The sequence below is a fragment of the Xanthomonas sp. NCPPB 4467 genome (assembly GCF_041475665.2).
GTDB classification, from domain to species: Bacteria; Pseudomonadota; Gammaproteobacteria; order Xanthomonadales; family Xanthomonadaceae; genus Xanthomonas; species Xanthomonas dyei.
Genome location: NZ_CM191260.1, coordinates 862,552 through 920,222, shown reverse-complemented (window position 1 = coordinate 920,222; position 57,671 = coordinate 862,552). Strand labels below are relative to the sequence as shown.

Annotated in this window: 50 protein-coding genes, 1 other RNA gene and 1 pseudogene (1 of these 52 running past the window's edge); 22 read left to right on the top strand and 30 right to left on the bottom strand. The window is 64.1% G+C overall.

Annotated features, from left to right (window positions below):
• Window positions 1–108: 108 nt before the first annotated feature.
• From ACCQ06_RS03945 to ACCQ06_RS03905, 9 genes are all read left to right on the top strand, one after another.
• On the top strand, window positions 109–1,041 hold the full coding sequence (locus tag ACCQ06_RS03945; RefSeq protein ID WP_316690242.1) for a carbohydrate kinase family protein: 933 nt from the start codon (window positions 109–111) through the stop codon (window positions 1,039–1,041).
• 472 nt (window positions 1,042–1,513) lie between these two features.
• Window positions 1,514–3,487 (top strand): sigma-54-dependent Fis family transcriptional regulator, encoded by a 1,974-nt coding sequence (locus ACCQ06_RS03940; RefSeq protein WP_228324060.1) that lies wholly within the window; start codon window positions 1,514–1,516, stop codon window positions 3,485–3,487.
• 1,216 nt (window positions 3,488–4,703) lie between these two features.
• Window positions 4,704–5,669, top strand: coding sequence for a phosphoenolpyruvate mutase (gene aepX / locus ACCQ06_RS03935; protein ID WP_316690241.1), 966 nt, complete (start codon window positions 4,704–4,706; stop codon window positions 5,667–5,669).
• Window positions 5,666–6,883 carry a phosphonopyruvate decarboxylase gene (gene aepY, locus ACCQ06_RS03930; protein ID WP_316690240.1) on the top strand — a complete coding sequence of 406 codons (1,218 nt, stop codon included), beginning with the start codon at window positions 5,666–5,668 and terminating at the stop codon, window positions 6,881–6,883. Before aepX ends, aepY begins: the two co-directional genes overlap by 4 nt.
• Window positions 6,880–7,833, top strand: a complete 954-nt coding sequence (locus ACCQ06_RS03925; RefSeq protein ID WP_323706914.1) for a diiron oxygenase — start codon at window positions 6,880–6,882, stop codon at window positions 7,831–7,833. Before aepY ends, ACCQ06_RS03925 begins: the two co-directional genes overlap by 4 nt.
• Complete coding sequence (locus tag ACCQ06_RS03920) at window positions 7,830–8,555, top strand: phosphocholine cytidylyltransferase family protein (RefSeq protein WP_316690238.1); 726 nt, start codon at window positions 7,830–7,832, stop codon at window positions 8,553–8,555. Before ACCQ06_RS03925 ends, ACCQ06_RS03920 begins: the two co-directional genes overlap by 4 nt.
• Window positions 8,556–8,565: 10 nt before the next feature.
• Window positions 8,566–10,584: an asparagine synthase (glutamine-hydrolyzing) gene (asnB, locus tag ACCQ06_RS03915; RefSeq protein ID WP_316690237.1), complete on the top strand. Its 2,019-nt coding sequence runs from the start codon at window positions 8,566–8,568 to the stop codon at window positions 10,582–10,584.
• Complete coding sequence (gene phnY / locus ACCQ06_RS03910; protein WP_316690236.1) at window positions 10,547–12,058, top strand: phosphonoacetaldehyde dehydrogenase; 1,512 nt, start codon at window positions 10,547–10,549, stop codon at window positions 12,056–12,058. The genes asnB and phnY overlap by 38 nt, the downstream gene beginning before the upstream one ends.
• Complete coding sequence (locus ACCQ06_RS03905; RefSeq protein ID WP_228325248.1) at window positions 12,034–12,897, top strand: sulfite exporter TauE/SafE family protein; 864 nt, start codon at window positions 12,034–12,036, stop codon at window positions 12,895–12,897. Before phnY ends, ACCQ06_RS03905 begins: the two co-directional genes overlap by 25 nt.
• Before the next feature lie 233 nt (window positions 12,898–13,130).
• Here ACCQ06_RS03905 and ACCQ06_RS03900 read toward each other — a convergent pair whose 3' ends face one another.
• Complete coding sequence (locus ACCQ06_RS03900) at window positions 13,131–13,277, bottom strand: hypothetical protein (protein WP_349810200.1); 147 nt, start codon at window positions 13,275–13,277, stop codon at window positions 13,131–13,133.
• A gap of 6 nt (window positions 13,278–13,283) precedes the next feature.
• On the opposite strand from ACCQ06_RS03900, the gene ACCQ06_RS03895 reads away from it, so the two are divergent.
• Together ACCQ06_RS03895 and ACCQ06_RS03890 are read left to right on the top strand one after the other, a co-directional pair.
• Window positions 13,284–14,318 carry a hypothetical protein gene (locus ACCQ06_RS03895; RefSeq protein ID WP_349810199.1) on the top strand — a complete coding sequence of 345 codons (1,035 nt, stop codon included), beginning with the start codon at window positions 13,284–13,286 and terminating at the stop codon, window positions 14,316–14,318.
• A gap of 55 nt (window positions 14,319–14,373) precedes the next feature.
• Entirely contained in the window at window positions 14,374–15,060 is a 687-nt protein-coding gene (locus ACCQ06_RS03890) for a class I SAM-dependent methyltransferase (RefSeq protein ID WP_228325250.1), read from the top strand.
• 82 nt (window positions 15,061–15,142) lie between these two features.
• Here the strand turns inward: ACCQ06_RS03890 and ACCQ06_RS03885 are convergent, their stop codons facing one another.
• From ACCQ06_RS03885 to ubiE, 11 genes are all read right to left on the bottom strand, one after another.
• The gene (locus tag ACCQ06_RS03885; RefSeq protein WP_316692494.1) at window positions 15,143–17,434 is read right to left on the bottom strand and encodes a TonB-dependent receptor; all 2,292 of its coding nucleotides are present in this window, start codon (window positions 17,432–17,434) and stop codon (window positions 15,143–15,145) included.
• Window positions 17,435–17,585: 151 nt separating this feature from the next.
• The gene (locus ACCQ06_RS03880) at window positions 17,586–18,692 is read right to left on the bottom strand and encodes an S-(hydroxymethyl)glutathione dehydrogenase/class III alcohol dehydrogenase (RefSeq protein ID WP_104617392.1); all 1,107 of its coding nucleotides are present in this window, start codon (window positions 18,690–18,692) and stop codon (window positions 17,586–17,588) included.
• A 35-nt stretch (window positions 18,693–18,727) separates the two neighbouring features.
• Window positions 18,728–19,804 (bottom strand): beta-propeller fold lactonase family protein, encoded by a 1,077-nt coding sequence (locus ACCQ06_RS03875; RefSeq protein WP_228325251.1) that lies wholly within the window; start codon window positions 19,802–19,804, stop codon window positions 18,728–18,730.
• Complete coding sequence (locus tag ACCQ06_RS03870; protein WP_170068740.1) at window positions 19,801–20,448, bottom strand: c-type cytochrome; 648 nt, start codon at window positions 20,446–20,448, stop codon at window positions 19,801–19,803. The genes ACCQ06_RS03875 and ACCQ06_RS03870 overlap by 4 nt, the downstream gene beginning before the upstream one ends.
• Before the next feature lie 25 nt (window positions 20,449–20,473).
• On the bottom strand, window positions 20,474–22,249 hold the full coding sequence (locus tag ACCQ06_RS03865; RefSeq protein WP_228325253.1) for a quinoprotein dehydrogenase-associated putative ABC transporter substrate-binding protein: 1,776 nt from the start codon (window positions 22,247–22,249) through the stop codon (window positions 20,474–20,476).
• Complete coding sequence (locus ACCQ06_RS03860) at window positions 22,246–24,264, bottom strand: methanol/ethanol family PQQ-dependent dehydrogenase (protein WP_323706903.1); 2,019 nt, start codon at window positions 24,262–24,264, stop codon at window positions 22,246–22,248. The genes ACCQ06_RS03865 and ACCQ06_RS03860 overlap by 4 nt, the downstream gene beginning before the upstream one ends.
• Before the next feature lie 805 nt (window positions 24,265–25,069).
• A complete protein-coding gene (locus tag ACCQ06_RS03855; RefSeq protein WP_228325254.1) occupies window positions 25,070–25,699 on the bottom strand; it encodes an HAD family hydrolase in 630 nt (209 codons plus the stop codon).
• 3 nt (window positions 25,700–25,702) lie between these two features.
• Window positions 25,703–26,422 carry a hypothetical protein gene (locus ACCQ06_RS03850; RefSeq protein ID WP_228325255.1) on the bottom strand — a complete coding sequence of 240 codons (720 nt, stop codon included), beginning with the start codon at window positions 26,420–26,422 and terminating at the stop codon, window positions 25,703–25,705.
• A gap of 220 nt (window positions 26,423–26,642) precedes the next feature.
• The gene (locus ACCQ06_RS03845) at window positions 26,643–28,592 is read right to left on the bottom strand and encodes a M1 family metallopeptidase (protein ID WP_228325283.1); all 1,950 of its coding nucleotides are present in this window, start codon (window positions 28,590–28,592) and stop codon (window positions 26,643–26,645) included.
• A 121-nt stretch (window positions 28,593–28,713) separates the two neighbouring features.
• Window positions 28,714–29,604, bottom strand: coding sequence for a diguanylate cyclase domain-containing protein (locus ACCQ06_RS03840; protein WP_316690234.1), 891 nt, complete (start codon window positions 29,602–29,604; stop codon window positions 28,714–28,716).
• A 190-nt stretch (window positions 29,605–29,794) separates the two neighbouring features.
• Complete coding sequence (ubiE, locus tag ACCQ06_RS03835) at window positions 29,795–30,556, bottom strand: bifunctional demethylmenaquinone methyltransferase/2-methoxy-6-polyprenyl-1,4-benzoquinol methylase UbiE (RefSeq protein WP_046965330.1); 762 nt, start codon at window positions 30,554–30,556, stop codon at window positions 29,795–29,797.
• An 87-nt stretch (window positions 30,557–30,643) separates the two neighbouring features.
• On the opposite strand from ubiE, the gene ACCQ06_RS03830 reads away from it, so the two are divergent.
• From ACCQ06_RS03830 to ACCQ06_RS03810, 5 genes are all read left to right on the top strand, one after another.
• A complete protein-coding gene (locus tag ACCQ06_RS03830; protein ID WP_228325258.1) occupies window positions 30,644–32,293 on the top strand; it encodes an MFS transporter in 1,650 nt (549 codons plus the stop codon).
• Window positions 32,290–33,375: an HlyD family secretion protein gene (locus ACCQ06_RS03825; RefSeq protein WP_316690233.1), complete on the top strand. Its 1,086-nt coding sequence runs from the start codon at window positions 32,290–32,292 to the stop codon at window positions 33,373–33,375. The genes ACCQ06_RS03830 and ACCQ06_RS03825 overlap by 4 nt, the downstream gene beginning before the upstream one ends.
• Before the next feature lie 83 nt (window positions 33,376–33,458).
• Window positions 33,459–33,533, top strand: a non-coding RNA gene (locus ACCQ06_RS03820) — sX9 sRNA.
• Between the two features lie 149 nt (window positions 33,534–33,682).
• The gene (locus tag ACCQ06_RS03815; protein ID WP_316690232.1) at window positions 33,683–34,183 is read left to right on the top strand and encodes a GNAT family N-acetyltransferase; all 501 of its coding nucleotides are present in this window, start codon (window positions 33,683–33,685) and stop codon (window positions 34,181–34,183) included.
• Entirely contained in the window at window positions 34,180–34,635 is a 456-nt protein-coding gene (locus ACCQ06_RS03810; RefSeq protein WP_316690231.1) for a nucleoside deaminase, read from the top strand. The genes ACCQ06_RS03815 and ACCQ06_RS03810 overlap by 4 nt, the downstream gene beginning before the upstream one ends.
• 216 nt (window positions 34,636–34,851) lie before the next feature.
• Here the strand turns inward: ACCQ06_RS03810 and hslU are convergent, their stop codons facing one another.
• The 8 genes from hslU to ACCQ06_RS03770 all read right to left on the bottom strand — a co-directional run bounded on the left by hslU (window position 34,852) and on the right by ACCQ06_RS03770 (window position 43,344).
• A complete protein-coding gene (gene hslU / locus ACCQ06_RS03805; protein ID WP_104617403.1) occupies window positions 34,852–36,219 on the bottom strand; it encodes an ATP-dependent protease ATPase subunit HslU in 1,368 nt (455 codons plus the stop codon).
• Window positions 36,220–36,330: 111 nt separating this feature from the next.
• On the bottom strand, window positions 36,331–36,882 hold the full coding sequence (gene hslV, locus ACCQ06_RS03800) for an ATP-dependent protease subunit HslV (protein WP_005997221.1): 552 nt from the start codon (window positions 36,880–36,882) through the stop codon (window positions 36,331–36,333).
• A 766-nt stretch (window positions 36,883–37,648) separates the two neighbouring features.
• Window positions 37,649–38,557: a tyrosine recombinase XerC gene (gene xerC / locus ACCQ06_RS03795; protein ID WP_104617574.1), complete on the bottom strand. Its 909-nt coding sequence runs from the start codon at window positions 38,555–38,557 to the stop codon at window positions 37,649–37,651.
• Between the two features lie 75 nt (window positions 38,558–38,632).
• Window positions 38,633–39,304 (bottom strand): DUF484 family protein, encoded by a 672-nt coding sequence (locus ACCQ06_RS03790; protein WP_170068756.1) that lies wholly within the window; start codon window positions 39,302–39,304, stop codon window positions 38,633–38,635.
• Window positions 39,304–40,155 carry a diaminopimelate epimerase gene (gene dapF / locus ACCQ06_RS03785; RefSeq protein ID WP_228325263.1) on the bottom strand — a complete coding sequence of 284 codons (852 nt, stop codon included), beginning with the start codon at window positions 40,153–40,155 and terminating at the stop codon, window positions 39,304–39,306. Before dapF ends, ACCQ06_RS03790 begins: the two co-directional genes overlap by 1 nt.
• Entirely contained in the window at window positions 40,145–40,381 is a 237-nt protein-coding gene (gene lptM / locus ACCQ06_RS03780) for an LPS translocon maturation chaperone LptM (protein WP_228325264.1), read from the bottom strand. The genes dapF and lptM overlap by 11 nt, the downstream gene beginning before the upstream one ends.
• Window positions 40,382–40,420: 39 nt before the next feature.
• On the bottom strand, window positions 40,421–40,819 hold the full coding sequence (locus ACCQ06_RS03775) for a YbaN family protein (RefSeq protein WP_039421007.1): 399 nt from the start codon (window positions 40,817–40,819) through the stop codon (window positions 40,421–40,423).
• 413 nt (window positions 40,820–41,232) lie between these two features.
• The gene (locus ACCQ06_RS03770) at window positions 41,233–43,344 is read right to left on the bottom strand and encodes a S9 family peptidase (protein ID WP_228325265.1); all 2,112 of its coding nucleotides are present in this window, start codon (window positions 43,342–43,344) and stop codon (window positions 41,233–41,235) included.
• 109 nt (window positions 43,345–43,453) lie between these two features.
• Between ACCQ06_RS03770 and ACCQ06_RS03765 the strand changes: the two genes are divergently transcribed.
• Entirely contained in the window at window positions 43,454–44,638 is a 1,185-nt protein-coding gene (locus tag ACCQ06_RS03765) for a pyridoxal phosphate-dependent aminotransferase (protein ID WP_316690228.1), read from the top strand.
• Between the two features lie 304 nt (window positions 44,639–44,942).
• Here ACCQ06_RS03765 and ACCQ06_RS03760 read toward each other — a convergent pair.
• From ACCQ06_RS03760 to ACCQ06_RS03745, 4 genes and pseudogenes are all read right to left on the bottom strand, one after another.
• Window positions 44,943–45,217 (bottom strand): annotated as a pseudogene (locus ACCQ06_RS03760) (P-loop NTPase family protein); the annotation flags it as partial.
• 137 nt (window positions 45,218–45,354) lie between these two features.
• A complete protein-coding gene (locus tag ACCQ06_RS03755; RefSeq protein WP_244907895.1) occupies window positions 45,355–45,834 on the bottom strand; it encodes a hypothetical protein in 480 nt (159 codons plus the stop codon).
• A gap of 117 nt (window positions 45,835–45,951) precedes the next feature.
• A complete protein-coding gene (locus ACCQ06_RS03750; protein ID WP_316690227.1) occupies window positions 45,952–48,045 on the bottom strand; it encodes a prolyl oligopeptidase family serine peptidase in 2,094 nt (697 codons plus the stop codon).
• A 69-nt stretch (window positions 48,046–48,114) separates the two neighbouring features.
• Entirely contained in the window at window positions 48,115–48,426 is a 312-nt protein-coding gene (locus tag ACCQ06_RS03745) for a hypothetical protein (RefSeq protein ID WP_228325270.1), read from the bottom strand.
• Window positions 48,427–48,787: 361 nt separating this feature from the next.
• On the opposite strand from ACCQ06_RS03745, the gene ACCQ06_RS03740 reads away from it, so the two are divergent.
• From ACCQ06_RS03740 to ACCQ06_RS03725, 4 genes are all read left to right on the top strand, one after another.
• Window positions 48,788–49,357, top strand: a complete 570-nt coding sequence (locus tag ACCQ06_RS03740) for a lipocalin family protein (protein ID WP_316690226.1) — start codon at window positions 48,788–48,790, stop codon at window positions 49,355–49,357.
• Window positions 49,358–49,506: 149 nt separating this feature from the next.
• Window positions 49,507–50,148 (top strand): hypothetical protein, encoded by a 642-nt coding sequence (locus tag ACCQ06_RS03735; RefSeq protein WP_316690225.1) that lies wholly within the window; start codon window positions 49,507–49,509, stop codon window positions 50,146–50,148.
• 481 nt (window positions 50,149–50,629) lie between these two features.
• Window positions 50,630–50,884 carry a hypothetical protein gene (locus tag ACCQ06_RS03730; protein ID WP_316690224.1) on the top strand — a complete coding sequence of 85 codons (255 nt, stop codon included), beginning with the start codon at window positions 50,630–50,632 and terminating at the stop codon, window positions 50,882–50,884.
• A gap of 111 nt (window positions 50,885–50,995) precedes the next feature.
• Window positions 50,996–51,409 (top strand): SMI1/KNR4 family protein, encoded by a 414-nt coding sequence (locus ACCQ06_RS03725; protein WP_161963810.1) that lies wholly within the window; start codon window positions 50,996–50,998, stop codon window positions 51,407–51,409.
• A gap of 101 nt (window positions 51,410–51,510) precedes the next feature.
• Here ACCQ06_RS03725 and ACCQ06_RS03720 read toward each other — a convergent pair whose 3' ends face one another.
• Window positions 51,511–52,476 (bottom strand): helix-turn-helix transcriptional regulator, encoded by a 966-nt coding sequence (locus ACCQ06_RS03720; protein ID WP_104617524.1) that lies wholly within the window; start codon window positions 52,474–52,476, stop codon window positions 51,511–51,513.
• A gap of 276 nt (window positions 52,477–52,752) precedes the next feature.
• On the opposite strand from ACCQ06_RS03720, the gene ACCQ06_RS03715 reads away from it, so the two are divergent.
• On the top strand, window positions 52,753–53,553 hold the full coding sequence (locus tag ACCQ06_RS03715; protein WP_228325273.1) for a DUF481 domain-containing protein: 801 nt from the start codon (window positions 52,753–52,755) through the stop codon (window positions 53,551–53,553).
• A gap of 108 nt (window positions 53,554–53,661) precedes the next feature.
• Here the strand turns inward: ACCQ06_RS03715 and hemC are convergent, their stop codons facing one another.
• From hemC to mdoH, 5 genes are all read right to left on the bottom strand, one after another.
• Window positions 53,662–54,576, bottom strand: coding sequence for a hydroxymethylbilane synthase (gene hemC / locus ACCQ06_RS03710; protein ID WP_316690223.1), 915 nt, complete (start codon window positions 54,574–54,576; stop codon window positions 53,662–53,664).
• Between the two features lie 30 nt (window positions 54,577–54,606).
• Window positions 54,607–55,344, bottom strand: coding sequence for a LytR/AlgR family response regulator transcription factor (locus ACCQ06_RS03705; protein WP_228325274.1), 738 nt, complete (start codon window positions 55,342–55,344; stop codon window positions 54,607–54,609).
• 30 nt (window positions 55,345–55,374) lie between these two features.
• Window positions 55,375–56,427: a sensor histidine kinase gene (locus ACCQ06_RS03700; protein ID WP_228325275.1), complete on the bottom strand. Its 1,053-nt coding sequence runs from the start codon at window positions 56,425–56,427 to the stop codon at window positions 55,375–55,377.
• 4 nt (window positions 56,428–56,431) lie between these two features.
• Window positions 56,432–57,100 carry an alpha/beta hydrolase gene (locus ACCQ06_RS03695; protein WP_104617520.1) on the bottom strand — a complete coding sequence of 223 codons (669 nt, stop codon included), beginning with the start codon at window positions 57,098–57,100 and terminating at the stop codon, window positions 56,432–56,434.
• 238 nt (window positions 57,101–57,338) lie between these two features.
• On the bottom strand, window positions 57,339–57,671 hold the end of the coding sequence (gene mdoH / locus ACCQ06_RS03690) for a glucans biosynthesis glucosyltransferase MdoH (RefSeq protein ID WP_316690222.1). The gene runs 1,605 nt beyond the window's last position; only the last 333 of its 1,938 coding nucleotides appear in the window; its start codon lies beyond the right edge, outside the window; its stop codon occupies window positions 57,339–57,341.

Here is a 57,671-nt window from a genome sequence, read left to right as displayed (position 1 = left end):
TGTGGCCCTGATCGATCACAGCCGTTACCCTTTGCGCCGCGGCGTTGGCGCCGTCCCGCCGCCATGCCGGCAACTGGCGGGTATTTCCTTACGCAAAGGCCTGACTCGATGTCCGCACTGATCTGTGGTTCCCTCGCCTACGACACCATCATGGTGTTCCCGGACCAGTTCAAGAATCACATCCTGCCGGACAAGGTGCACATCCTGAATGTGTCGTTCCTGGTGCCGCGCATGCGCCGCGAGTTCGGCGGCTGCGCCGGCAACATCGCCTACAACCTGCATCTGCTCGGCGGTGCGCCGATTCCGATGGGCACGGTGGGCCAGGATTTCGGCCCGTACCGCGAACATTTCGAAACGCTGGGCATCGACCTGTCGCGCGTGAAGATCATCGACGACCTGTTTACCCCGCAGGCGTTCATCACCACCGACCACGACAACAACCAGATCACCGCCTTCCATCCGGGGGCGATGATGCGCAGCTACGAGAATCACGTGCGCGACGTGCCGGGCGTGACGCTGGGCCTGGTCGGCCCGGACGGCCGCGAAGGCATGATCCAGAACGCGGAAGAGTTCGCTGCCGGCGGCATTCCTTTCATCTTCGATGCTGGCCAGGCGATGCCGTTGTTCAACGGCCCCGAGCTGCGTGAATTCATCGAGCAGGCCGATTACGTGGTGGTCAACGACTACGAGTCCAACCTGTTGCAGGAACGCACCGGCTGGAACGAGAAGGACATCGTCTCGCGCGTGCAGGCCTACATCACCACGCAGGGCCCGAAGGGCGCGCTGGTACACACGCCCGAAAAGACCTACGACATCCCGCCGGCGCACGAACGCCGCGTGGTCGACCCCACCGGCTGCGGCGATGCGTTCCGCGCCGGCCTGATCTACGGCATCCAGCACAACTACGACTGGCTGACGATCGGGCGCATGGGCAATCTGATGGGCGCGCTGAAGGTGGAACACCCCGGCACCCAGAATCAGCGCTTCGATTTCGCCGAATTCAACGATCAGTTCAAGCAACAGTTCGGCTACGCGCTCTGAGGCTGTGCTGAGCGGCAGCGCAGCTGCGCACCGTACGCGCAACGCCACCCGTGCGCCTTGCCTGGCCCGCGCTGGTGACGCGGGCTCTCGCGAGCGATGCACCCTGTTCCTTCTCCCGTCGGCAGAAGGTGCCCCGCATTGACGGATGAGGGGACGCGCGTAGCGGCACCGCACAAGCGCGTCGAAATGCCCCTCCGCATCAGCCCACGCGCCGCCCGCGCCTGCTTTTTGCTCCACCGGCGCTCACGCCAACCGCCGAGCTCGCCTTCTCACACAGCCAAGAGAAGGGCATGTCAGCCGCGCTGGAAACTGCGCGCGCAGCAACCGCTACCGTCCCGGACACGCTCTGGCCGCCGGCCATTAAAGACCCCGCATGACGCGACGCGCGACGCAGTTTGCTGCAATGCAGTTTGAGCATACGGCCGGTTTGTGCCTCTACTGACGTCTCGCGCCCACTGAGGAACGCTGGCCCATGTCCGAGCCAAGCGTTGTCGCCGCTCCCTCCATCGCCTTGCCGGAGATCGAACCGGATGTACTCCGGCAGATCAGACGGCTGCGCGACATTGCGCCATTGGCGGCGCCGCTGGCGCGGTCGTGGCGGCGTTGTCTTGAGGACTACGCGCTGCTGCCCGAGGCGACGCCCGAACCGCTAGTGCACGACGCCCTGCACGTGCGTGAGCGCCAGCAGCGCCTTGGCGAGGTGCTGCGCATCGCCAAGGTGGAAATGGAAAACCTGTACGAGCAGATCGCCGGCAGCGGCTACGCGGTGATCTTTGGCGACGCCGATGCCACCGTGCTGCACAGCGTGCACGACTCCACCCTGCTGCGCGAGTTCCGCCAGGCGGGGCTGTTCTGTGGCGCCAGCTGGGCCGAATGCCATCAGGGCACCAACGGCCTGGGCACCTGCGCGGCCGAGCGCACGGCGGTCAGCGTGCATCGCGGCGAACACTATCTGACCCGACACCTGCCGCTGTCGTGCAGCGGTGCGCCGATCCTGGACCCGCACGGCGGGCTACTGGCGGTGCTGGATGCGTCCACACCCAACGCACAGGACAGCAAACAGATCCAGCGCCATACCGTGGCCCTGGTGAGCATGTCGGCCGCACAGATTTCGCGCTCGCATTTCCTCAATCAGTTCGGTCATGCCTTCATCCTGCGCTTTCACAGCCGACCGGAATTTGCCGGGTTGTTGCACGAGGCATTGATCGCCATCGGTGCCGATGGCCGCGTGCTGGCGGTCAACGAAGCGGTGCTGGAGCAGTTGGGCAAGATCGATCGCAGCCAGCTCGTAGGCCGCGACATCTCGCAGGTGATGCAGCTGGACTTCGACACCATCGAACACCGTGCAGGCAGCGACGCCGGCACCCTGTGGTCGATCCGCTGCGCCTGCCACGGGCGGCGCTTCTATGCGCTGGTGCGCCCGCCACGCGCCCGCCCGGCGCTACCGGCGGTGGGCGGGCCGGCGCAGGCCGCACCGGATTCGGACCTGCAGCCAGGCGAGCACGTCGGCTCGGACCCGCGCATGCGCCACAACCTGGCCAATGCGCTGAAACTGGCCGCGCACCGCGTCTCGATCCTGCTGCGTGGCGACACCGGCACCGGCAAGGAGGAATTCGCCAAGGCGGTGCACCGTGGCTCGCCCTGGGCCAGCGGTGCGTTTGTCGCGATCAATTGCGCCGCCATTCCCGAGGCGCTGATCGAAAGCGAGTTGTTCGGTTATGCGCGCGGTGCCTTCACCGATGCCGCACGCGAAGGGCGGCATGGCAAATTGCTGCAAGCCAGCGGCGGTACGCTGTTTCTGGATGAAATCGGCGACATGCCGTTGCCACTGCAAAGCCGCCTGCTGCGCGTGCTGGAAGAACAATGCGTCACCCCGCTGGGGAGCGAACGTGCGGTGCCGCTGGAGCTGCACGTCATCAGCGCAAGCCATCGCGACCTGGCGCAACGCGTAGCCGCAGGCGAGTTTCGCGAGGACTTGTATTACCGGCTAAACGGTGTGGTGTTGCATCTGCCCCCACTGCGCGAGCGCAGCGACAAAGCCGAGTTGATCCGCACCCTGATGCGCGAAGAAAACGCAGAGCACAGCGTACGCATCAGCGAAGAGGCAATGCACAAACTGCTCAGCTACGCCTGGCCAGGCAACCTGCGCCAACTGCGCAATGTGCTGCGTACCGCGGCAGTGCTGTGCAGCGACGGCGTGATCCGCCTGCCCAACCTGCCGCAGGAAATCGTCGATGCCGGCAGCGCGCCGTGCCTGGTCGATGGCCGTGCCGTGGCCGCCGACGACATGCCTGGCCGGGTGGCGCTGGATCAGGCCGAACGCCTGGTATTGCAACAACAACTCGAACGCCATCGCTGGAATGTCAGCCGTACCGCCGACGCACTGGGCATCAGCCGCAATACGCTGTATCGCAAGCTGCGCAAGCATGGCTTGGATACGGGCTGAGCGCTGCACTGCCTGTGGCTAATCGCTGCATCCTGCAGGCAAATGCAGGTGTTGGCCCGAGTGATCACTCGCTGCGATCGGACGTATCGCTCGACATCTGCGTCCTGCGCACTGATTGCGCCATTTCGATACGCATGCTTGGGTTAGCGCCGCGTTGCTGCGCTCTTGAAGACATCCTGGGGCTGGCTTGGATCGACATGATCCCGATCCGCTCGGGTCGCTTATGCGAAACCTCACCAGCGCGCCCGGAATGATGTCATCGACTGGCAAATAACAATGACCACCAATTTCAATTGGGTTGTCAATCCAAAAAAAATCTAGACCCTAGTCGCAATAGAGAGATTCTCGCGCGATTTGACTATTTTTCTGTTGACAGTTAGGTGACAGAAGAATTATCAATAACTCATCGAGCACATCCATACGGCACCAACAGAATCTGAACAGATCAGGACGATGGACAAGAGCAAAGACCGCCTTTTGAATAAAAGCACTTGCAAGAGTGCCATCGGTTTCTGCTGATATCGGCACCCGTATACACAGGATATTTCCGTGCAACTCCTGATTCCACTGTGGTCGAGTCGAAACGCCATGAAAATATTCACAATGGCCTTCAGCGATGCGCGTACAGCAATGCACGCTCGACATCGACATCGACATCGACATCGACACAATTATTAGGATGTGTGTGCAACTTTGCGCATGCGATGTCTGAGAGTGGACAGAGACTGCAAGGCACGTGGCGTTTTGACCAGCCGTTCCACATACAGGCGCTCGGCCTCCATACCCTAAAAGTCGCCTTCATTTTCTCCTGAACTACAAAAACGCTCCATTGAGCGTGAATGATTCGGTCCAGGCAACCTCCTGACCGAGCCGGGCGAATGCGTTTGCACCACGCATAGCGGCAGATCCGTATCACTACGCCATTCAAACGGCAATCGTGACAACTCGCACTGATTTTAATTCGCCATTGATACGTTTTTATTTATTCAATTATTCAAATTTTTAGGCAAAAAAAGATGCAACATAAATCACGAAATTTTTAGTTGCGCAGCCGATGGCGCTCACCGCCATTATTTCAGCGACCCGTAAAATCCTGAAAGAACCTGATTGACCTCCCCTTTGATGCCCTTCGCCAATGCGACAAGTGGCGTGGGAGGTTTTCCCCACGGCCTGCATATATAACAAACATAACCAATAAACATATGGAGTTCACTCCTTGAACACCTCAACTCAAAAAATCGATGGACGTCATCGCGACGCATACCTGGCTTCGAAGCTGCGCAGTCTGCTCACCGGACAGAGCACTTCGTTCCTGATGGAAGCGCATAACGGCTTATCTGCGCGCATCGTTGCCGAAGCCGGCTTCGAGGGGATATGGGCATCGGGCCTGTCCATCTCAGCCTCGTTGGGCGTGCGCGACGCCAACGAAGCCTCCTGGACGCAGACATTGGAAGTGGTCGAGTTCATGACCGACAGCACCGATCTGCCGATCCTGCTGGATGGAGATACCGGCTATGGCAACTTCAACAGCGTGCGCAGGCTTGTCCAAAAACTCTGCCAACGCAACGTCGCCGGAGTCTGCCTCGAAGACAAGCTGTTCCCCAAGACCAACTCTTTCATCGGCGACGATCAGGAACTGGCGGACCCTTCCGAGTTCGCGGGCAAGATCAAGGCAGCCAAGGATAGCCAGAGCAACGACGCATTCTGCGTCGTTGCGCGGGTCGAGGCACTGATCGCCGGCCGTGGGCTCACCGAAGCGTTGAGCAGGGCCGAGCAATGCCACGCCGCTGGAGCCGATGCGATCCTGATCCACTCCAAGAAAAGCGACGGGGCGGAGATCCTGAAATTTGCCGAACACTGGCAGGACCGCTGTCCCCTGGTGATCGTGCCGACCACGTATTACGCGGTGCCGACTCAAGCATTCATCGACGCAAAGATCTCCAGCATCATCTGGGCCAACCACAACCTGCGCGCATCCGTGGCCAGCATGCGCAAGATCTGCGCGACCATTCACCGGGAGCGTTCGTTAAGCGGCATCGAGAAGGAACTACCACGAGTGAAGGAGATATTCGACCTGGTCGATCAGGATGAACTGACACAGGCCGAAAGCATCTATCTCCCCAAGAAGGAGAAAGTCGCCGTCCTGGCGGACAACAGCTATGACGCAGGAGCTGCACGATGATCAACGGCAAGGAATTTGTCGCGACGGCGTCGCGGCTGGGGTTCGATTTCTACACAAGCGTGCCTTGCTCCTATCTGACACCCCTGCTCAATGGAGTCCTCAGCGACCCGCATATACATCATGTCACCGCAGCCAGCGAAGGCGAGGCCATTGGCATCGCGGCCGGCGCCTATCTTGCGGGGCGACTGCCAGTAGTGATGTTGCAGAACTCGGGCTTGGGTAACGCTGTCAATCCATTGACCTCGCTCAACCACGTGTTTCAGATTCCCTGTCTGTTGATCTGCAGCTGGCGTGGCTCCCCCGGTGTCGCAGACGAGCCTCAGCACGCTGTCATGGGCGAGATCACCCAGAGTCTGCTCGATGTGTTGCGCATTCCGCACGCACGCTTCCCGTCCGAACCGGATCAGATCGCATCCACGCTACGGGCGGCCCATGCCTGCATCCAGCAGACACGTTTGCCGTACGCCCTGATCGTGGAACCCAACGTCCTCGAAGACGAGCATCTGCTGGCGCAGGCGGTGATCCGAGCCCCGGCAGCGACGCGGTCGCAGTTCGGGCGATCCGAATTGCCGCTGCCCAGCAGGGAGGACGCGCTGCGCACCGTGGTCTCCATGACACCGAATAACACTGCCCTCATCGCAACCACGGGCAAGACCGGGCGGGAACTCTTCTGCGTCAGCGACGATGCGCGCAATCTCTACCTGGTGGGATCGATGGGATGCGCCAGTGCGCTAGGTCTGGGGGCTGCGCTCAACACCGATTATCCCGTGATAGTGCTCGATGGCGATGGCGCTGCGCTGATGAAGCTCGGCAACCTCTCCACCATCGGCCGCTATCAACCGGCCAGGTTCATTCATGTGCTGCTGGACAATGGCGTGCATGACAGTACGGGAGGTCAGCCGACCAATTCGGGAAACATCGATTTCCCCAGCATCGCTGCAGCCTGCGGCTATCGGGCCACCTACGCCTGCCACGGAGATGCAGCGCTGAAACAAGCACTGGGTATCGCTTTACACAGTGCCGGGCCGCACTTCATCCATTTGCGCATACGACCCGGCTCCATGCATCCGTTACCGCGCCCCACCGTTTCGCCAAGCGAAGTCGGCAGACGATTTGCAGCGCACCTACAGCAGCGCAAGGTGTCCACATCCGACGCGACCGCCCACCCTGCCGTTGCACGCGCCAACACAACCGAGCGGTCGGCGGCGTTATGAACTACCCAATGCCGTTCAAAGAATGGGCACGCTACGCGAAGGTGCGCGGCCCGCTACCGATGTACGCACCCGCCGCCAATGACTGGCAAAACGGATTGCTTTTCACACCCGAGCTGGTGTCGTGTCATCGCCATCCTCTTGTGCAGGCGCAGGGTCCGGATGCCTTGCGCTGGCTGTTGGCGCAGGCGCTGTACAACAACCTTGAGTTCACGCAGGTGTTGGAGCATCAGGTGATCAACACAGCGGTATATCGGATCGCGCGCGGCGACAGCGGATTCGAACTTCCGCAGGACATGGTCATCGACGCCTGGAACATTCTGGTGGACGAGTCCTACCACGGCAAACTCACCGCCGATCTGGCACGCCTGGTGCGGGCCCACACCGCAATCCCCGCCACATCGGCCAAGATTCCTGCGTTCTATCAACGCCTGCAACGCGAGTTCGCGCGCGCCGATCCCTCCACCGCCGAGCTGCTGCCACTGTTCTTCTGCTCGATTTCCGAAACACTGATCACCAGGAATCTGGTCGAAATCCCTCGCGATCCGCGGGTGATCGACGCAGTACGTCAAGTCATGAAAGACCATGCGGAAGACGAGAGTAGACACCACCGTTTCTTTGCGAGCTTCATCGCCCAGGTCTGGCCGCAGTTGAGCGAGCGACTCAAGCGTCGCATCGGCCCGCTGTTACCCTCGTTCATTGCAATCTTCACCGATCCCGACCTGGTCGCCGTGCGAGGTCAGTTGCACGATATCGGCTTGAGCGAAGCGCAAACCGATGAGGTGATCAACGACTGCTACTCGCCGCAGCAGTTGGCGCAGGTCCGGCGCGAGGCGGCAAGGGCCTGCATCGGCACGCTACGCAAGGTCGGCATCCTGGAAAATGCGCAGGTCCAGGACGAATGTGCGCGCCTGGGCTTGCTGGACCTTCTTCCTGAGGAGACGTTGCCATGAGGGCGATCATCCTGGCCGCTGGGACAGGCAGCCGGCTCAGAGCGCATACCGAGCTGCCCAAGTGCCTGCTGACACTGGGAGACAAGCACCTGATCCAGCATCAGATCGATGCGCTCGTAACGCTTGGCGTCGATGACATCCACGTGATCCTCGGCTACCGCAGCGACGACGTGGCCCGGGTACTGCCATCGCATGTTCACCGTCACGTGTATCCCGACTTTGCGGACACCAACAACCTGTGGACCCTGGCCGCCTTCGCATCATTGCTTTCCGGCACATGCGTGATTCTGTTCGCCGATGTCTGGGTCGACAGCGATGCGCTGCGCGATCTGGTCAACACCGAGGCGGAGATCGCTGTGCTGGCCGATGGGCGCGCCTGCCTTGAAGGCACGATGCGGGTGCTGGCACAGGGCGAGCGACTCGTCGACCTGGGTAGCCATATCGCAGTGGAGCAGGGCGATGGCAATTTCATCGGCATCGCCCGCTTCAGTGCGCGCGCCGCGTCCGCGCTGAGCGAACGCATCGTCGACCGCGTCCGTCGGGGTGAGTTACAGCAGTCGTATTACACCAGCGTCATCCCCCAACTGCCGATGGCATCTCCTGCGCTAATCGTGTGGATGGGCGGTCGTCGCTGGGTCGAAATCGACTGTGAGGACGACCTGCGCAAGGCCAATCGGCTTCCCATCGCATCCTCCACGCCTGCGCCTGCAGTGCCTGCTTAAAGGAAACACCATGTGCGGATTCGTAGGCATCTTCCATCGTGACGGTGCACGTTTCGAGCAACACGACATGCTGCATGCGATGAACCAGACCATCGTGCACCGTGGTCCGGACGACGCAGGCATCCATCTCTCCGGCCCGGTCGGTCTGGGCTTCCGGCGGCTCAGCGTGATCGACGTACCGGGCGGCCATCAGCCCATGATCGACGAGCACACCGGCGTGGCGCTGGTGTTCAACGGCGAGATCTACAACTACAAGCAATTGCGCCAACAACTCGAAGCGCTGGGCGCGCAGTTCCGGACGCATTCGGATACCGAGGTGTTACTGCGCAGCTTCATTCAGTGGGGTGCACAGTGCGTGGAGCGGTTGTCGGGCATGTTCGCATTCGCCGCCTGGGATCCGCGCACCTGCACACTGACACTCGCGCGCGACCGGCTGGGCGTCAAGCCGCTGTACTGGACACAGATCGGCTCGGATTTCGTGTTCGCCTCGGAGGTCAAGGCATTCTTCCAGCATCACGGATTCGAACGGCGTGCCGATCTGGACGGCATTTCGAGTTACCTGAGCTTCCGTCAGCCGGTGTGGGACAACACCTATTTCGAAGGCGTCCACAAGCTGCTGCCGGGCGAGATGCTGGTAGTGACGCTGGCACAGCTGCACCGGCACCGGTATTGGGCGCTGCCAACGCCCATGCCGGAGCAACGCAGGAGTGAAGCCGATTGGCTGGAGACGCTCTCCGAGAAGCTCGACGCGGCAGTGCGGCGATGCCTGGTATCGGATGTTCCACTCGGCGCCTACCTGAGCGGCGGGTTGGATTCCAACATCATGGTGGCGCTCATGGCCCGCCATATGACATCGCCGCCACAGACCTTCTCGGTCGGCTATGGCACGCATGGCTACGACGAAGGCGCTTATGCGGCCGAGGCCGCCGCCGCGGTCGGCGCCGAACACACGCATCTGGTGATCGACCGGAAGGAATACATCGACGGCATGGCGCCACTGATCGTGCAATGCGATGCACCACTGATGATTCCGCAGATGGTGGCCGGACTGAAGCTGTCGAAGGAGATTCGTCGCCACGTCAAAGTCGCCCTTAGTGGCGATGGCGCGGACGAACTTTTCGGTGGCTATGGGCGAGTCATGCGCTCGCCATTCGACTGGAAGAAGATTGAAGCGGCGCAGCGCGTACTGGGCCCGGCTGCGCAATGGTTGAGCAAGCTGGGCCGCGACCCGTACGGCCCCGTCAGCAACCTCGGTTGCGCACGGCAGATAGAGCACTTTTTCAACGTTTACCACTGGATGCCGTTGGACGAGAAGATGGCACTGTTCTCGCCTGACGTACGCAGCCGTCTGAACGGCGACCGCAAGACGCTGGCCCCGTTCGAAGAAGCCTTCGAGCAGACTCGCGATTGCGATCCGCACGACAGGGTGCTGCACGTGTTCCAGAAAATCCATCTGGGATGCGTGCTGGACAAGGTGGACACCATCGGCATGCTCGCGTCGTTGGAAGGACGCGTACCTTTTGTCGATCATGAGCTAGTGGAGACGTTCGTCCATATGCCGCATCGTCTGAAGATGAAATGGCGCTCCCCGCTCGCGCTGATCCGCGCCCTGGGCACTTCGGCCTTCAACGCCTCCGAGGTGCTGGACCAGAACAAGTATCTGCTGCGCACATCCGCCCAACGCCTGTTGCCGCCGCATCTTGCGCAGCGCAAGAAGATGGGATTCCCAACTCCGCTGGACGACTGGCTGAAGGCCGGCATGCTCGACGACGCGAAGGCGATCCTGCTCGATCGGCGCTCTCGCGAGCGCGGCCTATTCGATGCCAGGCGGCTGGAGCATTTCCTGTCGCATCCGCAATCGTTGGACTACGACTTCTACGGCAAGAAGGTGTGGATGCTGATGAACGTGGAGCTGTGGTTCCGGGGCGTGGTCGAAGCCGTGCCGGCTGCAAGCGCCGCGTCGCCGCTGCACACAGCGCCGATCACTGCTGATGCAGATGCCCACAGCGCCCATATGCAGATGCATTGACCGAGACGAAGGAGCCGACGTGGGCAAGATGCAATTGCGACATGAGCAATGGCGCATCGCCGGTGCACGGGTGGATGGCGCTACCGATCGGCTGGAGGTGCGCTTCCCGTACGACCGGACGCTGGTCGGAACGGTACCGCTGGCGCAGGCCGAAGACGTGCGCTATGCGCTCGCGCAGGCATACGCTTACCGTCCGACGCTCACCCGCCATCAGCGGCATACGATCCTGTTGACCGCGCGCGATCTGTTGATCGCACGCACCGCTGCGTTCGTGCAGTCGATCGTGGCCGAGAGCGGGTTATGCGTGCGCGATGCCAGCTACGAAGTCGGCCGTGCCGCAGAGGTGCTGCGCACGGCCGCGCATCAGGTGCTGATCGACGATAGCGACATCTACGCGTGCGACATCACCCAGAGTGGACAGCAACGACGCGTCTATACACAGCGCGATCCGTTGCTCGGTGTGATCGTGGCGATCACCCCGTTCAACCACCCGCTCAACCAAGTGGCACACAAGATCGCGCCGTCCATCGCGACCAACAACAGGATGATCCTCAAGCCAAGTGAGAAGACTCCGCTGACCGCCTTGCTGTTTGCCGATCTGCTGACAGATGCGGGACTTCCCGGACCGATGCTGACGGTCATCACCGGCAAACCGGCGGTCATCGGGGACACGCTGCTGACCAGCGAACAGGTGGATCTGGTGACCTTCACCGGCAGCGTCGCCGCAGGCAAGCAGATCGCTGCCCGCTGCGTCTACAAACGACAGATACTGGAGCTCGGGGGCAACGACCCGATGATCGTGATGGAAGATGCCGATCTCGACGAAGCTGTCTCGCTGGCAGTGGCCGGCGCCTATCGCAACAGCGGGCAACGCTGCACCGCGATCAAGCGATTACTGGTTCATCGGCAGGTCGCAGACGCGTTCGTAGAGCGCCTGGTGGAGGCCACGCGGCGACTGAAGGTGGGTAATCCGTTCGATCCACAGATGGATATGGGTACCGTGATCGACGATGCGGCAGCCGCGCAGATCGAACGCCGTGTCGATGCAGCGGCAGCTGCTGGCGCCCAGGTCCTGTGCGGACATCGGCGCAACGGCGCGCAGTACCTGCCCACGGTCGTCGACCACGTCACGCCGAGCATGGAGCTGGTGCAGCAGGAGACGTTCGGACCGGTGGCACCGATCATTCGCATCGATTCGATCAACGATGCAATCCGGATCGCCAATGCCAGCGACTTTGGACTGTCGTCGGCACTGTGCAGCAACCGCTGGGACTACATACAGCGCTGCGTGGCCGAGTTGCAGACCGGATCGGTGAATATCCGCGAGGTGCCAGGCTTTCGACTCGAGTCCACGCCGTTTGGCGGCATCAAGAACTCCGGGCTGGGCTATAAGGAAGGGGTTCTGGAAGCCATGTCCGCCTACACCAACGTCAAGACCTATTCGCTTCCATGGGGCGAAAGGACGGTGGCGTGATGGACGGCATGGACTGGATCTACCCGCTATTGATTATGACCGGCATGCTGTCTGGATTCCTCTCCGGCCTGCTGGGCGTGGGAGGCGGTTTTCTGATGGTGCCGGTCTTCATTGTGCTGTTACCGCTGCGGTTCCGGATAGACATCGCCGTACTGCCACAGGTGGCAGTGGCCACTGCATTGGCAGCCACCATTCCAGCCACAGCCAGTGCCGTGATCGCACAATATCGACGCGGCGCGCTTCCCATCGGCTGGGCGGTACGCCTGGCACCGGCTGCCGGCGCCGGTGCCGCCATCGGCGCGATCATCGCAGGCCGCATCCACGGCGTCTGGGTAGCGGCGATCTTCAGTGCGTATGCCGCCTATTTCGGCCTACGCATGATCCGTGGCGCGGGAATACAAGCACCGTCGCCTGCCAACCCGCCGATACACACGCTCGCCACGCGCGTGCCGGTGCGCCTGATCGGTGGTTTGATCGGGTTGTTCAGCGCGACAGCCGGTGTCGGCGGCGCCAGCCTCACCGTACCGTATGTGCTCGCCCAGCACGACCGCCTGGAGATGCGTAACGCGGTCGCGGTGGGAAGTGCGGTCGGGCTGGCCATCTCCCTGATCGGCGCTCTCACCTTCGTCCTTGGTCCGTTGCCTGCCATGGGGGACAGCCGGGGGTTGGTCGGGCTTGTGTGTTGGACGGCCGCCATTGCGGTGGCGTTGCCTGCCACCCTGCTGGCGCCCACAGGCGTCTCCGCCGCCCACCGCTGGCCCACACGCAAGCTCAAACGGGCCTTCGGCCTAGTCATGTTGTCCGCCTCACTGGTGACGCTATGGAAGGTGTTCTGCTGATGCCTGTCGTCCGCCCCCGGTGCCTGCAACTATCGCGAATCGACTCCCCTGGCCTCACCATCGAGCGACAGCAGACAGTGCTCACCAGCTCAGCGGTGGTGCATATCGCCAGTACGCCTGCGGGGCAGCATTGGACCGCATGGGTGAGCGGAATAGTGGGCCGCGACGCTCCGCCTGCAGCGCAGATGCAGGCGTTGTCGCACTTGCTTGGCGGCGAGCTGTGCTACGACGCGTTATCCGATGGCATCGTCTATCGTCGCCAGTTCAGCGCAGAACAGCTTCAGCAGCGCGGCGACGCGGCGATGCCGCAGTTCCTGCAGGCGCATGCGCAGGCCCGCGCCGCGCTGATGGCCGATGATCCACAAACTGGCGACGCCCAAGCGCGCTTGACCGCGCTGGCACACGCGTTGAGCCACGTTGCGCCCGCCGCGCTCAGCGTGCGCAACGGCGATGCCGATGCACTGGCCGCAGGGCTGTTAAACACTGTCAATGCAGCAATATTCGATTTCCGCCTGGCACGCCCGCTGCACACCACCGAAGCCGACGCGCTCGCCACCCTGCTCGCCTGGGTGGAGGGTACGCTTGGCGCTGCGCCTTGCGTTTTGAGCATCCGCAATGCCGTCCGTATGCAGGCCGAAATCGTGGCATCACGGGACAAGCTTCCGGACACCTGGCGACTGGCGCATCACGATGCTGCCATCCCCTATCTGTTCATGGATGGCGAATGCCATGAATCGTCATGGGGGAAATACCATTTCGAAAACGAGTTGGGCTACATGGTCGGCTGCCTGCGCGCCTTCGGTGCTCTGATGCAAGCGCATGATCGGATCCTGGATGCGCACCTGCTCTGCCAGCTGCACGACCTTGCGGTGGGCGATGTCTTCAAACGCAGCTCGGCTCCGCTGCGTGAGCGGTTCCAGTCAGGCTACCGCGCGCAGTCGGTGGAATTTGCGCTGAGCTTGGGGCGCAACTGCACGGCGCAGGGACTGGCCGAGTTTCACCGCTCCGCGGCCGCTAACAACGGCTGGATCGAGGTCGAACCGCCAACGCACGGGCAATCCGGACGACTGCTCGCACCAACGCGTAGTCCCGCCCGGTGCTTCGACAAGGCGCAGGAAATCCTATCGCACTATGTCGCTCAGGTGCCCCCGCCCTCGAACTGCCGCATGCGTGCCGAGCTGGACGATGCAACGGTGCACGCCATCGCGCAGTGCTGTCAGCAACTTAACCAGCACCACCTATTCGCCGAAGCCAACATTCGCACGATTGGCTTTCTGTGCTTGAACAAGCTCCTGCTCGATCAGGGCGCAGCACCAACGATCCTGGAGTACCCCAAGGTACTGGATATGTGCTCGACCACCGATGTCATCGCAGCTATCCGCCAGGGCCAGCATCGTTTCCAGGCATTGCAGGTGGCCTGACGGTATCAGGCTACCCGCTGCTGCCATCGCCACATCCCACAACCAGGAACACATCATGACGCAATGGCAATCGGTACTAATCGAACAACAACGTTACTATGACGACCGAGCAGCCGAATACGACGACTGGTGGTTCCGTCGCGGGCCCTTCGATGAGGGTGACGCATCCAATGTCCTGTGGCGCGAGGAGGCCGCACGCGTGCAGGACGCACTGGATGCCGCTGCGCTGGAGGGCGATATCCTGGAGCTGGCGGCCGGCACCGGCATCTGGAGCGTCCAGTTGCTGCCAAAGGCACGCACACTGACCCTGGTCGATGGATCGGCGCAGATGCTGAAGTTCAATCCGGCAACCTGTGACCCGCGGGTGCGTACGGTGCAGGCAGATCTCTTCCAATGGCAAGCCACGCGGACCTACGACGCAGTGGTATTCGCGTTCTGGATCTCGCACGTACCACGCGAGTTGTTGTCGCAGTTCCTGCACCAGGTGGCATCCGCGCTGGATGTGGGCGGAAGGTTTTTCTTCGTCGACAATCTTCCCAAGCCCGAAGCCCTTTCGCCGCATGTCGTAGGCGTGGAAGGCCAGTTGATGCAGCGCCGCCTGCACAATGGCAACATCAGTACGATCGTCAAGAACTACTACACGACTAGCGAACTGCAGGCCGCGTGCAGCGCAGCGGGACTGGACGTGGTGGTAGGCCAGACACCCACGTTCTTTCAGTACGGGCTCGGATATCGTCGCTGACGTCTTGGGCGATCAGCCGGCTGGGCAGGCACGCGATGTGCCTCTCTGGAGCCGACGGCCCATGCCGCAGGCATGCAATGCGCTATAGATTCCAGCGCAATCCGATCAGATACTGCCGGGGCACGCCTGGCGCCAGGAAGCGTGCCGGTCCTGTTTCCACTGGCGCGTCCTGCGGGCGGGCGAGTTCGCCATCGGGAAACACATCTTCGGCCACCGCAGCATAAGTGGCGTACTGGCGATCGAACACATTGTCGATGCGCGCGAAGACCGACACGCGCGTGGTGATAGCCCATCGCGCCTGCAGGTCGACCAGCGCATAGCCGGCGGTGCCGATATCGATGCGCTGCGGTGCGGGCTCGCCCGCTTCGGCATTGTCGACCTGCCCATCTTCGTTGCCGCTGGCCACGCGCCCGGACACCGCGCGCATGCCGGCACCCAACGTCAGCGCATCGCGCTGCCACTCCACGCCGAGCTTGAGGTTATGCCGGGGTAGCGAGGCGATCCGCAAGCCGGGCCGCAACGTGATCACGCGCTCGCCGGACAGCAATTCGCCGTCGCTGCGATAGCTCGCGTCCAGATAGCTGTAACCGGCAGACCATTGCCAATCGCCGCTGCGCAGGTGCAGCGCAGCGTCGACGCCCTGATAGCGAGTGCGACCGACGTTATCGAAGTAGCCCAGCTGCGTATCCGGCGCACGCAAAAACAAGATGTCGTCGCGATTGTCGGCGCGGTACACCGACACGGTGGCGTTGCTGTCGGCCCACGGCGACCAGCGCGCGCCCAGCTCATAGGTTCGCGACACGATCTGCTCCAGGCGCGGGTCGGCCTGCAGGCCGGTCGGCAGCCGGCACGGCTGGGTGGGGTCGGCGCACCCCAGCTCGATCGCTGTGGGCGCGCGCGTGTTCTGCGCCACCGAGCCGTACACGGTGAGGCCGGAGTCGAGCCGATGGGTGAGCCCCAACGATGGATTGGCCTTGGCGTAGACGAAGCGCTCGCGCGGGCGGTCGCCGTCCTCGGCGGTGGACAGGATGTTGTCGACCACCACCCGGTTCCAACGCACTGCGGCGGTGAGATGGGTGGCGGCGTCCAGCTCCCAAGTGTCTGCGACAAAGGCGCCCAGCGTCTTGGTGCTGCCGCGCACGCCAGAGAAGAACGCACGCTCGACATCGGGATCTGCCAGCACCGACCGGTCCGGCTGCACCCAACCATCGCGGGCGAATTGCCGGTAACGCACATGGCCGCGGTCGAAGGTGACACCGGCACTGAGCGCATGCGCTCCCCATTGCTTGCTCAGGTTGATCGCAAGTCCCTGTGCGTCCTGGCGCATCTGGGTGGTATTGAGGGCGCCGGTGTGCAGCGCATCGGCATCGGCGCGCGCCACCTCGCAATCGGCATCCAGCGCACTGCCGTCGGCGGCGTAGCCGGAGGCGCATTCTTCGACGAATTCTTCGTAGTCCTCGCCGATATCGCCATTGACGGTGTCGCGCCGGCCAACCCGCGAATACGCCAGCGCATGCAGCGCAGTGTCCGCATCGAAACGGTGGTCCAGCTGCGCGGTCAGCAGCGTATTGCGATTGCGGGTGAGATCGGGCGAGGTATACACCGCACGGCGGTCGGCACGGTACAGGCCTGGCTCGGGCCCCTCGTCGGTGTAGCGGGTATCGGGCAACAGTCCATTGCCGATCAGGCGGCTGCGCCCGTGCAGCAGCGACAAACTCCAGTCGGTGTCATCGCCTTGCCTGCCGAGCTTGCCGAACACCGTGCCCAGACGTCCTTCGGAGGCGTCGCGCCAGCCGTTTTCGTCGAAGCCGGTGACCGCGATAAAGCCATGCCAGCCATCGCCGCCAGCCACGCCGTAACTGGCGTCCAGCCGCTTGCGCGCGCCGCTGCCGATGGTCAGTTCGCCTTGCAATCCGGGCGCAGTGAGCCCGGATGCGGTGGACAGCACCACCGCGCCGCCGAGCGTGTTCGGCCCGAATAACGGATTGGAGCCGGGCATCAGGGTGACGGCGGTGATGGCCGATTCGGGCAGCATGTCCCAGCTGACGATATCGGCGAACGGTTCGTTGACGCGGACGCCATCCAGATACACCGACACGCCTTGCGAGGCGCCCGGCAAGGCCGATGCGCGAAAGCCATGGAAGGTGAGATCGTTCTGAAATGCGCTGCCCTGCACATCGTTGCCATCCACACCGACAAAGCGCCGTTGCAGCAGATCGCTGAGGTTGTTGCTGCGCCCGCGCGACAACTCCGTATTGGTTGCCGATTGCACCATGTACGGCAGCTGCGCCGCATCGATGGTGGTGCCGGGGATGGGCGTGGCGGTGACTTCGATACGATCCAGCCAGGTGACTTGCGGGGTGTCGTCGGCCATTGCCGGGCCAATCGTGCCAGCGCACAGCAGCGCCGCGCAGGCGTAGGCGAGCCGATGGCGTTGCAGTGCATCGGATCCAGGGCGAGCGGTGCGAAGCGGCGGGGTACTGCGGTGGCCCAGCAAGTAATGCGTCGACGTCATGTCGTCTCCTTCAATACCGCACGATCGATTTGATGCCGCGCGCCGCACGCAGATCCGCCAGCGCCTGATTGATGTCGTCCAATGCGAGAGTGCGGGTGATCAGCGGCGCCAGCTGGATGTCGCCCTGCAGATAGCGCTCCACGTAGCCGGGCAACTCGCTGCGCCCCTTCACCCCGCCGAACGCGCTGCCACGCCACACCCGGCCGGTGACCAATTGAAACGGCCGCGTGCTGATCTCTTGCGCATCGTCGGCCACGCCGAGAATGACGCTCTCACCCCAACCCTTGTGGCAGCACTCCAGTGCCGCACGCATCGCGCCGACATCGCCCACGCATTCGAAACTGTGGTCGGCGCCGCCGTCGGTGAGGTCCACGATCACCTGCTGGATCGGTGCGCCGTAATCGCGCGGGTCCAGGCAATCGGTGGCACCCAGGGCGCGCGCCAATGCGAACTTGCCCGGGTCGATATCCACCGCGATGATGCGCCCGGCCTTTGCCAGTACCGCGCCCTGCACCACCGACAGACCGATCCCGCCCAGCCCGAACACCGCCACGCAATCGCCCTGGCGCACATGCGTGCTGTTGAGCACCGCGCCAACGCCGGTGGTGACCGTGCAGCCGAGCAGGCAGGCCTGGTCGAGCGCGGCATCGGGATGGATGCGCGCCACCGCAATCTCCGGCAACACGGTGTATTCGGAAAACGTACTGGTGCCCATGTGGTGCAGGATCGGTTGCCCGTTCAACGAAAACCGGCTGCTGCCGTCGGGCATCAGGCCGCGCTCCTGACTGTTGCGGATCGCCTGGCACAGATTGGTGCGGCCGGAGCGGCAGAACTTGCAGACGCCGCATTCGGGCATGTACAGCGGGATGACGTGATCGCCGGCACGCACGCTGGTCACGCCAATGCCGACGTCTTCGACGATGCCTGCGCCTTCCTGCCCCAGGATCGCCGGAAAACTGCTCGCATGCCCGTGCGCCAGCGCATGCGCATCGCCGTGGCAGATGCCGGTGGCAACCAGCCGCACCAGCACTTCGCCGGGGCGCGGCGGCTGCAGGTCCACCTCTTCGATGGTCAGCGGCTGATGCGGGCCCCAGGCCACCGCAGCGCGTGTCTTCATCCCGCCTCCCCGGCGCGTATCGGCATGGCCGGCACTCAGCGCGCGATGACCACGCCCCACGGCAGTTCGCCGACGGGGATCTGTTTGAGTTCGCGCAAGCTGGCGGTATCGATCACGCTCACCGTGTTGGAACGCCCATTGGCCACATACAACTTGTCGCCGGCCGGCGTGAGCGCCGGATTCCAGGGCCGTAATCCGACCGGAATCTCGGCCAGGCTGCGTGCGGTGCCGGTATCGATCACGCTGACCGTGCCGGCACCGCCGTTGGACGCGTACAGCCGCGTGCCGTCGGCCGAAAGCGTCACGCCGGCGGTGCGCACGCCGGCCGGCAGACTGGCACGGCGCGTGCGGGTCTGCAGGTCGATCACATCCACCACGTTGGCGGTTTCCTGCGCGATATAGACGCTGCGGCCGTCCGGTGCGAACGCCATGCCACGCGGATGGCCGCTGGTGGCGACCACGCCGCGCGACTGACGCGTGGCCAGCTCGATCATGTCCATGTCGTTGGAACCTTCGTTGCTGGTGAGCAGCCACTTACCATCAGGCGTGTATGCGCAATGCTCCGGCGCCTGACCACGCGTGGCGATGACCTGCTGCACGCGGAACTGCGCCGCGTCGATCAGCATCACCTGGTTTTGCCCTTCCACACACACCGCGAACTGCTTGCCATCGGGCGACACCGCGATACCTTCGGCGTTTTCGCCGATGTCCACCTGCCGCAACAGCGCGTCCTTGGCGGTGTCCAGTTCGATCAAGCGGTGGTGCTCGGCATCGATCAGATACAACTGCCCCTGCGGGCCGAGCAACACCTGCTGCAGACGCTTGCCGAGCTGGCCTTGCGCACTGAGGGTACGCACTACCGTATCGGTACCGGTGTCGATCACCGACACCGTGCCGCTGCGTTGATTAGGGACGTACGCCAACACCGAGGGCGCTGACGGCGCCGGTGCTGCGCTGCTGGACGTAGCCGGCGATGCAGACGCTGCGGCTGCGGCTGCCGGTGAAGCAGCATCGCGCTGGCAACCGGCGACCAACAGCAGCGCACCCGATGCAATCACCGCACAGGCGCGCTTCCAGCTCCCGATTGCCGATCGCAGTACCCCTTGCGTCATTGCGCCTTGCCCGCGGTCTTGTTGATCGAGTGGATGAAGGCCAGCAGTTTTTCGGTATCGCCCGGCTTGAGCACCGGCGCGAACGGCGGCATCTGCCCCACCACTTTTTCATGACCGATACGGGTCTTGCCGTGCGTGATCATGGCCGCGGTGCCTTCACTGATCAGCGTGCGCAGAGTGTCGTCGTCGCTGCCGTAGACCCAGATGTCGTTGGTCAGCGGCGGGCACATGCCGCCGCCGCCGGTGCCGCCGTGGCAGGCGTTGCAGCCGGCAGAGAAATAGATCTTCTTGCCTTCGGCGATCAGCTCGGGAGTGACCTTGACCTCCGGCCCCTTCGGAATCGGCGTCACCGTGGCCGGAGCTGCGGCGGGCGTGGCCGGATCGGGCGCAGGCCCTGCGGCCGGATTGGGCATCGCCGCGGCCCCAGCTGCAGGCGGCGGTGCCGCGGCGTCGGCTGCCGGCGCGCTGGCGGTGGACGGTGGCGCCGCGTCGGGCGCCGGTGCCGGCGGAGCGTCTTTTCCGCATGCAACCAGCAGTGTGCTCAGCAACAACGCGCACAGCGGCGCGCGCATGGAACGATCGATATAACCCATGGTGGACTTGCGCATGAACGAACCTTTCTGATCGGAGGGAACACCGCGCACCCCGTGCACGCGGTGGATGAAACAGTCAGCGTCTGGCAGGGCGCCTGGTCTCGCCGAGCAGTGCAGCCAATGCGGCATCGCCGCGGTCCTGCGCCAAGGTCGCGGCGGTCTTGCCATCGCGATTGCGCGCCGCCGGGTCGGCACCGGCTGCCAGCAGACGCTTGGCAACGTCCTCGCGTCCGGCTGCCGCGGCCAGCATCAAGGCAGTGACACCGGCCTGATTGGCGTGTCCCACGTCGGCGCCGCGCGCGAGCAGCGCATCGAGAATGGCCGGATCGTCGCGCGCCACTGCGAACATCACCGGGGTAAATCCGGTGGCATTGGCACGCTTTACATTCGCCCCCGCGGCCAGCAGTGCCTGCACCACGCTGGCGTCGGCATACGAGACCGCCAGATCCAATGCGCTCCAGCCATCACCGGACACCGTATCGACCGGCGCGTTTTTGCCGATTAGCCGGGTCACGCTATCGGCATCGTTGGCCCATGCGGCTTTCATCAGCGCGGTCCAACCGCTGGCATCGCGCGCATCCAGGCGCGCGCCGGCATCCAGCAATAGCCCGACCAGATCCGGTTCCTGATTGCGGATGGCCTGATGCAAGGGCGGCTCACCGAGCAGGTTGGGCGTGTTGGCATCGGCGCCATGCCGCAACAACCAGGCCGCACGCACTGCGTCGCCGGCATCCAGCGCATGCGCCAGCTCCTGGTTGGGGTCGGCACCCTCGGCGATGCGCAACTGCAACTGCGCCAGCTCCTGCGACGAGGCGGCAGGACTGGGTGCAGTCGATGCTGAGGTTGGTGTGGTGTAGGGCCCATGCGATGGCAGATCGCCAGCCACGACGCAGTCGCTGCATCGCACCAGCGGCACGTGATAGCTGCGCAGGATCTCGGCGATCTTTGCCGCGTTGTCTTGCAGCGCGGTATTCAGCGCATCGCGCAATGCGGCGTTTTTGCGCGATACCGCCCACGCCATCGAATACTCCAGCACGGCATCGTCGATGGTGTTCAACGGCACCATGCCCAGATTGCTGCGCGCGGCATAATAACCGGCTACCGGGCCCCAGGATTCGGCCGCATCCAGTTCATTGGCGGCCACACGCTCCACCAGCTTGCCCGGATGTTCTTCCGGTGCGGTGGCCGAGTCGTAGAACAGGTATTGCACTTCGCCACTGATGCCGTGCTCGTACAGCGCTTGGCGCGCGGGCGAACTCTGGAACACGCCCAGCCGCAGCTTTTTCAACGCCGGATCATCCAGCGATGTGGGCACCAGATTCAGGCCCTTGCGCGTGACCAGCACGTAGGCCGAGCGATACACCGGGCGTGTGGTCAGGCCCTGTTCGAAGTCGCTGTTGAGATCCATCAGCAGATCGCAGCGGCCGGCGTTGATGGTGCTGCGCGCCAGCCCGCGCTGGTAATAGGTGCGCCATTCGTATTCCAGGCGACGGCCCATCGCATCGGCGACGACTTGTGCAATCTTGTTCTGGAAGCCTTCGCCAGCCTTGTTGGACAACGGCATGTTGCCCGGGTCGGCACACACGCGCAGCACCGTGGGATCAGGCGCTGGTGGCGGCGTGTTGGCCGGCGTTTGCGCGGAGGCTGGCGCTGCAGTGGATGCAGGCGCCGCTGTCGGCGCCGCATCGGAATCAGAAGCGCGAGCCGTCGGTGAAGACGGCTCGCGTGTGCAACCTGCGGCGACGAGTCCGAGGCTGCAAACCACCAGCACCTTGCGCAGGTGCCGGGTCATGCCGCACACGCCGGCAAACCTCTGCCGACGTGCGCGTCCAACGCCTTGCGTGGATCTCATCGTGCCGTCTTCGCTGCTGCGTTGGCGGTGCCGCCGCCTGCGGCCGCAGTGGCGGTTGCCGTGGCGGTCACCGTCTTGCCGGCCCCATCGAGACGGAAGGTGTGCACCATGCCGCCGAGCGGGATCTTGTCGAAGCCGGCGCCAAACGCCAGCCCGGCAGCACCCAGCGCGCCGTACGGATCAGCCGGATCCAGACCGGCAGCCACCGGCAGACCGATCCAGCCACCGATGCCGGAGAACACCGCCACGTACTGGTGACCATTGGCCTTGTAGGCGATCGGGTTGCCGATGATGCCGGAGGGCAACTTCATCTCCCACAGCTTCTTGCCGGTGTCCTTGTCCACCGCACGGAACCAGCCGTCCAGCGTGCCGTAGAACACCAGCCCGCCATCGGTGACCAGGGTGCCGCTCCACACCGGGAACTTTTCCTTGATCTCCCACTTGGACTTGCCTTCCACCACATCGAACGCCTTGACGATGCCCAGTGCGCCGGGCTCGTTGGGCTTCATCATCACGTTGGCGAACACATACGGCAGGCCCATCATGGTGTTGCCGCGTTCCTGCGGTTCCAGTTCCATGTGCCAGTTGTTGGTGCCGCAGAAGAACACCGCCGAATTGGCCGGATCCACCGAGCACGGCTGCTGATCCTTGCCGCCCATTGCCGACGGGAATGCCTGGACCTTCTTGCCGCGTTCCAGCGGCGAATGCGCTGCCACTTTCACCGGGCGACCGGTCTTCATGTCGATGCGTTCGGCCCAGTTGGCCGGCACGAACTTGTTCGCGCGCAGCAGCGTGCCGTCGCGGCGATCGAGTACGTAGGCAAAGCCGTTGCGGTCGAATTGCACCACCGATGGAACTTGCTTGCCGTCGATGGTCAGATCCACCAGGATCGGCTCGTTGATGCCGTCGTAATCCCATTGGTCGAACGGGGTCTTTTGATAGCCCCACACCGCTTCGCCGGTATCGATCTTGCGTGCGAACAGCGTCATCGACCACTTGTTGTCGTGCTCGCCGTTGTTGCACTCCTCATGCGAGGTCTTGCCGCAGCGATACGAGGGGCTCCACAGGCCGGGATTGCCGGTGCCGTAATAGACCAGCTTCAACTTCGGGTCGTAGCTATACCAGCCCCAGGCCGCGCCGCCGCCACGCTTCCATTCGTCGTTGGGGAAGGTCTTGACCCCCAGGTCGCCGAGCTGGCCGTGCTGCGGATTGGCCTTGTTGAAGTCCGGGCCCAGGCAGATCGCCTTGTCGGTACCAGCCGCATCGCAGGACCACGCCTGCTTGCCATCGGACAGATTGTAGGCGGCCACGCGCCCAAGCACGCCGAACTCGTTACCGCTGATGCCGGCCACCACTTTGCCGTCGGCAATGATCGGCGCCATGGTGATGGTTTCGCCCTTGTCAGGGTGGGCGAGCTTCTGCTTCCACACTTCCTTGCCGGTCTTGGCATCGAGCGCAATCACATCGCCGCTCAGGCTGCCGAACACCAGCTTGCCATCGGCATACGACGCACCGCGGTTGACGGTATCGCAGCAGGCCACCGCCACCGAGCGTTCGTCCTGTTGCGGGGTGTATTTCCACAACACCTTGCCGCCGTCGTCCTGCGCGGCCAGGTCGATCGCGAACACATTGTTCGGATACGCGCTGACCATGTACATGATGCTGCCGATCACCAGCGGCTGGCCTTCGTGGCCGCGCGTGGCGTCGGTCTTCATTTCCCACGACATCTTCAGGTTCTTGACGTTGTCGCGGTTGATCTCGGCCAGCGGGCTGTGCCGGGTGAGTGCGAAATCGCGACCCACGCCGCCCCAGTTGTCCGCGTTGCTGGCGTTGGCGGTGAATTCGCTATCGGTATCGACCATGGCAGCGGCGGGCGGCGCAGCGGCGGGTGCGGCTGCAGGTGCGGGCGCTGCGGTTTCGGCCGGTGTGTCTTTCTTGCAGCCGGCCAGTACCGCGCTCAGCGCAAGCATCAGCAGCGCGCCGCTGCGGACGCTGCGACAGGAAGATTGGTGCATATGCGTCTACCCCTCTCGGTGAACAATCCATTCGAACGAACAGCCACTGGCGTTTGAGGCACGTAACGGCGGCGCAAACGGGTGGGTACCGCGGAAGAACACAGCACAGCGCGTGCCAGCGCGCTGTTGCGCCGCAGCACCTTGCTGCGTCAGGGCGTTGTGTGGACGCAGTGACGGCCGCGCGCGAGATGTATCGGATTTGGCACACTTTGCGCCGAGCGTGCTGTCGCAGCGATGGAACAGATTGGGCGGTGGACGCTTCTTTGGGACGTGGCCGAACCACCTGGGCGGTATGACGCCAGATGTTTTCCTGAGTCGATGGTTTTTGGAGATGGCAGCGCATGAGAGGGCGGCGCTGCGGCGACGCTGCTGCCCACCAGCAACCACAACGAGCCGAGCACGCCGATACCTGCGTTTTTTCCATTGCAGGGATGCGCCCGAGGGGGCAGACGAGGGGTGCCCCGCTGCCGCCGTCGATGCGTTTGCCGTCGTGCGTGTTTGAAGCGAGATACTGGGGCTGATGGACTGCAGTTGGTCCGTCCCCTCACGCCAACCCCTATCCCGGGTGGGAGGGGCTAGAGCGCGGCGCCAGGCGTCTGTTCCTTGTCCCCTCGGGAGAAGGTGCCCCGAAGGGGCGGATGAGGGTACGGGCGTAGCCCCATGCAACTGAAGCGGCAGCAGGACTTCGCCTCCGTACCCTCACCCCTCTCCCCCGGGGAAGGAAGAAGGACAGTTGATGCGTCGAGGTGTGCGACGCCGTGATGCGTCATCGTTCTGCGGTCGCAGAGACGCGACCGATGCAACGTCAGCCGTCTACGCGGGACTGCCAGCGCTGTAACAGTTCGCTGCAATCGCGCAGGCGCCAGTCGGCCAGGCCGGGCCAAGGGTCGCCAGGGGTATTGACCAGGACGGTGCCTGCACCGGCGGCGCGGCCGCAGGCCAGGTCGTTGTGGTGGTCGCCAATCATGAGCAATGCAGCGGCGCTCACCGCCCACCGCTGCTGGAAATACTGCAGACCGTCGGGCGCGGGTTTGGGCGCGGCTTCGTCGCGGCCGACGATGTCGTCCCAGGCGAAAGCATCGTCCAGGCCGATCGCCTCCAGCGTTATCTGCGCCAGGCTGCGGGCGTTGCGGGTCAACACGCCGAGACGGCAGCCGTCGGCATACAGCGCGCGCACCACTTCTTGCGCGCCGGGCGCGGGCTGCGCCGCTTCAGCCAGGGCGCGCTCATGCTCCAGCAACCAGGCGTGCTTGGCCTGCGCCTGATCGGCAGGCAATGCCGCCAGGTGATGCAGGATGTCGTCTTCGGGCGGGATCTCCAACGCGCGCCGGATCAACGCGAAATCGTGCACCGGCACAGTGAGCGTGCCATCCATGTCGAACACCCAATGCCGGTAGGCAGACAGCGGCAATCGGGCAGCGTTTGCGCCATCCATGGATTATTTCCAGCCCGGCATCTGGGTGGTCTCCAGCCCGCCGACCTCGAACTCTGCGGTCCGCATGCCACCGGCCTTGACCGGGAAAGCGATGCTGATGCGCTTGGCATTGCGCACCACTTTCCACAGCGCCTTGTCGTCGTCGATGAACATGGCGATCGCCTCGTCGGTATCGGGGCGATGCGCGGCCATCGCGCGTGGTGCGCCGCCATCGGCGGAGACCTGCACCTTGCAGCCACCATAGCAATTGAAGTCGCCGGCCTTGAGCACAAGATAGCTGTGCCGCTTCCACTGCGGATGATCGCGGAACACCAGGCTCACCGGCTTGGGCCCGCTACCATCCACATCCACGCGCTCCTTGGCATCGATCATGGCCGAGCGCTGCGTGCCGCCCTTGGCCGGCACCTGCGAGTATTGCCAGAGCGCCTGCATGCGACGCAACTCGCGCGCCTGTTCGCCCTTGGCCTTGATGTCGGCATACCCGGGTTCGATGCGCGTTGCGGCAGCCGTACCGGCATAGCCTTCGAGCAAGGCGGCGCCATGCGCGCGCGCCATGTCCCAGTTCTGCGCCTTGACCGCTTCGTCGTACTGCTTGGCGAGCGCATCGGCCTGGGTTTCTTTCGCCTGCGCCTGCGCGGTTTCCTGCGCCTTGCGTTGCGCCTCGCGGTCGGTGCAGGCACTCAGGGCCGCGACGCACAAGAGCGCGCTCAACAGATACTTCATCGTCGACTCCGGAACAAATCCAGCGACAACGATACCAGCCTGTCCCTGCGCGATAACTCGACAGGGCGATAGGTCGCGCCGTGGTCGCAATCAGAGCGCACCACGTAGGAGCGCACCCGGGCGCGCGGGGCATTACCGGTGAAGCCCAATCGCGCCCAGGTGCGCTCCTACAGCCGGGTTTGTGCGCGACGGGAGGGCGTCCGCAACGCCCTCCCCTGCATCACGGCTGCGCAGGCGCTGCTGCCTTGGCCTTGGCAATCATCTCGGCCACCGAGGCGGTGGTGATCGGGTGATAGCTGGGCTTGGCTTTTTCGAAGGCCTGTTCGGCAAACGCGATGCCATCCGGGGTCTTCAACAGTTCGGCGTAGATCGGCAACACCAGCTTGCGGCGGCCCACCCGCTCGATGAACTCACCGGCGGCAGGACGTGCGTCGGTGTAACCGCTGCGGATCGCCAACGGATACCAGCGCATCGCGATCTCGCCGTTCGGTGTGCCGGTGAAGTGATAGGCATCGTCGAGCTGTTTAAGCTGTTCGGGCTTCAAGGTGGCGCCCATGCCGCTGAGGAAATGCACCCATTCCTGCGTGCCCCACTCGCTGGTGACCTGCTTGCTGGGCAGCGTGCCGCTACCGCTCCACGCGATACGCGCGGTGTCCACGATCGAGAAGCTGCGCGAGCGCGCCTTGGCCGCAAACGCCGGGATGCCCGGCTGCTTCAACCAGGCGTCCACTTCAGCGGCGCTCACCGTATTGGGATGCTTGGCCAGCAGATTCTTCTGCAGATAGTCGACGAACTGGTCGGTGGTCGCGCTCTGGAACGCGTGATCGTCGAACCAGCCACGCAGGAACGGGTCGAACACTTCGCGACCAAAACGCTGCTCCAGGAACTGCAGGAACCACGCGCCCTTGACGTAGGCCACCTGGCTCAAGGCTTCGTCCGGGTCGCGCTGCGCCAGCGGCGGCAGGGCCAGGGTCTGGTCGGCCGGCGGCATGTCCTTCACTTCGGCCAGCAGATCGCCCTGGTCGATCTCACGCTCCATCTCGGCCATCTCAGCGCCATACAACGCTTCGGTGATGCGGCCTTGCACGTAGGTGGTAAAGCCTTCGTTGAGCCAGATGTCCTTCCAGCTGGCGTTAGTCACCAGGTTGCCGGACCAGCTATGCGCCAGCTCATGCGCGACCAGCGACACCAGCGACTTGTCGCCGACGATTACCGTGGGCGTGGCGAAGGTCAGACGTGGATTCTCCATGCCGCCGAACGGGAACGACGGCGGCAGCACCAGCATGTCGTAACGGCCCCAGCGATACGGGCCGTAGAGTTTTTCGGCGGCACCAATCATCTTTTCGGTGTCTTCGAATTCCTTGGCGGCCTTGTCGGCCATCGCCGGCTCGGCCCACACGCCCGAGCGCGCGGAGATCGGCTTGAACACCACATCGCCGGCGGCAATGGCCAGCAGATACGACGGAATCGGCTCGGGCATCTTGAAGCTGTAATCGCCATCGCGCGCGGCTTTGGGGTCGTTGTCGGCGCTCATCAGCACCATCACGTCCGGGCGCGAGGTCACGTGCGCGCGATAGGTGAAGCGCACGCTCGGGGTGTCCTGCAGCGGCACCCAGCTGCGCGCGTGGATCGCCTGCGATTGGCTGAACATGAAAGGCAGCTGCTTGCCTTCGGTCATCGAGGGCTCCAGCCACTGCAGGCCCGACGCGGTCGGCGCAGTGTGATAGGTGATCACGACCTTGCCTGGCTGGTTCGGCGTTTCGATGGTGAGCTTGCTGCCGAAGGTCTTGTCGACCGGCGCCAGCGCGAACTGCAATGGCGACAGGCCGCCCTTGCCGTCGTCGGCCTGCACCTGCGCGATGCTCAGCTCGCGCGTGTCCAGCACCAGCTGTTTGGCAGCCTTGTTCTTCCACTCCAGCGTGTAGGTCGCGGTGCCGCCGATCTGCTTGCTGTCGAAATCCAGCTTCAGGTCCAGCGCCAGGTCCTTGATGACCACCTGGTCGGGCTGGGCGTAGGAACTTTCGTCGTGGTTGCGGGCGTCTGCTTTCACGGGGGCCTTGGCGGTGGCGGCCGGCGCAGCGGTGGTGGCAGCCGGCGATGTGGATTCGTTGGAACAGCCGGCCAGCGCAATGGACACGGCCAGGGACAGCGACAGGTACGGGAAGCGCATCGACGGCACCGCAGCAGGGGAATTGGTCATTTTAGCGCTCCGCGCCGATGCCTGCCCGTGCAATCGGTGAGGGACGCAAGCGACGGCCTGCAGCTTGCCTGCTGTGCCGCGCCGGCGGCGGTCAGGCCACCGGATGACTGCGCGGCGTGTCGTGCCCGTCGCGCACCAGGCGCCGGCCGCCGGAGAACTTGGCGCGATACATCGCCGCATCCGCACGTCGATACAGCTCGGTGGCGTCCAGCCCCTTCGCGCAGACCGCGCTGCCGGCGCTCACGTGCAACGGCGCCTCTTCGCCGTCTTCGCGTTCGAGCATCGATAGCCATTGATTGAGCTTGAGCGTGGCCTCGTCTTCGCTGGCGTGCACGCCGATCAGGAATTCGTCGCCACCCCAGCGTCCGATCCAGTCCTGTGCGCCCAGCCAGCCGTAGGCAGACTCCACCAGGCGCACCAGCACGCGGTCCCCCGCCAGGTGGCCGAAGCGGTCGTTGATGGGCTTGAGGTTGTCCATATCCAGCACGAACAACACGAACGGCCAGCCTTCGCGCTGGGAGGCGGTAACCGCATCGCGCATCGCCTGTTCGCAGCCGCGCCGGTTCAGCGCTTCGGTGAGCGGGTCGAACAGGGCGTGCTTCTTGAGATCGCGCATGCCGGCATCGATCCCGCGCAGGCTGCGATTGATCCCGCGCAGCAGGCGGCCCAGCTCATCGTCGCCATGCTCGGGCAGGCTGGGCAGGCGTTGGTCGGCGTAATAGGTGTCCAGCGCGTCGGCGGCGATACGCAACGGCGCCAGCAGGCGATACAGCGCAGAGAGCGTCAATGCAGTCCCCGCCAACGTAGCCAGCAAGGCGACGATGATCACCGACCACAACAGGCGCCCTTCCAGCTCGCTCTGCGATGCCAGCCACGCGATCAACAACAGCAGCGGCAGGTGGATCCCAACGAAGGTCACCGCCAGCAACTTGGCGCTGAAGGAACGGGGAAACACGCGCGAGAGCCCAGCGTATAAGCGCATCCAACTCTCCGACAAAAGAGCACCTAGTGTCGCCGACAGTTGGTGGAGCCAACGCGACGAAGGTCTCAGAAACTCGTTGGTCCGCACGCGCCTACGGGGAGCGGGGCCGCATCAAGCGAACACGAGCGATGGCCTTGATGCCAGATATGGCGCGTGATGCATGCGCCATATCGTCGACCGTGCGCTGCATTCAGATCTTGTAGCCGGAGTGGATCGCCACGATGCCACCAGTCAGATTCTTGTAGTGGCAGCGCGCAAATCCGGCCTCGCCCATCATGCCCTTGAGCGAATCCTGCGGCGGGTGCTTGCGGATGCTTTCGGCCAGATATTGGTAGCTGTCGGCATCGCGTGCGAACAACTGGCCCAGCTTGGGCAGAATCTTGAACGAGTGGAAGTCGTAGATCGGCTTGAACCACTCGGCGGTGACTTCGGAGAACTCCAGTACGCGCGCCTGGCCGCCCACCTTCAACACGCGATACATCTCGCGCAGTGCAGCGTCCTTGTCGGTGACATTGCGCAGGCCAAAGGAGATGGTCACCAGATCGAAGCTCTGATCCGGGAACGGCAGCGCTTCGGCGTTGCATTGCACGTAGTCGAAGCCCGCCACCAGGCCACGGTTGGTCAGGCGGTCGCGGCCCACCGACAACATGCCGGCGTTGATGTCGCCCAAGACCACGGCGCCTTCATCGCCCACGCGCTCCTTGAGCAGCACGGCGATATCGCCGGTGCCGCCGGCCAGATCCAGCACGCGGTCGCCCGGCTTCACCTGCGCGGTCGCCACGAAGTAGCGTTTCCATGCGCGGTGCACGCCCAGACTCATCAGATCGTTCATCAGGTCGTAGTTGCGCGCGACCGAGGTGAACACTTCGCCGACCAGCTTCTGCTTGTCCTTGGCAGCGACATCGCGAAAGCCGAAATGGGTGGTGCCGGAGGTATAGGGAGATTCGCTCATGCCTGGATTATCGCACTGCTGACGCCACCATGACCGCAACGGGACCACAATCGCGAACTCTTCCGCAACCGGCCCTGCGAGCATTGCGTGCCCGACAAGTACGCCCCACGCGACTGGCAGCCCCACGAAAAGCCCACCCTGCCGGGGTCGGCATCCACACCGCTGCACCCGACCCGGCGCCGCATTCAGTACGGTCTGGTCGGCCTGGTCGTGGCGCTGACCGGCGGGCTGAGCAACGCGTTGGTCACTGCCAACCTGCCTTATCTGCAGGGCAGCCTGGGCGCCTACGCCACCGAAATGGCCTGGCTGCCGGCGGCCTACGTGATGACCAATATGTCGGCCAATCTGTTGCTGGTGAAGTTTCGCCAGCAGTTCGGGCTGCGCCGTTTCACCGAGATCTTTCTGGCGCTGTATGCGGCCATCGCGCTGGGGCACTTGTTCGTGCACAGCCTGAGTTCGGCGATCACCGTGCGCGCGGCGCATGGGTTGGTCGGCGCGGCGCTCAGCTCGCTGGGCCTGTATTACGTGATCCAGGCATTCCCCAGCAAATATCGGCTCAAGGCGGTGGTGCTGGGCCTGGGCATGACCCAGTTGGCGTTGCCGCTGGCGCGGGTGTTCTCCACCGACCTGCTGGAATTCGGGCAGTGGCAGGGCTTGTACCTGTTCGAGTTCGGGTTGGCGATCTTTGCGCTGGCCTGCGTGCTGGCACTCAAGTTGCCGCCAAGCGACCGCTACCGGGTGTTCGAGCCGCTGGATTTCGTCACCTTCCCCCTGTTTGCGGCCGGCGCGGCCGGGCTGGCTGCGGTGCTGTCGCTGGGGCGGCTGCTGTGGTGGACCAGCACGCCGTGGCTGGGCGTGGTGCTGGCGCTTTCCATCGTGCTGCTGTGCATGGCGGCCTGGATCGAACACAACCGCCGCAACCCGATGATCAACACGCGTTGGCTGGCCAGCGCGGACATGCTGCGGCTGGGACTGGCGATTCTGCTGATTCGGCTGGTGCTTTCGGAACAAAGCACCGGTGCGATCGGCTTCTTCCAGACCCTGGGCCTGGCCAACGATCAACTGCAGACGTTGTTCGCGCTGATGTTGCTGGGGGCAGTCGCTGGAGTGGCCGCAAGCGCGTGGCTGATCAATCCGGCGCGCATCGCCGAGCATCTGATCATTGCGGTGGCGGCGATCTGTCTCGGCTGCTTCATGGATGCCGATGCCACCAGCCTCACCCGCCCGGAGCAGATGTACGTCAGCCAGTTTCTGCTCGCCTTCGGCAGCACGTTCTTCATCGGCCCGGCGATGGTGGCCGGGCTTGGCCGGGTGATTGCGCAGCCCGGCAATCTGATCAGCTTCATCGTGCTGTTCGGCATGGCGCAGAACATGGGTGGACTGCTCGGCAGCGCGCTGCTCGGCAGCGTGCAGATCCTGCGCGAGAAATACCATTCCAGTCAGTTGGTCGAGCATCTGGTCTTGACCGACCCGCAGGTGGCTGCGCGCGTGCAGGCGTATGCCAGCCTGTATGGCCGCAGCATCGGCGACCCGACACTACGCCAGGCGCAGGGCGTGCGTGCGCTCGGCAGCGTGGCCACGCGCGAAGCCAATGTGCTGGCCTATAACGATGTGTTCCTGCTGATCGGCTGTATCGCCATCGCCACCGGGGTGTGGATCCTGTCCGTGCTGGTGTGGCGACGCTATCTGCGTCCTCCCGTGTCACCCTCCCCTCCTGCTTCCACTGCGCGCCCATGAACACATCTACCGCTCCCACTGCCGCCTCCGAGCGCGCCCGTCGTCGTCGTCGCATCACCGGCGCGATAGGCTTTGGCGGGCTCGCCCTGATCGGCGTGGCGCTGGTGCTGTACGCATGGCGGCTGCCACCGTTCGTCAGCGCGACCGAGCGCACCGAAAACGCCATGGTGCACGGACAGATCACCGTGATTGCGCCCCAGGTCAGCGGCTATGTCACCGACGTCACGGTGCAGGACTTTGCGCATGTCACACGCGGCCAGCTGCTGGCCACCATCGATAACCGCATCTACGCCCAGCAGCTCGAACAGGCCAAGGCGCAGGTGCAGACCGCGCAGGCCAATCTCGCCAACTGGGAGCAGCAACGCCATAGCGCGGAGGCGAGCATTGCCGAACAACGCGCAGCGCTGAGCAGCAATCAGGCCCTGCGCGATCGCACCCGCTCGGCATATACGCGTACCCAACAGCTGGCCAACCAGAAACTGGTGTCCGAACAGGACCGCGACACCGCCTTTGCCGCGCGCGCGCAAGCCGATGCGGGCGTGGCGCAAGCGCGTGCGGCGGTGCAGGCGGCCGAAGAGAATGCACGCAGCGTCACCGTCAATCGCGCCGCGCTGGAAGCGGCCGTTGCCAATGCACAGGCGGCGGTGCAACTGGCGCAGATCAATCTGGACAACACGCGCATTGTCGCCCCGCGCGATGGTCAGCTCGGCCAGCTCGGCGTGCGTCAAGGTGCCTATGTCACCAACGGCACGCAGTTGATGTCGCTGGTGCCGGACACGCTGTGGATCGTGGCCAATTTCAAGGAAACCCAGATGGCGAAGATCCGCATCGGGCAGCGCGCCAGCTTTACCGTGGATGCGTTGGACAACGCACGTCTGCACGGCCGCGTGCAGGAAATTTCTCCGGCCGCCGGCTCGGAATTCAGCGTGCTGCCGGCCGACAACGCCACCGGCAACTTCGTCAAGATCGCCCAGCGCATTCCGCTGCGCATCAGCGTCGATCCCGGCCAATCGCTGGCGCCACGTCTGCGCCCGGGCATGTCGGTCGTGGTGGCGGTCGATACCGACAGCACGGCCGATTGAGCGCTGACTAGGTCATGCGCCACGAGCGGCTAACACACCGACTGCGCAACCTGCCAGCGGATGCGGGCGGTGCCAGCCGCGGCATGGGCCACTCGTACATTGCGATTCCGAGTGCGCCGTCCACCCCTGGCTGACGACTGCACGCTACGTTTTCAGGCGCTCCACGCGAACCGGGTGGCAGACGCGGACACCATTAAGGACGGCACTGTTTTGCCTGCGCGCTGAGGCCCCAATTCGTCAGGTGTGCTTCTCGTACGGATAGCGCTATCTGTCTGCCGCGCGCAAGCGATGCCGTTATGATGCGTCGATGTCCTCCACATCCACGCATCCCTTGCACTGGCAGCAGCTGCGCTTTACGCAGCTGAGCACAACGCAGTTGTACGCGTTGCTGCAATTGCGCACGGATGTGTTTGTGGTGGAACAGCAGTGCGCCTACCCGGAACTGGATGGCAAGGACACCGATCCCGGCGTGCTGCATGTGCTGGGCACTACCCACCCCACTGCGTTGACGGCCTACCTGCGCGTGCTGCCGCCGGGCCTGAGTTACGCCGAACCCAGCATCGGCCGTGTGGTGGTCGCTGTCGCGTATCGCGGTACCGGCTTGGCGCACGCGCTGTTGCGCGAAGGTATCCGGGTGGTGCACAACCACTGGCCCGGCAGCGCGATCCAGCTCGGTGCGCAGGCGCATCTGCAATCGTTCTACGCGGCGCATGGGTTTGCGCCGTCGTCCGCGCCGTATCTGGAAGACGGCATCCCGCATCTGGACATGCTGCGCCCTGCCGGCGCGGCCACGATGGAGTTCACATGATCACCACCCCCGACTACCGCGCATTGCTCGACACCGCCATCACCGAAGCCCGCCAGGGCCTGGCCGAAGGCGGCATCCCGATTGGTGCGGCGCTGTATCACAACGACGGGCGCCTGCTCGGCTGCGGCCACAACCGCCGCGTGCAGGAGAACGACCCGTCCGTGCATGGCGAAACCGATGCCTTTCGCAAGGCCGGTCGCCAGCGCCGTTACAAAGACACCATCATGGTCACCACGCTGGCGCCATGCTGGTACTGCAGCGGGCTGGTGCGCCAGTTCAACATCGGCACCGTGGTGGTGGGCGAGTCGGTCACCTTCCAGGGTGGCATCGCCTGGCTGCGCGATCACGGCGTCAACATCATCGACCTGCAGAGCCAGGAATGCATCGACCTGCTGGGCTGCTATATTTCCGCCAACCCGGATGTGTGGAACGAGGACATCGGCGAGGATTGAGCGCACTGCGCGGCGGCACGTGGTGGCAGACAGTGGGCAATCCAGCTGTCATGCCGAAGCGCACCTGGGCGCTGCGTTGATCCGTCGTTATCGCGCCAACCAGCGCCAAGGCGTACGTTGATCTCGGTGCACTGCTGGAAACAAAAGACCCGCCAACTGGCGGGTCTTTTCCATTTGGTACGTTCCATCCAGCGCGCAGGTTGCCGTGCGCTGCGATCAGAGGATGTAGCGACTCAGATCCGGGTCCTGCACCAACTCACCCAGCTGCGCATCCACATACGCCGCATCGACAGTCACGCTCTGCCCGTCGCGGTCCGGCGCTTCGTAACTCAGCACATCGAGCAGCCGCTCAAGCACGGTGTGCAGCCGGCGCGCGCCGATATTTTCCTGCCGCTCGTTGACCTGCGCCGCAATCTCGGCCAGGCGGTCAACCGCGTCCGCACCGAAGGTCAGCGTCACGCCTTCGGTCTGCAACAAGGCTTCGTACTGTTTGATCAGCGCGGCCTTGGGCTCGGTAAGAATGCGCACGAAATCGGCCTTGGTCAGCGCAGTCAATTCCACCCGGATCGGGAAGCGCCCCTGCAACTCCGGAATCAAGTCGCTGGGCTTTGCCAGATGAAACGCGCCGGAAGCGATGAACAGGATATGGTCGGTCTTGACCGTGCCGTACTTGGTCGACACGTTGGAACCTTCCACCAACGGCAGCAGATCGCGCTGCACGCCTTCGCGACTCACATCGCCGCCACTGGAGCCGGCTTCGCCGCGCTTGGCGACCTTGTCGATCTCATCGATGAACACGATACCGTGCTGCTCGCAAGCTTCGATCGCCGCTGCACGCACGTCGTCTTCGTTGACCAGCTTGCCGGCTTCTTCTTCGATCAGCAGCGGGCGCGCCGCCTTGATGGTGAGCTTGCGCTTTTGCGACTTGCCGCTGCCCAGATTGGAAAACATCTGGCGCAGCTGCTGGCCCATTTCTTCCATGCCCGGCGGGGTCATGATGTCCATGCTGGCGTTGATCGCGACATCCAGTTCAATTTCGCGCTCGTCCAGCTCGCCATTGCGCAGCATGCGGCGGAACTTGATGCGGGTTTCGTTATCTTGCGACGACGGCTCGTTGCGTGCGGCTTCCGGATCAAAGCCAATACCGGCTGCGCGGCGCGGCAGCAACGCATCCAGGATGCGATCTTCGGCACGCTCTTCGGCCTGGTGACGCACGCGCACCTTGGCCTGCTCGCGATACAACTTGACCGAGGTGTCGGCCAGATCGCGAATGATCTGCTCCACGTCCTTGCCGACGTAGCCCACTTCGGTAAAGCGCGTGGCTTCCACCTTGACGAACGGCGCGTTGGCCAGGGTTGCCAGACGTCGCGCGATCTCGGTCTTGCCGACGCCGGTGGGGCCGATCATCAGGATGTTCTTGGGCATTACTTCGTTGCGCAGTTCTTCGGGCAACTGCATGCGCCGCCAGCGGTTGCGCAGCGCAATGGCCACCGCGCGCTTGGCGTCGTGCTGGCCAACGATATGACGGTCGAGCTCCTGCACGATTTCGCGCGGAGTCATGGTTGAAGTATCGGAATTTGGCATTGGGGAATCGAGAATGGGGAATGGGGAATCGTGGGAGCGAAAAATCAAGAGCCTATGTCGTTGGAGTGGAGACCAAACCGCTGTTGCGATTTCCGATTCCCCACTCCCGATTCACAGCTCCTCGACCACCACATTGCGATTGGTGTAGATACAGATATCGCCAGCGATATTGATCGCCTCGGTGGCAATGGTCTTGGCATCCAGCTCGGTGTGCGCCAACAGCGCGCGTGCGGCCGACAAGGCATAGGAGCCGCCGGAACCGATCGCGATGATGCCGTCTTCCGGCTCGATCACATCGCCGGTGCCGCTGATGATCAGCGAGGTCTCTTTATCGGCCACGGCCAGCAATGCTTCGAGCTTGCCCAAGCGGCGCTCGGTGCGCCAATCCTTGGCCAGCTCCACGGCAGCGCGGGTCAACTGCCCATGCTTGTCGAGCTTGGCTTCGAACAGTTCGAACAGCGTAAACGCATCGGCCGCAGCACCGGCAAACCCGGCCAGGACCTGACCCTCGCGACCGAGCCGGCGCACCTTGCGCGCGTTGCCCTTCATGACGGTGTGGCCGAGTGTGACCTGGCCATCGCCGGCGACGGCGACATGCCCACCACGTCGAACCGAAATGATGGTGGTGGCGTGAACGATGTTGGGATTCTGGCTGGGGTCCATGGGTCCTCCGGGGGTTTCCAATGAGGTGGGGACGCCCCTGCCGGGTTCAAGCGAGCTGCGACGATGGGACGCAGCGATGAGAGTGGTGCAGATGGGAGTTGGTCATTGGGCCGCTGGGCGAACGGGCGAGGTGCGTAGTGCGTAGTGCACACACGATCCGGGCGGGATACACCGATCGCCGCACAACCTGGTGATCGGACGCCACCTGCCTTAGCCCCTCTCCCGCCGGGAGAGGGGTTGGGGTGAGGGTACGGCCGCCGCTGTTGATTGCACGCCACAGCGTCAACCCGCTCTGCATGCAGGAATGTCTCGGAGCATCGGCGCTTCGCGCAGCCGCCTTTGAAACGTCGCCGTGTTTAACCGCGGTTACCTCACCCACCGCTTTTGAAAGCTCACTTGGGCGTCCGCGAACTCTGACGCTCTCCAATACCCTTCCCAAGACGCCCAGCAGCATCTGCACAGGAACCCTCACCCCAACCCCTCTCCCGAGGGGAGAGGGGCTAGAGCCGCATTCCCACGAGTGACTTGCCATCTAGGCAACCAGCGCCTTAGCGCTGGACTGGCTTTATCGACTGTAGTGGCTTTACCAACTGCAATGACCTTATCAGCTGTAATGGCCTTATAAGCTGCAATGGTTTTACCAGCTGCAAGGACTCCACTGCACTCGCTTTATCAGCTGCAATGGCTGGACCAGCAGGACCAATACCTCGATTACATCAGTCAGAAACTTATGCAATCACGCTGATTACATCGCTCACACACACGCTCACTCGGCAGCCTTCTTGCGCTTTGCACGCGGATGCGCAGCGTCGTAGACCTTGGCCAGATGCTGGAAATCCAGGTGCGTGTAGATCTGCGTGGTGGCGATGTCCGAGTGACCGAGCAACTCCTGCACGCCGCGCAGGTCGCCTGACGATTCCAGGATATGGCTGGCAAAACTGTGCCGCAGCATGTGCGGGTGCACGTGCTTGAACATGCCTTGGCGCACGGCCAATTGCTTGATGCGGATCTGCACCGCACGCTGCGAAATCGCGCCGCCGGTACGGCCGGGGAAGACATGCGTTTCCGCACGCCCGCCACTGTCGCGCTGCCATTCGCGCAAGGCTGCAATCGCATGCGAGCCCACCGGCACCAGACGCTGTTTGCCGCCCTTGCCCAGCACCATCACCAAGCCGCTGGCCAGATCCAGATCGCGCCAGTGCAGCGCGCAGAGCTCGCTCAAGCGCAGCCCCGACGAATAGAACAGTTCCAGCAATGCGCGATCGCGCAACCCCAGCGGCGCATCGGTCGGCACCTCGACCAGGCGCACGGCCTCATCGGCATCGAGCACCTGCGGCAGCTTGCGCGGCGCCTTGGGCGCACGCAACGCCGCCGCGGGGCTGGCCGCGATACGGCCGTGCTTGAGCAACCAGGCGTAATAGCTGCGGCATGCAGACAAGCGCCGCTGCAGGCTCTTGGCAGACAGCCCGCGCCGGTGTTCCGACGCGACAAACTGGCGCAGCTGCGCGCTATCCAGCTGTGCGACATCCAGCGCAGTCGCAACACCCGCAGCATCCTTCTGCTCGGCCGCCCAGCTCAGCAGCGCGGCAAGATCGCGTCGATACGCATCCAGCGTGTGCGCCGACACCTGACGTTCGACCTGCAGATACGCCAGGAACCCTTCGACCGACGACATCTCAGCTGTCCTGCTGCGGTGGCACCCACGCTGCGGTGCGCAGCAGGCCGCGCACGGCATGGCCCGCCGCCATCATCACGCTGCGAAACGCTGCAGCGCCACGCCGAGCGACTCGCCCATCATGCGCAGGAACAAGGTGCCCATGCCCGGATAAAACCGGTTGGCATCGCTGCTGCCGACCGCAATCAAGCCAATCCCCGGCAATGGCAGCAACGCCGTCGACTGCACAACGTCGGCCTGATCGGCATATAGCAGCGCGTGTTTTTCAGCCTGCAGCCGGCCGCAGATCGGCTCGCCATCGCTCAAACAATCGCGGAACGGTGCCAGGCGCGCATCGTCGGCGGCAATCACCTGCAGCCAGTCGGCTTCCAGCCCGGCGACCGGTGCAAGCAATACCAGCCGCACCAGCTCTCCGTTGAAATCTTCCGCCAACGAGGCAGCCATCGCCTTGAGCGTGTCGGCAGCGGTGGTCTGGCGCATCAATGCCAGCGTGAGTTGATGGGTGCGCACCGCCAGCCGTTCATTGACATGCGCATTGCTGCCCAGCTCGTGCAGGCGCCGCGACAGCTCGCGGTTCTTGTCGCGCAATACTTCCAGCTGATAGGTCGCCAGCGACGCGGTAGGGCCGTCGTCGCGCGGCACCAACAGGCTCACCGCCAGATCGGGGAATTGCTTGAGAAAGGTGGGATGGCGACGCAACCAGGTTGCGACCTCGTGGGCACCGAACTTGTCCGTGTTGTCGCTCATCAGTTCCATTCTCCATCGAAGACGAACACCGCCGGGCCGGACATCACCACCTCCTGCGCCTCACCGGGCCAGCGGATCCGCAGCTCGCCACCGGGCAGCGACACGCGTACATCGCGCTCGACACGGCCGCGCTGCATCAGCACCACCGCCGCCGCGCACGCACCGCTACCGCAGGCCAGCGTTTCGCCGACACCGCGCTCGAACACGCGCAGACGCACATGCGTGGGGTCCACGACCTGCGCAAACCCCACATTGACCGAATTGGGGAAGGCGGCGTTTTGCTGCAACAAGGTGCCCACACGCTCCACCGGGGCGGCGTCGACACGCCCCACCTCCAGCACGGCATGCGGGTTGCCCATCGACACTGCGCCAAAGCGCACCGTCTCGCCGTGCACGGGCAGTGCGTATTCGTCGCGCGCGTGCGCGAACCCGGCCAGCGGAATCTGCGTGGGCTCGAATTGCGGCACGCCCATGGCCACCGAATAGGTTCCTGCATCCACCTGCTCCACCGCATGTGCGGTGACCGGGCTGTCGATGATGAAGCGCTCGCCCTGCGCGGTTCCGTCGCGCACCAGCCAGGCGGCGACGCAGCGTGCGCCGTTGCCGCATTGACGCGCGGCCGAGCCATCGGAATTCCAGATGCCATAGGCCGCCACAGCGCCTTCGCTGCGCGGGGCCTCGATGGTCAGGATCTGATCGCAGCCGACCCCGAAGTGCCGGTCGGCCAGACGTGCGGCCAGCGCAGCGTCCGGTGGAGGCGTACCGTCGCGCAGGTCCAGCACCACGAAATCGTTGCCGGCTCCATGCATTTTGGTGAAACGCAGACGCTCGCTGCGACCGTCAGCGCTCATTGCCGCTGCTAGCGGGCTGGTCGGTAGTGGATGCGGGCTTGGTGTCGGTCTCCACCGGCGCAGGCGCAGGTGTGGGCTCATCCGGCGGCTGCGACACGGGCTGGGCTTCCACCGGCACCGGTTTCTGCGGCATCACCAGCGGGCCCTTGTTACCGCAGGCGGCAAGCAGGACAAAGGTCGCACCAACCAGTGCGAGACGAACGGAAGGTCGGGACATGATGCTCATGGGCCGAAGTATAGCCAGAACCGCCTGACTGCCGTGCGCTCAGTGCGGCGCTTGCAGCGCGCGCGGCGGCGGCTCCGGACGCAGCCACAACCAGATCGCCACCACCGCCATGCTGCCGATCGACAGGCATTTCACCCAGAACACCGGCACGCACCACAGCATGATGCCGGCGCAGACGGTCATCGTCAGCGTCGCCATCCACTTGGCCTTGCGACTGACCGCCCGATAGGTCTGCCACTCCACGATCGCCGGCCCGAAGCGCGGATGCGACAGCAGCCACCCATGCAAGCGCTCGGACCCGCGCGACGCCGCCCAGGCCGAGATCAGGATGAACACGGTGGTCGGCAACCCCGGCACAAAGATTCCGACAATGCCGGTCGCCAGGCTGGCATACGCCAGCAACCACCAGGCCCAGCGAAATCGGTTCGGTCGCGTCATGCGCAAATGATACGACCAGAGCGGGGTAAGGTGGTCTGGACTGCGCGTTGCTAGTGCAGCACTGCGGGTGCGTTAGAGGCCTCGGTGACACAGCTGCACCGTTCCCCGGGAGCCGCGCCAGGCGAGGCACGACGCCAAACTCGCTGCACCCAGAAAAGGCTGCCTGTTCGGCCAAGCGTGCCTGCGGTGCTCAGCTTGCTTTCAAACGATCGGGGAGCAAGAGCAACAGCAACCAATCCAAGCGAAAGCAACGGCGGAAGGCGGAAGGCGGAAGGCGGAAGGCGGAAGGCGGAAGCACAGTACGGAGGGCGGAAACCGACCGCACCACCCCGACGCACTGCACCAACCACCAAACCCTCAGCCATCCGCTTTAACCAATCCCACCTCCCGACTCCCCAATCCCCGCCCCTCAGCTACTTGACGCCCAGCTGATCCAGCACAAACGCGTACGACTCCGCCAACTCGCGGTACCGGCGGAAACGGCCGGACTTGCCGCCATGCCCGGCTTCCATGTTGGTACGGAACACGATCGGGGCCTTGCCGGTGTTGTCGTCGCGCAGCTTGGCCACCCACTTGGCCGGCTCCCAATACTGCACCTGCGAATCCCACAGACCGGTGCCGACGAACATCGCCGGGTAGGCCTGCTTGCGCACGTTGTCGTAGGGCGAATACGACAGCATGTAGTCGTAATAATCCTTGGTTTCCGGGTTGCCCCACTCGTCGTATTCGTTGGTGGTCAACGGAATGCTGGCGTCCAGCATGGTGGTGACCACATCGACGAATGGCACCTGCGCCACCAGCACGCGATAGTCCTGCGGCGCCATGTTGGCCACCGCGCCCATCAACAAGCCACCTGCGCTGCCGCCGGACGCCGCCACACGGTCTTTCGCGGCGTAGCCCTGCGCGACCAGCCCGCGGGTGACGTCGACGAAATCGTTGAAGGTGTTTTTCTTGTGCAGCAGCTTGCCGTCGTCGTACCACTTGCGGCCCATTTCCTGGCCACCGCGGATGTGCGCGATGGCGTACACCACGCCACGGTCCAGCAGGCTAATCGCCGGCAGATTGAAGGCCGGGTCCATCGACATGCCGTAGCTGCCGTACGCGTACTGGAACAACGCGGCAGTGCCGTCCTTCTTGAAGCCTTTCTTGTAGACCAGCGACACCGGCACCTTGACGCCGTCGCGGGCCGTGACCCAGACGCGTTCGGTCACATACTTGCTCGCCTCGTACCCGATCACCGGCTGCTGCTTGAGCAACTTGCGCTCGCCGGTCTGGGTGTTGAGTTCGTAGGTCGTCGCCGGTGTGGTCAACGAGGTGTAGCTATAGCGTAGCCACGCGGTATCCGGTTCGGGATTGGTCGACAAGCCCATCGAATACGCCGGCTCGTCGGCCTTGACGTACTCGTGGCTGCCATCGCGCTTGAGCAGACGCACGCGCTCCAGCCCGCCGGAGCGCTCTTCGATGGCAGTGAACCCATCGAACAGCTCGAAGTTTTCGATGTAGACGTTGTCGTCGTGCGCCACCCAGTCGGTCCACTGCTTGCGCGTGGTGGCATCGGTGGGCGCGGTCACCAGCTTGAAGTTCTCGGCGCCATCGGCATTGGTGCGGATCACCCAACGCCCGTCGAAATGTTCTGCGCTGTACTCCACGTCGCGCTCGCGCTTGGCCAGCACCTTGAAGGTGTCCGGCTTGGCGGCCAGCGCATACCGCATCTCCGACGACACCGTGCTTTCCACGCCGATGACGATGTACTTGTCATCGCGAGTACGCCCAACGCCCATGTAGAAGCTGTCGTCCTTCTCTTCGTAGACCAGCGCATCGTCCTTGGACGCAGTACCCAGGACGTGCTTTTTGACGCGCACGGTGAGCAGCGTTTCCGGGTCGTTTTCGATGTAGAACACCGTTTTGTTGTCGTCGGCCCAGACCACGCTCGGGGAGACGCCCTCCACGGTGTCCGGATAGACCTCGCCAGTGTCCAGATTCTTGAAGCGGATCGTGTATTGGCGGCGGCCGATGGCATCGTCGGCCCAGGCAAGAATGCGGTTGTCCTGACTGACCTCCGCCTCGCCCACGTTGAAATAGCCCTTGCCCTGCGCCATCTGATTGACGTCCAGCAGGATTTCTTCCGGCGCCTCCATGCTGCCCTTGCGACGCGCCTGAATCGGGTAATCCTTGCCGGCTTCGAAGCGGGTGTAATACCAATAGCCGCGTTTGCGATACGGCACGCTGGCATCGTCCTGCTTGATGCGCCCGACGATCTCGTTGTAAAGCGTGTCTTCCAACGGCTTGAGCGGCGCCATCACCTGGTCGGTGTAGGCGTTTTCGGCGTTGAGATAGGCCAGCATCGCCTTGTCTTCGCGCTTGTCGTCGCGCAGCCAGTAGTAGTCGTCGTTGCGGGTGGCGCCAAACGGCGTCTTGACCACATGCGGGTGCTTGGCGACGTCTGGCGGCGACGGAAGAGCGGCAAAAGAAGGTGCGGATGTGGTCATCAGGCTGGCGATCAACAAGGTCAGGACAGGCTTCATCAGATTGGGGTCCGTTGGATGAACGCAATGCCATCCCAGTCTCCGAGTGTGGAAGAGCCCGCCGCCGGGCGTCATGTGTCCGAGGTCATGCTGGTCTATCATCTTCGTAATGGACTCATTGCTTTCGCCCGCGTCGGGCTACAGCCGCCGCAGCCAGGACATCGCGCCATTCCATGTGATGTCGCTGCTGGCCCGCGCCAATGCGCTCGAACAGGCCGGTCACGATGTGATCCACCTGGAAATCGGCGAACCCGATTTCACCACTGCCGCGCCGATCGTGGCTGCCGGGCAGGCCGCATTGGCCGCCGGCCATACCCACTACACCGCCGCACGCGGGCTGCCCGCACTGCGCGAGGCGATTGCCGGGTTTTACGCGCAACGCTATGGCCGCAGCGTCGACCCGGAGCGGATCCTGGTCACGCCCGGCGGCTCGGGCGCGTTGCTGTTGGCCAGCAGCCTGCTGGTGGACCCGGGCAAACACTGGCTGCTGGCCGACCCGGGGTATCCGTGCAACCGGCACTTCCTGCGCCTGGTCGAAGGGGCCGCACAGCTGGTGCCGGTCGGGCCGGACACCGACTATCAACTGACCCCGGCACTGGTGGACGCGTGCTGGAACGCCGACAGCGTCGGCGCCCTCGTAGCGTCGCCGGCCAACCCCACCGGCAGTGTGCTATCGCGCGCGCAACTGGCTGCGTTATCGCAGACCCTGCGTGCGCGCGGCGGGCATCTGGTGGTGGACGAGATCTACCACGGCCTGACCTATGGCCTGGACGCGCATAGCGTGCTGGAAGTCGACGACGGCGCGTTCGTCTTGAACAGTTTTTCCAAGTACTTCGGCATGACCGGCTGGCGCCTGGGCTGGCTGATCGCCCCGCCCGACGCGGTGCCCGAGCTGGAAAAACTCGCGCAGAATCTCTACATCAGCGCCTCGACCATCGCGCAGCACGCGGCGCTTGCGTGTTTCACGCCAGAGAGCATCTCCATCTTTGAAGCGCGCCGCGCGCAGTTCCAGCAACGCCGCGATTATCTACTGCCCGCGCTACGCCAGCTTGGCTTCGGCATCGCCGTCGAACCGCAAGGCGCGTTCTATCTCTACGCCGATATCAGCGCATTTTCGGATAACGCCCAAGCGTTCTGCGCGCATTTCCTGGAAACCGAGCACGTCGCCTTTACCCCCGGCATCGATTTCGGCTTCCACCGCGCCAACCAGCACGTGCGCATTGCCTACACCCAAAGCCTGCCGCGTCTGGAACAGGCAGTGGAGCGTATTGCGCGTGGGTTACGTCGTCTGTAGACGCCTCTTACATGACGCCACGAGCACTGCAATCCAGGAAACGTTGTGAGCGCGACCTCGCGGTCAATCGCCTCCTTGTAAGACGCTACGCTGAGAACCGCTATCACTGGCGTAGACCTTGCCGGCACAAATTTTCAAGGCGATAGAACTGATCGATCGCCGGCACCGTCAGTAACGCGATCTTCGGCAAGCTGCTGCGCTCGAACACCCTCGCGAGGTCTTTGCGTTTTCTGCGTTCGACGACCGCGATGTGGCGCAGCATCTCCCAACGCAGCTGCTCCCTGGCGCCATCCAGGCCGCCGCAACGGTGCTTCCCGAACCAGGTTCGGCGCAGATAGCGCACCAGGCTGGTCGTCATCGGGATGTCCAATAGAACAACGCCCGTTGCACGTGCCAGACGCTGCGACAGGCACCCCAGGTAATTGCCATCCATCACCCAATGCGCTGTGGCAATGGCCGCATCGTGAAGCGCGAAAAGTCCTGCCTGGGACGAGGTAGCCAGGCAGTGTTTGGGAAGTGATGCAGCTGATCCAGATGCACGCATGCGCATCCGCGCTTGCGCGCAATCGCCTGCGCCAAGGTCGATTTACCGCTGCTGGACGGTCCCAGAATGCAGATTCGCGGACCCAGATCGTCCAATTTCATTCCACCCCTTTCTGATATCGCTCGCGGCCAATCTCAGCGGCGAAGACTTGGCACCAACGTGCCGCACCGGCTTACTGCGTAGCGCAGCTGTCCAGATCGAAGAACTGCCGTGCAATCGCTTGCCGCTGGCCTGGCGCCCCTCGGTACCACAGCGCTTCACGCAAGTCGGGCAACAGGAAATGCGCAGGCGCCGGCATGCCGGCGCGGGGAATCTCATTCAGGACACGATAGGTCGCATCGGTGCCGATGTAGCCCACATCGCCCAAAGCACGCGGCCCGCCATCGGGATCCGGGGGCTGCCAACCCGGCGCGGTCACATCGGTGGTGGACGCCAGGTGCTGGCTGTCATCGCTGCCGCCGCTCCAGGGCAAAAACCATGCGTCCCCTCCGGTGCGCGACGAATGGAGCCGCAAGGCCACCTGCGCCGGCCAGTGCGGACCGCTGGCAACCGCCACAAAGTGGGCTTGCACATCGGCATCGTCGCGCAGCACGTAGCGTGCATTCTCGGCCGCGCACGCGCCGACCGCCAAGCTCATCATCACGCCCAACATCTATCACACTCCGCGTCGTCCACGTTTACGTTCGTTCGATCGCAAACGCCACCAGGCCGCTGCATCGTGCCGGCGGCCTGGTGTCGCGCTGCGCATCACGCAGCATATGCCAACCGATCAATCGGCCAAGCGCTCCCACAGGAAGCTATACGCCAGTGCCGACATATGCGCCGCCTGCGCGTTATTGGCTGCGCCGCCGTGGCCGCCTTCGATGTTCTCGTAGTAGGTCACGTCCTTGCCGGCTTCGATCATCTTGGCCGCCATCTTGCGCGCATGGCCCGGGTGCACGCGGTCGTCGCGCGTGGAGGTCAGGAAGATCACCGGCGGGTAGGTCTTGCCCGGGTCGAACAGGTGATACGGCGAGAAGGTCTGGATGAACTTCCAGTCGTCGGTATCCGGGTTGCCGTATTCGGCCATCCACGAGGCGCCCGCCAACAGATGGCTATAGCGCTTCATGTCCAGCAGCGGCACCTGCACCACCACCGCACCGAACAGCTCCGGATACTGGGTGAGCATGTTGCCGGTCATCAAGCCGCCGTTACTACCGCCCTGCACACCCAGGTGCTTGGTGGAGGTGATCTTGCGCGCGACCAGATCCTTGGCCACTGCGGCCATGTCTTCGTAAGCCTTGTGGCGGTTCTGCTTGAGCGCGGCCTGGTGCCAGCGCGGGCCGTATTCGCCACCGCCACGGATGTTGGCCACCACGTAGACGCCGCCCTTGTCCAGCCAGGCGCGGCCCAAGGCGCCGGAATAGTTCGGCGTCATCGAGATTTCAAACCCGCCGTAGCCATACAGCAGCGTCGGCGCGCTGCCATCGAGCTTGAGGTTCTTGGGGCGCACCAGGAAATACGGCACGCGGGTGCCGTCCTTGCTGATAACAAAGTGCTGTTCGATGCTGTCCTTGCCGGCATCGAAAAACGCCGGCATGGTCTTGAGCGGCTGCGGCGCGCTGCCCACCTCGACCCAGGCCAAGGTGGTGGGGGTCAGGTAATCGGTGACGGTCAGCCACAGCGCGTCGCTGTCGTCGCTGTCCACGGCGCTGACATCGACCGTGCCGAATGCAGGCGCACCGACAAACACACTCTTTTTCCAACCGTCTTGCGCCGGGGTGATGACGCTGAGCCGGTTCTTGACGTCTTCCAGCACGTTCAACACCAGGTGCGACTTGGTCCATGCCACGCCGGCCAGCGAGGTGGTGTCGGTGGGCTCGAACAGCACATCGAAGCTGCGCTTGCCAGCCATGAAGTCGTCAAAGCGCGTGGCCAGCAGCGAGCCGGCGGTGTAGGTCTTGCCACCTACCGTCCACGGCTCGCGCAGCTCCAGCGTCAGCCATTGCCGGTTGACCGACTTGCTGGCCGAATTGGGCACATCCACCTTGACCAGCTTGCCGTCGGCGCCCTTGAGATACAGCTCGTCGTTGTAGAAGGCCAGCGTACGGCTGACGAAATCGCGCTCGAACCCGGGGGTGTCATCGTGCATCGCCGCGATGTACATATCGGTCGGCTTGCCTTCGTAGACTACCGCAGCGGCGCTGAGCGGGGTGCCGCGCTTCCACTGCTTGGCAATGCGCGGGTAGCCGGAGCTGGTCATGCTGCCGGCACCGAAATCGGTGAAGACGTAGACGGTGTCCTGGTCGATCCAGCCCAGCCCGCCCTTGGATTCGGGCCGGAAGAAGCCGTCCTTGACCCACTGCTTGCCGGCCAGATCGAACTCGCGGGTGACGTCGGCATCGGCGCCGCCGCGCGACAGCGCGATCAGGCAGCGCTGGTAGTCCGGGCGCAGGCAGTCGGCGCCGTGCCAGACCCAGTTCTCGCCCTCGGCCTTGTTGAGCGCATCCAGGTCCAGCACCGTCTCCCACTTGGGCGAGGCCTTGCGGTATTCGTCCAGCGTGGTGCGCCGCCACAGGCCGCGCTCGTGCTGCTTGTCCTTCCAGAAGTTGTAATAGAACTCGCCGATCTTCTGCACGCCGGGAATCTTGGCGTCCGAATCCAGCACCTCACGGATGCTGGTTTCCATCTGCTTGAAGGCCGGCGTGGTGGCCAGGCGCGCCTCGGTCCTGGCGTTCTGGGCCTTGACCCAGTCCAGCGGCTTGGCGCCGGTGACATCTTCCAGCCAGGCGTGGGGGTCGTTGGACACAGCGGTTTCCTCTGCAGAGACGGCGCCAGCGGTGATCAGGCCGGCGACCAGGCAGATCGAGGCGAACTTGGACATGTATTTTTCCGGAAAAACCAATGCCGGAAAACCTAACACAGCCCTTTGCCTGGCCTCCCCTGCCGAAGGTCAGGCCGCCCGTGCCGGTGTCGTTGCCCGCGCGGCGGCACGCCGACGCTGCGCCTGCGGACCACGCCGACGCGGCAATGCCCGCCGCGCGCCCGGCCGGGTCAGCGTGGGCAGCGCGAAGCGGTGCAGGCTCCACCAGGCCAGCATCGGCATGCCCACCAGCCACAGCGGCAGCCAGCCGATCCACTCGCTGTACCCGCGCGCCGCCGGCCACACCAGCACCAGGGCAAGGCCGGCCAGGGCGATCTGCCGCACCGGGCGCAGCACCCGCGGATCGGGACGTTCGGAACGAGAAGAAGGACGATGCGACATGGCGGCACTCCGTGGCAGAAGGAATCAGGACAGGCCGGCAGAATTGCCTGTGTCCATCTCACCGATTGCGACCTGGCCGGCGAAAGGTTGAGCCGTGCCGGGTCCGGCGCTGCGGGATGTGCGTTGAGGCGGGGATTGGGGATTGGGGAGCGAGGGCTGAGAGTTAGCCGCGCCGGCTTTCAACCCTCTGCACCACCGCCTTGCGCCGCGCCGGCCGCGCCAGACCAACGTCCGTCGCCCTGCGGCCAGCAACGATCTCCTGCCGATGACCCTGTCGCCGACATCAGACCCGGCCGTTGACGCGAACTTGCCCCCTGCATGCGGTAGTGTGCTGCTCCTACTGCCCCTTTGTGATGTTGCGATGCGCCTGACTGTTACGATCGCCCTCGCCTTTTTGCTCGTCCTTGGCCTGCCTGTGGCACACGCCAAGGACACATCCACCACCGAGCCGGCGATCGATCTGTCCAAGATCATGGGCACCTGGTACGTGATTGCGCGCATGCCCAATCCGGTAGAGCGCGGGCACGTCACCAGCCGCGACGAGTACACCCTGGACGAAGACGGCAAGGTGGCGGTGCGCTATCTGTATCGCGATGGTTTCGGCGAGCCGGAAAAGGAAGTCAGCGCGCGTGCGTCGGTGGATGCGGAAAGCGGCAACCGCGACTGGCGGGTGTGGTTCTACAAGGTGGTCCCGGCCAAGCAGCGCATCCTGGAAATCGCACCGGATGGCTCGTGGATGCTGATTTCCTACCCGGGCCGCGACCTGGCCTGGATCTTCTCGCGCAAGCCGGACATGAGCCGCGAGCAGTACCGCACGCTGGTCAACAAGATGCGCGACGACTATTCCATCTACACCGACAAAATCAAGCGCGTGCCGCAGCTGCGCGAACAGGTGGACCGCCTGGGGTTTGAGGTACCGAATAAGCGTTAGGCATCTGGAAGCCCCCCATGCGAGTCTTCGCATCCTGCATGTCATGCCAGCAAGAGCTCGGACATCCCAGTTTCGAGCCAATCTTTGTGCCCTACTACGAGGACAGGCTAGCGCCCATCAGATGCTCTCGTGGGCACGATTCAATGCTAATGCTTCAGAGCCTCAAGTTTGAGGTGTTGCTTGAGTCTGGTGCTACCGCACTGGCGGCAGGTTTCACGCTGGAAGCAGCCGCGAGCTTCTCTGCAGCTTTAGAGCGATTCTTTGAGTTCTGCACGCGGACGATGCTTATCCATCAAGGGCTGCCAGCATCAGACATAGAAGCGGTATTTTCAGAGATGTCTCGCCAGTCTGAACGTCAGCTGGGTGCCTTTCTCACGATGCATCGTCTTGTACTTGGCACAGCCTACTCGCCGAGCAAGAAGATAGTTGAGTTTCGCAATGCCGTGATTCACAAAGGCAAGATTCCTACGCCCACCGAAGTAGACCACTTCTGTACCAAGGTTTACGCGGAGGTGCTACGCACTACAAAAGCACTCAAGGACCGCTGCGGCGCCGCAATTCAATCTGTTGTTTCAGAAGACATGAGCGCGCGGGCGTCTAAGCTTCCGCCTGGCACGAAGGTAGCCACGATGGCTGGTGGCTCTTTCTTCTCGCTAGTCTCAGATACTCATCCACCCGACTTCAAGTCTGCGTTTGAAGCCCACAAGAAGTGGACTGAGCTCCTTGCGCAGGCGCTAACGCACATGGAGCTACTCAACAAGTCGCTCCCGCCGCGCCCCGCAGATGCCTAACCCCCTACATCGAGAGGACCCGCCCCAGCAAGCCGGAGCGAGCTTCTCATGTCAAACGTTAGGCGTGTGGCTTCTTCTTCGGCACGACGCCGCCGCTTGCACCAACCAATCCGCCAGCTGACACTTGGCAGGTCTCCTCATCGGACGGTCGACGTGGCAAGCTCTGCATCGGACGCAGCACAAGACAATCAGCCTGCTGGCTCGCCAGCCCTGCCGGCTATCTTCGTTGGGCCGTCTCGGCCTAACCAGTCAATCAAGCCGACGCGCCTGCGGCACGCGGCTTTTTTCCAGCGTTAGCCACTACGAAGCCATGGGATATGAGGTCCACATTACCCGCAAATAAAATTGGTTCGATGAGGGGCCTGATATTGCCTTTGAGGAATGGCTTGAGTTTGTTCGGTCTGACTCAGAAATGCGCCTGGATGGTCACGCTGAAGCAACAGTTGGCGAAGGGGCTGTTCTGAGAATGGAAGATCCAAGCATGTCTGTGTGGGTCGGCTACTCCAAACACGGACAACAAGGGAATATGGCTTGGCTTTGGCATAACCTCGGCAACGTCATAGCAAAGAACCCGGATGAAGAGATTCTTAGAAAAATGAGCCTCATCGCCACGCAACTTTCTGCCAAAGTTCAGGGTGATGAAGGCGAGTTTTATGGGGAAGATGGCAACACGATTATAGGAGAGACTTCAAACCATTCCGACGCAAGTTCAAAGCCATGGTGGCGGTTTTGGTAGTCCCCGTGGCGAATAACTCCGTCGAGAGGGCCGATTTGCAAGCTGCGTTTGTAAATTCCCTACCCCGCCTCGCGGCTCCGGCCGCACCTTACGTCAAACGTTAGCGTCCAAGTGAAGCATCCTGCACCCGCACAACAAGAGATCGCTGAGGTAGAGGCAACGATTGGTTATCCGTTGCCACTTGAGCTCGTTGAGCTATATGCCGAACGTGGCAATGGAGGCTTCGGATCAGATTATGGGCTGCTCGGTCTGGGATCTGGGCACGTCACGGATCAAGGTGACACTGCGCTGAGCCTCTACCGCATCTTCAGTCAGTCAGACCCAGAAGATCCAGGATGGGCTTGGCCCAAGCACCTGCTTCCCATCCTCCACGTTGGCTGCGCCATCCACTACTGCATAGACTTGGCTACACACGGCAATCCCGTCGTTCAATTTGACCCCAATGGGTACGGGCCGGGGGACGATTGGCAGGGTGCGTTTTCGGTGGTGTTCCCAAAACTTGAGTCTTGGCTGGGTGGGCTCTGACAATTCATTCAAGCCGACGTCGCTTCGCAGGTCGGCTTAATTCAAGTGTTGGGCGTGATGGACCACATCCCCACGCACAACGACCCAACGGTCGGCCAAGCTCAGTCGTAATTGCTCAGCGCCAGCGACAGCAGTGCCTTGGTCTGCTCGCGCAGCGAGACGGGTTCGACGATTTCCGCGTCCGAGCCGTAATGCAGCACGTCCATCAGTAGCTCGCGCGAGTTGCTGTACGGCAATTTGAGTTCATAGCGGCCGTCGGGCAGAAAGCGGCCCTGCTGCTTGGAGTGCCAGTGTTCGTCGGCCACCCAGCGCGCGGCCTTGGCGCTGAACACGATGGTCGCCCAGCCCTTGGGTGCGCCCGAAAAGATGCCGTAGCTGGCGGCCAGCTGCTCATCCAGCTCGCTGTCGGGCACATCGCGCGGGGCGGTATCGAGCAGGCGCGCATGATTGATGCGGTCCACCGCAAAGCTGCGCACGCCATCGCGGCCATGGTCCCAGGCATCCAGGTACCAGTTGTCGCGGTAATGGGTGATGCGCTGCGGGGACACGGTGCGCTTGGTCGATTCGTCGGTGGAGCGCGCGCGGTAATCGAAGCTCAGCTGCTTGCGCTCCAGCACCCCGGAGGCCACGGTGCGGAAGCTGGCTTCGTCCAGCTTGCGGCCGCGATGCGGAATCACCCGCACCCGGTCCACCGGCCATTGCGAGACGCCGGCCTGCGCCGCCAGCAGCCCTTCGATGCGCTGCTGCAACGGTGCCAGCATCGAGGACAACACCCCGCCGCCGGTGCGCGCGAGCAATTGCTGGGACGCCAGCAGGGCGTGCAGTTCTTCCGAACTCAGCCACAGGCCGGGCAGCTCGAAGCGATCGCTTTCGCCGGACAGATAGCGAAAGCCCGATTCGCCATCGCCTTCCACCGGCGCCATCAGCGCATCGCGCAGAAATGCCAGGTCGCGATACACGGTGGCGCGGGAGCAGCTCAGCTCATCCTGCAGCCGCGCCACCGTAACCGGGTAGCGCGCCGACTTGAGCAGGCGATGCAGGGAGTTGATACGTTCATAGCGGTCCATGCGCCGATTATGTCCGGTTCTTCGCGCGACGGGGTGAGCGCCGCTATGCACTCTGGTGCAGAACACGGCCCGTCCCGGTTGATCGGGTTGCGCCGGTCGCGAGGACGCCGTGCACGGGGCTGCGCGTCACTCGAAACCGAACACGACAGCACGTCATCTGCCGTCAGCGCCAGAACCGCCAATGAAGCGCGGCGTTCACCGGGTCATGACGTGCCGCACAGTCCGTTATCATGAAATCGCTTTCACCCTCCCGCCCTGCCCTCAAGCGAGCTGCCCATGCCCCGCCGTGCCCCGTTGTCTGCCCTGCTGCCTTTGTTGTTGATCACGCCCACCGTCTGGGCCCAGGCAGTTGCACCGACGCCGGTGGACCCTGCCGCTGCGCTCATGCCGTCCCCCTGGGGCGGTAGCAGCGGCGAGCTGGGCTATGCCGCTGCCCACGGCAACAGCACCACCGACAGCCTCAACGGCCGTGTGCGCCTGCGCTACACCGACGGCGACTGGATCCACAGCCTGGATGCCACCGCGCTGCGTTCGAGCTCGGAGTACACCAATACCAACGACGACGGCAGCACCGAACGCGAGCGCCAGACCACCGCCGAGCGTTACACCGGCAGCGCCGGCAGCGCGTTGCAGTTGGGCGAGCACCGCCAGCTCACCGCCACCGGCCGCTACGAGCACGACGACTTCGCCACCTACGATCGGCTGGCCACCTTCGGTATCGGTTACGGCACGCGCTTGATCAATGCCGACCGGTTCTATCTGGACGCGCAGGTCGGCCCGGGTATCCGCCGCGCGCACAACAGCGACGAAGACCGCAACGAGACCGGCCTGATCGGGCGCGGCGTGTTCGATCTGAAGTACACCGTCACCGACAACACCGACCTGATCAACACGCTGCTGGTGGAATCTGGCGAATACAACACCTACGCGCAGAACGATTTCGGCGTGCAGGTCAGCATGAACTCGCACTTCGCGCTCAAGGCCGCCTGGCAGATGCGCCACAACAGCGAGGTCAGCGACGGCGACAAGAAGACCGACACGCTGACCACGGTGAACCTGGTGTACACGTTCAAGTAAGCGATTGGGCGGTTGAGCGGTTGTAGGGCGAGGGTGGTCACGGGAGCGGGTTTATCGATAAAGCCCTCGCGGCCGGGGCCGCTCCTACGATGCGGCCGCGAATCGGCGTTACAGCTCGGCCAATAGCTGGGCGGCGCCCTTGTCGAACAGGCCTTGCGCGACGCGGCGGCCCAGCGTTTCGGCGTCCTCGGGGCTGCCGTGCGCATCGGCATGGATCAGGCGTCCATCGCTGGCGCTGCCGACCATGCCCTGCAGGTACAGCCCCTCGCCTTCCCAGGTGGCGAACGCGGCCACCGGTACGTGGCAGCTGCCGTGCAGCGCGCGATTCATCGCCCGCTCGGCTTCCACGCAGACGCGGGTGGCGGGCGCATCCAGCACGGCCAGCAGCGCGTGGATGCGCGCATCGTCGCCGCGGCATTCCACCGCCACCGCGCCCTGGGCCGGTGCCGGCAACCATTGCGGCGCGTCCAGCCGCGCACTGATGCGCGCGTCCAGACCCAGCCGCTGCAGGCCGGCGCAGGCCAGCACGATGGCGTCGTAGCCGCCGTTGTCGAGTTTGGCCAGACGCGTGTTGACGTTGCCACGCAGGTCGATCAGTTCCAGGTCCGGGCGCGCGGCGCGCAACTGCGCCTGGCGCCGCAACGACGAGGTGCCCACCCGCGCGCCCAGCGGCAGTGCCTGCAGGCTGGCGTAGAGGTTGGACACCAGCGCATCGGCCGCATCGCCGCGGCCCAGGATCGCCGGCAGCACGAACGGATCGTCCAGTTCCATCGGCACGTCCTTGAGCGAATGCACCGCGCAATCGGCCTCGCCGCGCAGCATGGCCAGCTCCAGTTCCTTCAGAAACAGGCCCTTGCCGCCGATCGCCGCCAGCGAGCGGTCCAGTACTTCGTCGCCGCGGGTGCTCATCGGCACCAGCACCACCTCCAGACCGGGATGGTGCTGGCGCAGCGCGGCGGCGACGTGTTCGCTCTGCCAAAGGGCGAGCGGGCTTTTGCGGGTGGCGATGCGGAGCGTGGTCATCCGGCCATTATCGCGGACCGGACCGGTAACTCATACATGACGCAGTTGATCGCGCAGGCTGGCCACGCAGCGCCGGCTCACTTCCAGGGTCTGCGGCACGTTGCGCAGCACGGCGTGCACCTGGCCATCGCCGCTGCGGCGCAGTTCCACCAGTTCGTCGCGGGCGACCAGGCAATTGCGATGGATGCGCACCAGCCGTTCGGCGAATTCGTCTTCCAGCGATTTGAGCGACTCTTCGATCAAGTCCTCGCCACGGGTGTGGTGGACGATGACGTACTTCTCTTCGGCCTGCAGGTAGCGGATATCGCCAATGGCGATCAGCCGCAGACTGCCACGCAGGCGCGCGCACAGATGGGTGCGCAATGGCCGCGGTGCGGCGCCGGGTGCGCGCCCGGCCAGGAACGTGGCCACTTTTTCCAAGGCGGCGGCCAGGCGTTCCGGGCGCACCGGTTTCATCAGGTAATCCAGCGCGGCGGCGTCGAAGGCGGACAAGGCATGCTGGTCGTAGGCGGTGCAGAACACCACCGCCGGTGGCGGCTGGCTCTGGCGTAGCAGCCGCGCGGTTTCCAGGCCGTCGACGCCGGGCATGGCGATGTCCAACAACACCAGATCCGGGTGCAGGTGTTGGCACTGCTGCAGCACCTGCTGGCCGTTTTCGGCCTCGCCGATCACCTCGACCTGCGGATGCTCGCCCAGCAGCATGCGCAGGCGCTCGCGCGCCAGTGGCTCGTCATCGGCGATCAGCACCCGCACTTGCGTGGCCGTCATGGACATCCCCCTCGCTGCAGTAACTCCCCGTCACGGCAGCGGCAATGTGATCTCGCAGGCATAGTAGCCTTCAGCCCAGCTGGCCGCCATCCGTGCCCCGGCACCGAACTGAAACGCCAGCCGGTGCGAGATGCTGGCTTGCGCATGCCCGGCGCCGGCAAGCAGCGGCAGCTGGGTTCCCGGTTGCGGGGCCGGGTTGACGATGCGGATCTGCAACTGGCTGCCGCGCTGGCGCAGCGACAGATACAGCGTGCCGCCCTCGGGCATGCGCGAGACCCCGTGCAGCACCGCGTTTTCGACCAGCGGCTGCAGCACCAGGCGCGGCATCGGCAGCTGCCACGGCAATGGCTCCTGGCGGTGCCAGCGCACCTGCAGGCGCTCGCCCAAGCGCAAGGACTCGATGGCCAGATAGCGCTCGGCCAGCTCGCATTCGGCGCGCAAGGTGGACAGGCCTTCGCCGGCGCCCAGCGCGGCGCGAAACAGATCCGACAGATCCAGCACCGCCTGCTCGGCCACCACCGGGTCGCGCCGCAGCAGGCTGGCAATCAGGTTCATGCTGTTGAACAGAAAGTGCGGGCGGATGCGTGCCTGCAAGGCATCGGCCTCGGCACGCGCGTTGGCCTGCACCTGCGCTTCCCAGCGGTCGCTGACGTAGAAATAGCGCAGCGCCAGCGCGGTGATCAGCACCACCGTGGCCGCGCTGCCCAGGGTAAAGCGCCAGAAGCCGACCAATGGGCCAAGCGGCGCCTGCTCCAGTACGGCATACAGCGCGTGCACGATGCCGGCGCCCAGCATCGCCACCAGCGCGGCGATCAGCAGCGCGGCCAGCCCACCCAGCTTGGGCGGCAGCCGCGACAGCCCCGGCCGCAGCACGCACAGCAACACGGTGACCGCCAGCGCCAGCCATAACGCCAGGCCGCTGGCCGAGACGAAGCGCGACAAGGTGAGGCTGCGCGCGGCGCCGGCGTCGGGCACCAGGGTCACCACCAGCACCACCAGCTCGGCCAAGCCCAACATGGCGCCCAATCGCGGCAGCCGGCACAGGTCCGGCATCCAGGTGATCTGCGGGGCGCCGGTGGCCATGGGCTCAGGCGGCGGTGAAGCGCGCCTGCATCCAGTTGCGCAGCGCTTCGATTTCTTCCAGACAGACCTGATGGCCCATCGGGTAGGTCTGCCATTCCAGGGCAAAGCCGAGCGTGCGCAGGGCCTGCATGCTGGCCTGGCCGGCGGCGAACGGCACCACCGGGTCGGCGCTGCCATGCGCCATGAACACCGGTTGGCGGATGGCAGCCGGCTGCAACTGGCTGGCGGCCGCCGCCGGGTCCGGCAGGTAGGTCGACAGCGCGATCAGCCCGGCCAACGGCACGCTGCGCTGCAAGCCCGCGGCCAACGTCACCGCGCCGCCTTGCGAGAACCCGGCCAGCAGAATGCGCTCGGGCGGCGTGCCGCGGGCCTGCTCATGGGCGATCAAGGCTTCGACCTGGGCCACCGATTCGGCGATGCCCGCCTTGTCGGCGCGGCTGGCGAAATCCATGCCGACGATGTCGTACCAGCCGCGCATGCGCACGCCGTTGTTGATGGTGATCGGGCGGATCGGCGCATGCGGGAACACGAAGCGCAGCGCCGGCCACTGCGGGCGCACCAGTTCCGGCACCATCGGCGCGAAGTCGCTGCCATCGGCGCCCAGGCCGTGCAACCACAGCACGGTCCACTGCGGGTTGGGTCCGGTCTCGCGTTCGATCACTTCCAGCATCATCCAGCTCCGCTTGGGGGCCGGGCATTATGCCTTGCGCGCCGGTCACTTCCCGATCACCTGGACTCGAACGCGCCGATCACTCAGGGCGTGCGGCGAGTTGCCGGCCATGTGCTGCACGCGGGCCGCGCCCTGCGGCAATGCAGACGCTGCCGGTGCAGCGCCCGGTTGCGGCGACACCGCGTGGTTGGCGCGCAGCGGCCGCAGCGGGCTGGGTTCAACCGGCCCAGCAGGCGCCTACTCAGATCAGTGAGGGTTCCAGCGCGGCGGCGCGGCGCAGTTCCGACGCACGCACCAGCACCTTGGGCGGGTCGAGTTCTTCGGGGATGCAGAAGATGCCCGCACGGCGCAGCGCCAGACCGCTGCGACGCAGCGAAGTCAGCGCCACCACCGGGATCGACAACGCCATGCCCACGATCACCGGCGACATCCAGGCCGCCAGCGACGGCGAGACGGTGTACGCCACCGCGCCCATGAACAGGCCGAACACGGTCAGCCCGCCATAGCTGCGCAACAGCGCCGGCCACGACAGCTTGCCGTCGTCGCGCACCTGCGCATCCCAACCCGAATCCTT

Bases quoted from the DNA above. Each gene is read 5' to 3' on its own strand.
- ACCQ06_RS03945 (WP_316690242.1), top strand. From the start codon at position 109: ATGTCCGCACTGATCTGTGGTTCCCTCGCCTACGACACCATCATGGTG.
- ACCQ06_RS03940 (WP_228324060.1), top strand. From the start codon at position 1,514: ATGTCCGAGCCAAGCGTTGTCGCCGCTCCCTCCATCGCCTTGCCGGAG.
- aepY (WP_316690240.1), top strand. From the start codon at position 5,666: ATGATCAACGGCAAGGAATTTGTCGCGACGGCGTCGCGGCTGGGGTTC.
- ACCQ06_RS03925 (WP_323706914.1), top strand. From the start codon at position 6,880: ATGAACTACCCAATGCCGTTCAAAGAATGGGCACGCTACGCGAAGGTG.
- ACCQ06_RS03920 (WP_316690238.1), top strand. From the start codon at position 7,830: ATGAGGGCGATCATCCTGGCCGCTGGGACAGGCAGCCGGCTCAGAGCG.
- asnB (WP_316690237.1), top strand. From the start codon at position 8,566: ATGTGCGGATTCGTAGGCATCTTCCATCGTGACGGTGCACGTTTCGAG.
- phnY (WP_316690236.1), top strand. From the start codon at position 10,547: ATGCAGATGCCCACAGCGCCCATATGCAGATGCATTGACCGAGACGAA.
- ACCQ06_RS03905 (WP_228325248.1), top strand. From the start codon at position 12,034: ATGGGGCGAAAGGACGGTGGCGTGATGGACGGCATGGACTGGATCTAC.
- ACCQ06_RS03890 (WP_228325250.1), top strand. From the start codon at position 14,374: ATGACGCAATGGCAATCGGTACTAATCGAACAACAACGTTACTATGAC.
- ACCQ06_RS03885 (WP_316692494.1), bottom strand. From the start codon at position 17,434: ATGGCCGACGACACCCCGCAAGTCACCTGGCTGGATCGTATCGAAGTC.
- ACCQ06_RS03880 (WP_104617392.1), bottom strand. From the start codon at position 18,692: ATGAAGACACGCGCTGCGGTGGCCTGGGGCCCGCATCAGCCGCTGACC.
- ACCQ06_RS03875 (WP_228325251.1), bottom strand. From the start codon at position 19,804: ATGACGCAAGGGGTACTGCGATCGGCAATCGGGAGCTGGAAGCGCGCC.
- ACCQ06_RS03865 (WP_228325253.1), bottom strand. From the start codon at position 22,249: ATGAGATCCACGCAAGGCGTTGGACGCGCACGTCGGCAGAGGTTTGCC.
- ACCQ06_RS03860 (WP_323706903.1), bottom strand. From the start codon at position 24,264: ATGCACCAATCTTCCTGTCGCAGCGTCCGCAGCGGCGCGCTGCTGATG.
- ACCQ06_RS03855 (WP_228325254.1), bottom strand. From the start codon at position 25,699: ATGGATGGCGCAAACGCTGCCCGATTGCCGCTGTCTGCCTACCGGCAT.
- ACCQ06_RS03850 (WP_228325255.1), bottom strand. From the start codon at position 26,422: ATGAAGTATCTGTTGAGCGCGCTCTTGTGCGTCGCGGCCCTGAGTGCC.
- ACCQ06_RS03845 (WP_228325283.1), bottom strand. From the start codon at position 28,592: ATGCGCTTCCCGTACCTGTCGCTGTCCCTGGCCGTGTCCATTGCGCTG.
- ACCQ06_RS03840 (WP_316690234.1), bottom strand. From the start codon at position 29,604: ATGCGCTTATACGCTGGGCTCTCGCGCGTGTTTCCCCGTTCCTTCAGC.
- ubiE (WP_046965330.1), bottom strand. From the start codon at position 30,556: ATGAGCGAATCTCCCTATACCTCCGGCACCACCCATTTCGGCTTTCGC.
- ACCQ06_RS03825 (WP_316690233.1), top strand. From the start codon at position 32,290: ATGAACACATCTACCGCTCCCACTGCCGCCTCCGAGCGCGCCCGTCGT.
- ACCQ06_RS03815 (WP_316690232.1), top strand. From the start codon at position 33,683: ATGTCCTCCACATCCACGCATCCCTTGCACTGGCAGCAGCTGCGCTTT.
- ACCQ06_RS03810 (WP_316690231.1), top strand. From the start codon at position 34,180: ATGATCACCACCCCCGACTACCGCGCATTGCTCGACACCGCCATCACC.
- hslU (WP_104617403.1), bottom strand. From the start codon at position 36,219: ATGCCAAATTCCGATACTTCAACCATGACTCCGCGCGAAATCGTGCAG.
- hslV (WP_005997221.1), bottom strand. From the start codon at position 36,882: ATGGACCCCAGCCAGAATCCCAACATCGTTCACGCCACCACCATCATT.
- xerC (WP_104617574.1), bottom strand. From the start codon at position 38,557: ATGTCGTCGGTCGAAGGGTTCCTGGCGTATCTGCAGGTCGAACGTCAG.
- ACCQ06_RS03790 (WP_170068756.1), bottom strand. From the start codon at position 39,304: ATGAGCGACAACACGGACAAGTTCGGTGCCCACGAGGTCGCAACCTGG.
- dapF (WP_228325263.1), bottom strand. From the start codon at position 40,155: ATGAGCGCTGACGGTCGCAGCGAGCGTCTGCGTTTCACCAAAATGCAT.
- lptM (WP_228325264.1), bottom strand. From the start codon at position 40,381: ATGAGCATCATGTCCCGACCTTCCGTTCGTCTCGCACTGGTTGGTGCG.
- ACCQ06_RS03775 (WP_039421007.1), bottom strand. From the start codon at position 40,819: ATGACGCGACCGAACCGATTTCGCTGGGCCTGGTGGTTGCTGGCGTAT.
- ACCQ06_RS03770 (WP_228325265.1), bottom strand. From the start codon at position 43,344: ATGAAGCCTGTCCTGACCTTGTTGATCGCCAGCCTGATGACCACATCC.
- ACCQ06_RS03765 (WP_316690228.1), top strand. From the start codon at position 43,454: ATGGACTCATTGCTTTCGCCCGCGTCGGGCTACAGCCGCCGCAGCCAG.
- ACCQ06_RS03755 (WP_244907895.1), bottom strand. From the start codon at position 45,834: ATGTTGGGCGTGATGATGAGCTTGGCGGTCGGCGCGTGCGCGGCCGAG.
- ACCQ06_RS03750 (WP_316690227.1), bottom strand. From the start codon at position 48,045: ATGTCCAAGTTCGCCTCGATCTGCCTGGTCGCCGGCCTGATCACCGCT.
- ACCQ06_RS03745 (WP_228325270.1), bottom strand. From the start codon at position 48,426: ATGTCGCATCGTCCTTCTTCTCGTTCCGAACGTCCCGATCCGCGGGTG.
- ACCQ06_RS03740 (WP_316690226.1), top strand. From the start codon at position 48,788: ATGCGCCTGACTGTTACGATCGCCCTCGCCTTTTTGCTCGTCCTTGGC.
- ACCQ06_RS03735 (WP_316690225.1), top strand. From the start codon at position 49,507: ATGCTTCAGAGCCTCAAGTTTGAGGTGTTGCTTGAGTCTGGTGCTACC.
- ACCQ06_RS03730 (WP_316690224.1), top strand. From the start codon at position 50,630: ATGTCTGTGTGGGTCGGCTACTCCAAACACGGACAACAAGGGAATATG.
- ACCQ06_RS03720 (WP_104617524.1), bottom strand. From the start codon at position 52,476: ATGGACCGCTATGAACGTATCAACTCCCTGCATCGCCTGCTCAAGTCG.
- ACCQ06_RS03715 (WP_228325273.1), top strand. From the start codon at position 52,753: ATGCCCCGCCGTGCCCCGTTGTCTGCCCTGCTGCCTTTGTTGTTGATC.
- hemC (WP_316690223.1), bottom strand. From the start codon at position 54,576: ATGACCACGCTCCGCATCGCCACCCGCAAAAGCCCGCTCGCCCTTTGG.
- ACCQ06_RS03705 (WP_228325274.1), bottom strand. From the start codon at position 55,344: ATGACGGCCACGCAAGTGCGGGTGCTGATCGCCGATGACGAGCCACTG.
- ACCQ06_RS03700 (WP_228325275.1), bottom strand. From the start codon at position 56,427: ATGGCCACCGGCGCCCCGCAGATCACCTGGATGCCGGACCTGTGCCGG.
- ACCQ06_RS03695 (WP_104617520.1), bottom strand. From the start codon at position 57,100: ATGATGCTGGAAGTGATCGAACGCGAGACCGGACCCAACCCGCAGTGG.